The 56,367-nt window shown below is 73.3% G+C and carries 54 protein-coding genes and 1 riboswitch (2 of these 55 only partly in view); of the genes, 18 read left to right on the top strand and 36 right to left on the bottom strand.

Annotated elements, in window-relative coordinates:
* The 8 genes from ACNTMW_RS12330 to thiE all read right to left on the bottom strand — a co-directional run.
* Positions 1–237: the beginning of a methyltransferase domain-containing protein gene (locus ACNTMW_RS12330; protein WP_426633601.1), read on the bottom strand. It extends 525 nt beyond the left edge of the window; the window shows 237 of its 762 coding nt (coding positions 1–237); the start codon lies at positions 235–237; its stop codon lies off the left edge, out of view.
* Positions 238–375: 138 nt separating this feature from the next.
* Positions 376–2,010, bottom strand: coding sequence for a phosphomethylpyrimidine synthase ThiC (gene thiC, locus ACNTMW_RS12325; protein WP_426633600.1), 1,635 nt, complete (start codon positions 2,008–2,010; stop codon positions 376–378).
* The gene (gene thiD / locus ACNTMW_RS12320) at positions 2,007–2,798 is read right to left on the bottom strand and encodes a bifunctional hydroxymethylpyrimidine kinase/phosphomethylpyrimidine kinase (protein WP_426633599.1); all 792 of its coding nucleotides are present in this window, start codon (positions 2,796–2,798) and stop codon (positions 2,007–2,009) included. Before thiD ends, thiC begins: the two co-directional genes overlap by 4 nt.
* Positions 2,795–3,358, bottom strand: a complete 564-nt coding sequence (locus ACNTMW_RS12315) for a thiamine phosphate synthase (RefSeq protein WP_426633598.1) — start codon at positions 3,356–3,358, stop codon at positions 2,795–2,797. The genes thiD and ACNTMW_RS12315 overlap by 4 nt, the downstream gene beginning before the upstream one ends.
* Positions 3,352–4,119 (bottom strand): thiazole synthase, encoded by a 768-nt coding sequence (locus tag ACNTMW_RS12310; RefSeq protein ID WP_426633597.1) that lies wholly within the window; start codon positions 4,117–4,119, stop codon positions 3,352–3,354. The genes ACNTMW_RS12315 and ACNTMW_RS12310 overlap by 7 nt, the downstream gene beginning before the upstream one ends.
* The gene (gene thiS / locus ACNTMW_RS12305) at positions 4,112–4,312 is read right to left on the bottom strand and encodes a sulfur carrier protein ThiS (protein ID WP_426633596.1); all 201 of its coding nucleotides are present in this window, start codon (positions 4,310–4,312) and stop codon (positions 4,112–4,114) included. The genes ACNTMW_RS12310 and thiS overlap by 8 nt, the downstream gene beginning before the upstream one ends.
* Positions 4,303–5,355, bottom strand: coding sequence for a glycine oxidase ThiO (thiO, locus tag ACNTMW_RS12300; RefSeq protein ID WP_426633594.1), 1,053 nt, complete (start codon positions 5,353–5,355; stop codon positions 4,303–4,305). Before thiO ends, thiS begins: the two co-directional genes overlap by 10 nt.
* A complete protein-coding gene (gene thiE / locus ACNTMW_RS12295; RefSeq protein WP_426633593.1) occupies positions 5,352–5,969 on the bottom strand; it encodes a thiamine phosphate synthase in 618 nt (205 codons plus the stop codon). The genes thiO and thiE overlap by 4 nt, the downstream gene beginning before the upstream one ends.
* A riboswitch (TPP riboswitch) is annotated at positions 5,963–6,073 on the bottom strand. (Overlaps the previous gene by 7 nt.)
* A gap of 86 nt (positions 6,074–6,159) precedes the next feature.
* Here thiE and ACNTMW_RS12290 point away from each other — a divergent pair.
* Positions 6,160–7,140, top strand: coding sequence for an aldo/keto reductase (locus ACNTMW_RS12290; protein WP_426633592.1), 981 nt, complete (start codon positions 6,160–6,162; stop codon positions 7,138–7,140).
* Between the two features lie 89 nt (positions 7,141–7,229).
* Here ACNTMW_RS12290 and ACNTMW_RS12285 read toward each other — a convergent pair whose 3' ends face one another.
* The 4 genes from ACNTMW_RS12285 to ACNTMW_RS12270 form a co-directional block, all read right to left on the bottom strand.
* Complete coding sequence (locus ACNTMW_RS12285; protein WP_426633591.1) at positions 7,230–10,550, bottom strand: error-prone DNA polymerase; 3,321 nt, start codon at positions 10,548–10,550, stop codon at positions 7,230–7,232.
* Positions 10,551–10,646: 96 nt separating this feature from the next.
* Complete coding sequence (locus ACNTMW_RS12280) at positions 10,647–12,179, bottom strand: DNA polymerase Y family protein (RefSeq protein ID WP_426633590.1); 1,533 nt, start codon at positions 12,177–12,179, stop codon at positions 10,647–10,649.
* A 6-nt stretch (positions 12,180–12,185) separates the two neighbouring features.
* A complete protein-coding gene (locus ACNTMW_RS12275; protein ID WP_426633589.1) occupies positions 12,186–13,040 on the bottom strand; it encodes a hypothetical protein in 855 nt (284 codons plus the stop codon).
* A gap of 170 nt (positions 13,041–13,210) precedes the next feature.
* Positions 13,211–13,714, bottom strand: coding sequence for an SAV_6107 family HEPN domain-containing protein (locus tag ACNTMW_RS12270; RefSeq protein ID WP_426633588.1), 504 nt, complete (start codon positions 13,712–13,714; stop codon positions 13,211–13,213).
* A 695-nt stretch (positions 13,715–14,409) separates the two neighbouring features.
* Between ACNTMW_RS12270 and ACNTMW_RS12265 the strand changes: the two genes are divergently transcribed.
* From ACNTMW_RS12265 to ACNTMW_RS12235, 7 genes are all read left to right on the top strand, one after another.
* Entirely contained in the window at positions 14,410–15,423 is a 1,014-nt protein-coding gene (locus ACNTMW_RS12265; RefSeq protein ID WP_426633587.1) for an EamA family transporter, read from the top strand.
* A 102-nt stretch (positions 15,424–15,525) separates the two neighbouring features.
* Positions 15,526–16,014: a YbaK/EbsC family protein gene (locus ACNTMW_RS12260; protein WP_426633586.1), complete on the top strand. Its 489-nt coding sequence runs from the start codon at positions 15,526–15,528 to the stop codon at positions 16,012–16,014.
* The gene (locus tag ACNTMW_RS12255) at positions 16,011–16,838 is read left to right on the top strand and encodes a monooxygenase (RefSeq protein ID WP_426633585.1); all 828 of its coding nucleotides are present in this window, start codon (positions 16,011–16,013) and stop codon (positions 16,836–16,838) included. Before ACNTMW_RS12260 ends, ACNTMW_RS12255 begins: the two co-directional genes overlap by 4 nt.
* Positions 16,835–17,389 (top strand): GNAT family N-acetyltransferase, encoded by a 555-nt coding sequence (locus ACNTMW_RS12250; RefSeq protein ID WP_426633584.1) that lies wholly within the window; start codon positions 16,835–16,837, stop codon positions 17,387–17,389. Before ACNTMW_RS12255 ends, ACNTMW_RS12250 begins: the two co-directional genes overlap by 4 nt.
* A gap of 61 nt (positions 17,390–17,450) precedes the next feature.
* Complete coding sequence (locus ACNTMW_RS12245; protein WP_426633583.1) at positions 17,451–18,263, top strand: carotenoid biosynthesis protein; 813 nt, start codon at positions 17,451–17,453, stop codon at positions 18,261–18,263.
* Positions 18,236–19,411, top strand: coding sequence for a glycosyltransferase family 2 protein (locus tag ACNTMW_RS12240; RefSeq protein ID WP_426633733.1), 1,176 nt, complete (start codon positions 18,236–18,238; stop codon positions 19,409–19,411). Before ACNTMW_RS12245 ends, ACNTMW_RS12240 begins: the two co-directional genes overlap by 28 nt.
* The gene (locus tag ACNTMW_RS12235; RefSeq protein WP_426633582.1) at positions 19,408–20,886 is read left to right on the top strand and encodes a phytoene desaturase family protein; all 1,479 of its coding nucleotides are present in this window, start codon (positions 19,408–19,410) and stop codon (positions 20,884–20,886) included. The genes ACNTMW_RS12240 and ACNTMW_RS12235 overlap by 4 nt, the downstream gene beginning before the upstream one ends.
* A gap of 117 nt (positions 20,887–21,003) precedes the next feature.
* Here ACNTMW_RS12235 and ACNTMW_RS12230 read toward each other — a convergent pair whose 3' ends face one another.
* Both ACNTMW_RS12230 and metF read right to left on the bottom strand, forming a co-directional pair.
* The gene (locus tag ACNTMW_RS12230) at positions 21,004–21,651 is read right to left on the bottom strand and encodes a CDP-alcohol phosphatidyltransferase family protein (RefSeq protein WP_426633581.1); all 648 of its coding nucleotides are present in this window, start codon (positions 21,649–21,651) and stop codon (positions 21,004–21,006) included.
* Positions 21,648–22,568 (bottom strand): methylenetetrahydrofolate reductase [NAD(P)H], encoded by a 921-nt coding sequence (metF, locus tag ACNTMW_RS12225; protein WP_426633580.1) that lies wholly within the window; start codon positions 22,566–22,568, stop codon positions 21,648–21,650. Before metF ends, ACNTMW_RS12230 begins: the two co-directional genes overlap by 4 nt.
* 496 nt (positions 22,569–23,064) lie before the next feature.
* On the opposite strand from metF, the gene ACNTMW_RS12220 reads away from it, so the two are divergent.
* Entirely contained in the window at positions 23,065–24,396 is a 1,332-nt protein-coding gene (locus ACNTMW_RS12220) for a helix-turn-helix domain-containing protein (protein ID WP_426633579.1), read from the top strand.
* A gap of 25 nt (positions 24,397–24,421) precedes the next feature.
* Positions 24,422–25,477, top strand: a complete 1,056-nt coding sequence (locus ACNTMW_RS12215; RefSeq protein ID WP_426633732.1) for a polyprenyl synthetase family protein — start codon at positions 24,422–24,424, stop codon at positions 25,475–25,477.
* A gap of 43 nt (positions 25,478–25,520) precedes the next feature.
* Here the strand turns inward: ACNTMW_RS12215 and ACNTMW_RS12210 are convergent, their stop codons facing one another.
* The 3 genes from ACNTMW_RS12210 to ACNTMW_RS12200 are packed head-to-tail and all read right to left on the bottom strand — an operon-like array spanning position 25,521 to position 26,602.
* Positions 25,521–25,844 carry a lycopene cyclase domain-containing protein gene (locus ACNTMW_RS12210; RefSeq protein ID WP_426633578.1) on the bottom strand — a complete coding sequence of 108 codons (324 nt, stop codon included), beginning with the start codon at positions 25,842–25,844 and terminating at the stop codon, positions 25,521–25,523.
* Positions 25,841–26,245, bottom strand: coding sequence for a lycopene cyclase domain-containing protein (locus tag ACNTMW_RS12205; protein ID WP_426633577.1), 405 nt, complete (start codon positions 26,243–26,245; stop codon positions 25,841–25,843). Before ACNTMW_RS12205 ends, ACNTMW_RS12210 begins: the two co-directional genes overlap by 4 nt.
* Before the next feature lie 12 nt (positions 26,246–26,257).
* The gene (locus ACNTMW_RS12200) at positions 26,258–26,602 is read right to left on the bottom strand and encodes an Rv2175c family DNA-binding protein (protein WP_426633576.1); all 345 of its coding nucleotides are present in this window, start codon (positions 26,600–26,602) and stop codon (positions 26,258–26,260) included.
* Positions 26,603–26,717: 115 nt separating this feature from the next.
* Here ACNTMW_RS12200 and ACNTMW_RS12195 point away from each other — a divergent pair, with 115 nt between their 5' ends.
* The 3 genes from ACNTMW_RS12195 to ACNTMW_RS12185 all read left to right on the top strand — a co-directional run bounded on the left by ACNTMW_RS12195 (position 26,718) and on the right by ACNTMW_RS12185 (position 30,657).
* Positions 26,718–27,563 (top strand): hypothetical protein, encoded by an 846-nt coding sequence (locus ACNTMW_RS12195; protein WP_426633575.1) that lies wholly within the window; start codon positions 26,718–26,720, stop codon positions 27,561–27,563.
* A gap of 113 nt (positions 27,564–27,676) precedes the next feature.
* Positions 27,677–29,746: a Stk1 family PASTA domain-containing Ser/Thr kinase gene (gene pknB / locus ACNTMW_RS12190; RefSeq protein ID WP_426633574.1), complete on the top strand. Its 2,070-nt coding sequence runs from the start codon at positions 27,677–27,679 to the stop codon at positions 29,744–29,746.
* Positions 29,747–29,769: 23 nt separating this feature from the next.
* Positions 29,770–30,657, top strand: coding sequence for a deoxyribonuclease IV (locus ACNTMW_RS12185; protein WP_426633573.1), 888 nt, complete (start codon positions 29,770–29,772; stop codon positions 30,655–30,657).
* A 44-nt stretch (positions 30,658–30,701) separates the two neighbouring features.
* Here the strand turns inward: ACNTMW_RS12185 and ACNTMW_RS12180 are convergent, their stop codons facing one another.
* The 7 genes from ACNTMW_RS12180 to ACNTMW_RS12150 all read right to left on the bottom strand — a co-directional run bounded on the left by ACNTMW_RS12180 (position 30,702) and on the right by ACNTMW_RS12150 (position 37,927).
* Positions 30,702–31,736, bottom strand: a complete 1,035-nt coding sequence (locus tag ACNTMW_RS12180) for a threonine aldolase family protein (RefSeq protein WP_426633572.1) — start codon at positions 31,734–31,736, stop codon at positions 30,702–30,704.
* Complete coding sequence (locus ACNTMW_RS12175) at positions 31,729–33,120, bottom strand: class II 3-deoxy-7-phosphoheptulonate synthase (protein ID WP_426633571.1); 1,392 nt, start codon at positions 33,118–33,120, stop codon at positions 31,729–31,731. The genes ACNTMW_RS12180 and ACNTMW_RS12175 overlap by 8 nt, the downstream gene beginning before the upstream one ends.
* A gap of 157 nt (positions 33,121–33,277) precedes the next feature.
* Complete coding sequence (locus ACNTMW_RS12170) at positions 33,278–34,252, bottom strand: magnesium transporter CorA family protein (protein WP_426633570.1); 975 nt, start codon at positions 34,250–34,252, stop codon at positions 33,278–33,280.
* Between the two features lie 17 nt (positions 34,253–34,269).
* Complete coding sequence (locus ACNTMW_RS12165) at positions 34,270–35,367, bottom strand: acyl-CoA dehydrogenase family protein (protein ID WP_426633568.1); 1,098 nt, start codon at positions 35,365–35,367, stop codon at positions 34,270–34,272.
* Positions 35,364–36,542: an acyl-CoA dehydrogenase family protein gene (locus ACNTMW_RS12160; protein ID WP_426633567.1), complete on the bottom strand. Its 1,179-nt coding sequence runs from the start codon at positions 36,540–36,542 to the stop codon at positions 35,364–35,366. The genes ACNTMW_RS12165 and ACNTMW_RS12160 overlap by 4 nt, the downstream gene beginning before the upstream one ends.
* A gap of 2 nt (positions 36,543–36,544) precedes the next feature.
* Positions 36,545–37,294, bottom strand: a complete 750-nt coding sequence (gene fabG / locus ACNTMW_RS12155; protein ID WP_426633566.1) for a 3-oxoacyl-ACP reductase FabG — start codon at positions 37,292–37,294, stop codon at positions 36,545–36,547.
* A gap of 39 nt (positions 37,295–37,333) precedes the next feature.
* Positions 37,334–37,927 carry a TetR/AcrR family transcriptional regulator gene (locus ACNTMW_RS12150; protein ID WP_426633565.1) on the bottom strand — a complete coding sequence of 198 codons (594 nt, stop codon included), beginning with the start codon at positions 37,925–37,927 and terminating at the stop codon, positions 37,334–37,336.
* Positions 37,928–37,953: 26 nt separating this feature from the next.
* Between ACNTMW_RS12150 and ACNTMW_RS12145 the strand changes: the two genes are divergently transcribed.
* Together ACNTMW_RS12145 and ACNTMW_RS12140 are read left to right on the top strand one after the other, a co-directional pair.
* Positions 37,954–38,406, top strand: coding sequence for a MaoC family dehydratase (locus tag ACNTMW_RS12145; RefSeq protein WP_426633564.1), 453 nt, complete (start codon positions 37,954–37,956; stop codon positions 38,404–38,406).
* Between the two features lie 67 nt (positions 38,407–38,473).
* Complete coding sequence (locus tag ACNTMW_RS12140) at positions 38,474–39,292, top strand: patatin-like phospholipase family protein (RefSeq protein ID WP_426633563.1); 819 nt, start codon at positions 38,474–38,476, stop codon at positions 39,290–39,292.
* Positions 39,293–39,298: 6 nt separating this feature from the next.
* Here the strand turns inward: ACNTMW_RS12140 and ACNTMW_RS12135 are convergent, their stop codons facing one another.
* The 8 genes from ACNTMW_RS12135 to ACNTMW_RS12100 form a co-directional block, all read right to left on the bottom strand.
* Positions 39,299–39,676, bottom strand: a complete 378-nt coding sequence (locus tag ACNTMW_RS12135) for a hypothetical protein (protein ID WP_426633731.1) — start codon at positions 39,674–39,676, stop codon at positions 39,299–39,301.
* Between the two features lie 113 nt (positions 39,677–39,789).
* Positions 39,790–42,108, bottom strand: a complete 2,319-nt coding sequence (locus ACNTMW_RS12130) for an FtsX-like permease family protein (RefSeq protein ID WP_426633562.1) — start codon at positions 42,106–42,108, stop codon at positions 39,790–39,792.
* Positions 42,105–42,821, bottom strand: coding sequence for an ABC transporter ATP-binding protein (locus ACNTMW_RS12125; RefSeq protein ID WP_426633561.1), 717 nt, complete (start codon positions 42,819–42,821; stop codon positions 42,105–42,107). Before ACNTMW_RS12125 ends, ACNTMW_RS12130 begins: the two co-directional genes overlap by 4 nt.
* Positions 42,818–43,342, bottom strand: a complete 525-nt coding sequence (locus ACNTMW_RS12120; protein ID WP_426633560.1) for a PadR family transcriptional regulator — start codon at positions 43,340–43,342, stop codon at positions 42,818–42,820. The genes ACNTMW_RS12125 and ACNTMW_RS12120 overlap by 4 nt, the downstream gene beginning before the upstream one ends.
* Positions 43,343–43,485: 143 nt before the next feature.
* Positions 43,486–44,580: an FHA domain-containing protein gene (locus tag ACNTMW_RS12115; RefSeq protein ID WP_426633559.1), complete on the bottom strand. Its 1,095-nt coding sequence runs from the start codon at positions 44,578–44,580 to the stop codon at positions 43,486–43,488.
* Positions 44,581–44,823: 243 nt separating this feature from the next.
* Positions 44,824–45,630: a pyrroline-5-carboxylate reductase gene (proC, locus tag ACNTMW_RS12110; RefSeq protein ID WP_426633558.1), complete on the bottom strand. Its 807-nt coding sequence runs from the start codon at positions 45,628–45,630 to the stop codon at positions 44,824–44,826.
* Positions 45,631–45,697: 67 nt separating this feature from the next.
* Positions 45,698–46,723, bottom strand: a complete 1,026-nt coding sequence (locus ACNTMW_RS12105) for a 6-phosphofructokinase (protein WP_426633557.1) — start codon at positions 46,721–46,723, stop codon at positions 45,698–45,700.
* A gap of 227 nt (positions 46,724–46,950) precedes the next feature.
* Positions 46,951–47,460 carry a polyadenylate-specific 3'-exoribonuclease AS gene (locus ACNTMW_RS12100; RefSeq protein ID WP_426633730.1) on the bottom strand — a complete coding sequence of 170 codons (510 nt, stop codon included), beginning with the start codon at positions 47,458–47,460 and terminating at the stop codon, positions 46,951–46,953.
* A 372-nt stretch (positions 47,461–47,832) separates the two neighbouring features.
* Between ACNTMW_RS12100 and ACNTMW_RS12095 the strand changes: the two genes are divergently transcribed.
* Complete coding sequence (locus tag ACNTMW_RS12095) at positions 47,833–48,525, top strand: Crp/Fnr family transcriptional regulator (protein ID WP_426633556.1); 693 nt, start codon at positions 47,833–47,835, stop codon at positions 48,523–48,525.
* Between the two features lie 124 nt (positions 48,526–48,649).
* On the opposite strand, the gene ACNTMW_RS12090 is transcribed toward ACNTMW_RS12095, so the two are convergent.
* The gene (locus ACNTMW_RS12090) at positions 48,650–48,895 is read right to left on the bottom strand and encodes a hypothetical protein (RefSeq protein WP_426633555.1); all 246 of its coding nucleotides are present in this window, start codon (positions 48,893–48,895) and stop codon (positions 48,650–48,652) included.
* A 168-nt stretch (positions 48,896–49,063) separates the two neighbouring features.
* Here ACNTMW_RS12090 and ACNTMW_RS12085 point away from each other — a divergent pair, with 168 nt between their 5' ends.
* Entirely contained in the window at positions 49,064–52,603 is a 3,540-nt protein-coding gene (locus ACNTMW_RS12085) for an AAA family ATPase (RefSeq protein WP_426633729.1), read from the top strand.
* 45 nt (positions 52,604–52,648) lie between these two features.
* Here ACNTMW_RS12085 and ACNTMW_RS12080 read toward each other — a convergent pair whose 3' ends face one another.
* Positions 52,649–53,374 carry a lysophospholipid acyltransferase family protein gene (locus ACNTMW_RS12080; protein ID WP_426633554.1) on the bottom strand — a complete coding sequence of 242 codons (726 nt, stop codon included), beginning with the start codon at positions 53,372–53,374 and terminating at the stop codon, positions 52,649–52,651.
* Between the two features lie 234 nt (positions 53,375–53,608).
* Here ACNTMW_RS12080 and ACNTMW_RS12075 point away from each other — a divergent pair, with 234 nt between their 5' ends.
* Positions 53,609–54,517, top strand: coding sequence for a DUF308 domain-containing protein (locus ACNTMW_RS12075; protein WP_426633553.1), 909 nt, complete (start codon positions 53,609–53,611; stop codon positions 54,515–54,517).
* A 3-nt stretch (positions 54,518–54,520) separates the two neighbouring features.
* Here the strand turns inward: ACNTMW_RS12075 and ACNTMW_RS12070 are convergent, their stop codons facing one another.
* Positions 54,521–55,309, bottom strand: coding sequence for an alpha/beta hydrolase (locus ACNTMW_RS12070; protein WP_426633728.1), 789 nt, complete (start codon positions 55,307–55,309; stop codon positions 54,521–54,523).
* 11 nt (positions 55,310–55,320) lie between these two features.
* A protein-coding gene (locus ACNTMW_RS12065; protein ID WP_426633552.1) for a flavin-containing monooxygenase crosses the window boundary here: on the bottom strand, positions 55,321–56,367 show its 3' portion. Its footprint extends 396 nt past the window's final position; 1,047 of the gene's 1,443 nt are visible here — the last part of the coding sequence; its start codon lies beyond the right edge, outside the window; it ends in the stop codon at positions 55,321–55,323.

The following is a 56,367-nucleotide window of genomic DNA, read 5'->3' as shown; positions in this document are numbered from 1 at the left end:
CGCGCGCCGGGTCAGCGCGGCGAGCGCGTCCGGGCTGGCGTCGATGACGGTGACCCGGTGCCCGGCGGTGGCCAGTGGCACGGCGAACCCGCCGGTGCCACCGCCGACGTCGAGCACGGTCAGGGGGCGGTTCGCCCGCTCCAGTTCCGCGCGCAGCACCGCCCAGACCACCGCGGTACGCGGCGAGGCGGTTCCCTTGGGCTCCACGCCCCGGAGCCTACCCGTGGCCGTGTTCACGATGGTCACAACACGACCGATCCGGGGCGGTCGCCGGCGGCTCGCGCCCTCATGATCGACACAACTTCCGGGTAGTTGTGGCCATCGAGGCACCCGGAGACCACAATTTCCCGGAAGTTGTGACGATCAAGGCAACGGTCACGGCGCCCGGTAGATCTCCGCGCCGGTCGCGACGAACTCGGCCGCCTTCTCCTTCAGCCCGAGGTCACGCGCGGTCACCGGGTCGACGCCGTGCTGGTCGGCGTACCGGCGCAGGTCCTGGCTGATCTTCATGGAGCAGAACTTCGGCCCGCACATGGAGCAGAAGTGCGCGGTCTTGGCCGGCTCGGCGGGCAGCGTCTCGTCGTGGTACCTCCGCGCGGTGTCCGGGTCGAGCGCCAGGTTGAACTGGTCTTCCCAGCGGAACTCGAACCGGGCCTTGCTCAGCGCGTCGTCCCAGGCCTGCGCGGCCGGGTGCCCCTTGGCCAGGTCGGCCGCGTGCGCAGCGATCTTGTACGCGATGACGCCCTCCTTCACGTCGTCGCGGTCGGGCAGCCCGAGGTGCTCCTTGGGGGTGACGTAGCAGAGCATGGCCGTGCCGTACATGGCGATCATCGCGGCGCCGATCGCCGATGTGATGTGGTCGTACGCCGGAGCGATGTCGGTGGTCAGCGGCCCGAGCGTGTAGAACGGCGCCTCATGGCACCACTCCTGCTGGAGGTCCACGTTCTCCTTGATCTTGTGCATGGGCACGTGACCCGGCCCCTCGATCATGACCTGGACGTCGTACTCCCAGGCGATCTTCGTCAGCTCGCCGAGGGTCTGCAGCTCGGCGAGCTGGGCGGCGTCGTTGGCATCGGCGATCGAGCCCGGCCGCAGCCCGTCGCCCAGCGAGAAGGCGACGTCGTACGCGGCGAAGATCTCGCACAACTCGCGGAAGTGGGTGTAGAGGAAGTTCTCCTCATGGCGGGCCAGGCACCAGGCGGCCAGGATCGACCCACCCCGCGAGACGATGCCGGTCACCCGCCGCACCGTCAGCGGCACGTACGACAGCAGCACGCCGGCGTGCACCGTCATGTAGTCCACGCCCTGCTCGGCCTGCTCGATCACGGTGTCCCGGTAGACCTCCCAGGTCAGCTTCAGCGGGTCGCCGCCGACCTTCTCCAGGGCCTGGTAGATCGGTACCGTGCCGATGGGTACCGCCGAGTTGCGCACGATCGCCTCGCGGGTGGCGTGGATGTGCTTACCCGTGGACAGGTCCATGACGGTGTCGGCGCCCCACCGCGTGGCCCAGGTCAGCTTGGCCACCTCCTCGTCCACACCGGACGTCACGGCCGAGGTACCGATGTTGGCGTTGACCTTCACCAGGAACCGGTTGCCGATGGCCATCGGTTCGCTCTCCGGGTGGTTGACGTTGTTGGGCAGGATCGCCCGACCGGTGGCGATCTCTTCGCGGACCACCTCAGCCGGCAGCCCTTCGCGCAGCGCCACGAACTCCATCTCGGGGGTCACGATGCCCTGACGGGCGTAGTGCAGCTGGGTGACGGTCCGGCCGGGGGCGGCGCGGCGCACGGTCTGCCCGGCGGCGGCGGTCCCGCGGGCCGACTCACTGATCACGTCGCCGCGCTCGGCGATCCAGTGCGCCCGTAGCTCGGGCAGGCCGACCGACGGGTCGCTGCCGGGACCGGACGTGTCGTAGAGCCGTACCGGCGGGTTGTCGCCGGTCAGCTTCACCTCGGCGAACGGCACCCGCAGATCGGGCCGCGAACCGGAGACGTAGACCTTGTGCCTCATGAGAGTGCCTCCCAGGACAGTGGGCCGTGCCCCTCGCCGAGCCGCCAGCCGGCGGACCCGCGCAGGGCGCGATGGACGTAGGACTTGGCACCGTGCAGCGCCGCCCGCACGTCGTCGCCCCGGCTCAACCGGGCGGCGGTGGCGGCGGCGAAGGTGCAGCCGGTGCCGTGGTTGTTGGCGGTGTCGACCCACGGCGCGCGCAGGATCTCGACCTCACCGGCGTGCCAGACGACGTCAACGGCCTCTCCGCCGCCGTCCAGGTGGCCGCCCTTGACGATCACCCACTCCGGGCCGGCCCCACCGAGTTCGCGGGCGGCGGCGACGGCGTCGTCGACGCTGGTGATGTCGCGTCCGACCAGGACTCCGGCCTCCCGCGAGTTCGGCGTCACCACGATCGCCACCGGGAAGAGCTCGTCGAGGTACGCGACCCGCGCCGCCCCGTCGAACAACGGATCACCGGCCGACGAGACCAGTACCGGGTCGACCACCAGCTGCGGCAGTCTCCGGGCCCAGCGGGCCACCACGTGGACGATCTCGACCGTCGCGAGCATGCCGGTCTTGACCGCGGCGACGGGCAGGTCGTCGAGTACGGCGGACAGTTGCTCGGCCACGAAGTCCGGCTCGGTCGCCCGCACCCCGCGTACCTTCGTGGTGTTCTGCGCGGTGAGTGCGGTGATCACGCTGGTACCGAAGACGCCGTGCGCCGCGAACGTCTTCAGGTCGGCCTGGATCCCGGCACCGCCGCCGGAGTCCGAGCCGGCGATGGTGAGCGCGACGGGCGGGTTCACGGCAGCAGCTCCTTCACGACCGCGGCCGGGTCGTCCGCGCGCATCACCGCGCCCATCACGGCCACCCCGGCAGCCCCGGCGGCCCGACACGCGGCGGCCCGCTCGCCGGAATCGACGCCGCCCAGGGCGTACACCGGCAGGCCGGCCCCGGCGCACAGCTCGCGCAGCTTCGTCAGGCCGAGCGGCGGACCGTAGCCGGGCTTACTCGCCGTCGGGTAGACCGGCGAGATCGTGGCGTACGAGCAGCCCTCGGCGGCGGCGCCGGCCAGCTCGTTCGCGTCGTGGCAGCTGCGGCCGATCAGCCCGCGCGCTGCCGCCGGCCACGGGTCGGCGGCAGCGAGATGCCGGCCGTCGGGGCCGGGTACGCGGCCGGCGAGCAGCAATCTCCCCCCGACGTTCGCCAGCAGCGGCTGCAAGCGCGCCGCGAGCACCGCCCGCTCGTCGTCGGGCAGGTCCTTCTCCCGCAGCACCACCGTCCGCGCGCCGCCGCCGACCGCCGCCGCGATCACCTCGAGCAGCGGGCGGCGGGCCTGACGGCGGTCGGTGAAGACGATCACCACGTGGGCATCCCCTCGAAGGGGCTGGACGCGGTGGCGTGCAGCCGCCGCGCGATCCGCCCGGCCCGGTACGCCAGCCGCCCGGCGATCACCGCGTGGCGCATCGCCGCCGCCATCTCCCCCGGCCGCTCGGCGCGGGTCACCGCCGACGCGAGCAGCACGCCGTCACAGCCCAGCTCCATCGCGAGCGCCGCGTCCGAGGCCGTGCCGATCCCGGCGTCCAGGATCACGGGTACGCTCACCGCCTCCCTGATCAGCGCGATGTTGTACGGGTTGCGGATGCCCATGCCGGAGCCGATCGGCGCGCCGAGCGGCATCACGGCCGCGCACCCGACGTCGGCCAGCCGGCGGGCCAGTACCGGGTCGTCGGTGGTGTACGGCAGGACGGTGAACCCGTCGTCGACCAGGGTCTGCGCCGCGCTCACCAGTTCGACCGCGTCCGGCAGCAGGGTGTCGGAGTCGCCGATGACCTCGAGCTTCACCCAGCTCGTCGCGAAGGCCTCACGCGCCAGGTGGGCCAGCTTGACCGCCTCGGCGGCGGTGTAGCAGCCGGCGGTGTTCGGCAGGATCCGCACCCCGGCCTTGTCCAGGACGTCCAGCAGGGTGCCGGGGGCGGTCGGGTCGATGCGGCGCAGCGCCACGGTGACGAGCACGGTTCCGCTCTCCCGGATCGCCTCCTCCAGTACCGCGTGGTTGGTCGCACCGCCGGTGCCGAGGATGAGCCGGGAGTCCAGCTCCTCACCGGCGATCGTGAAGTTATCCACCTTGCACCGCCGTGAGGATCTCGACCGCGTCGCCTCTGCCGAGGGCCGTCGCGGCCCACACCGAGCGCGGCACCACCTCGCCGTTGACCGCCACGGCGACGCCGGTCTCCCGGTTGGTCAGCTCGCTGACCAGGTCGGCGACGCTGGTCGGACCGCTCAGGGTCCGGTGCTCGCCGTTGACTGTCAGGTCCACAGCGCCTCCCTGTCCGGGGTGAAGGGCTTGATCTCCTGCGGCGGCACGCCGGTGACGGCGAGGTCCGCGACCAGGTCGGCCGTGACGGGCGTGAGCAGGACACCGTTGCGGTAATGGCCGGCGGCCACGATGACGTGGTCTTTCAGGACCCCGAGAATCGGGGCGTTGTCCGGGGTGCCGGGCCGCAGCCCGGCCAGGATCTCGGTGATCGGGTACTCGGCGACCTCGGGCAGCAGCTCGGCCGCGGGGCGCAGCAGGTCGAGCACGCCACCGGCGGTCACGGTCGTGTCTGCGCCGCGCTCCTCCTCGGTCGCCCCGATCACCAGCTCCCCGTCGTGGCGCGGCACCAGGTAGACCGGGCGGCTGCGGGCGTACCCGCGGATGACGTGCCGGACCGGCGGGGCCGGCGCTCTCAGCCGTACGGTCTGCCCCTTGACCGGGCGGACCGGCAGGCCGGTGAGGGCCGTCGTGCCGATCCCCGCGGCGACCACGACGCGGTCCGCGTCCAGGTTGGCCAGGTCGGTGACGTTCTGCCGCACGATCCGGTCCTCGCCGACGGCCTGCCGCAGCGCGGTGCGCAACCGGCGCGGATCCACCTGCCGGTCCTGGGGCGCATAGGCACCGCCGCGTACCCGGGGCGACAGCAGGGGCTCGCGTTCGCGCAGTTCCCGCGCGGTCAGGGGGTGCACCGGCTGGCCGGCCCGCTGGTACCACCCGGCGAGGCGGCGTACTTCGCGCAGGTCGTCGCCGGTGAGCGCGACGATCAGCGTGCCCTCGTCGCGGTAGCCCAGCTCGACACCGGTGGCCTTCTCCAGCTCGGCGGCGAAGCCGGGCCAGCGCCGGTTGGAGTCGACCAGGAGGCCCTGCAGCTCCTCCTCGCCGGCCTGGATCTCGTTGGTCGGGGCGAGCATGCCCGCGGCCACGGTGGACGCCGCGTCCCCGCCGGCGTCGTACACGGTGACGTCGAGGCCGCGCTGCACGCAGCGCCACGCGATGCCGAGCCCGATGATCCCGGCGCCGACGACAGCGACCCGCGTGGTCATCGGAGTGCCTCCAGCAGTTCGAGGGTCGCCTTGCCGGGGTCACCGGCCTCGCTGACAGCGCCGACGACCGCGACGCCGTGGGCGCCGGTGGCGGTCAGCTCGGGGACCCTGGCCGCTGTGACGCCACCGATCGCGATCACCGGTACGGTCACCGCCCGCGCGACGGCGGCGATGCCCGCCGGGCCGATCGGGTCGGGCAGACCATCCTTGGTACGCGTGGCGTAGGCGGGACCCACGCCGAGATAGCCGGCGCCGTCGCGTACCGCCTGCCGTGCGGTCTCCGGGTCGCGGGCGGTCGCGCCGAGGACGGCGCCCGGCCCGAGGATCCGGCGGGCCGCCGCCACGGGCAGGTCGTCCGCTCCCACGTGCCCGCCGTCCGCCCCGGCGGCGAGCGCCACGTGCAGCCGGTCGTTGACCAGGCACATCGCGCCGCTTTCCCGGCACATCGCGAGGATCCGGACGGTCAGCTCGTACGCGTCCCGGTCCGTGGCGTCGTCGGAGACCCGTACCTGAACGGTGTCGGCGCCGGCCGCCAGCCCGGCGGCGACGACGGCGAGCGCGTCACGGCCCGGCCGGGTGTCGGTGATCAGGTGCAGCCGCCCGATAGGGGGCATCCATCCTCCCTCCCTGCGCCGGCATGACCCGGATCAGGTTCGACGGTCGGGGGCTCACAGCCCCCCTCTCAGCCCGGTGACACCGGACTCCCGTGGGTTGTTGCTCAGTGGTTGACCCTAGCGACGTACCGGGATCGACACAACGCCGGGCGGGGTCGCCGCCGGATCGCCACCGCGTAAAGATCGAGCCATGGAGTACTCGCGACTTGGCTCGACCGGCCTGAAGGTCTCCCGGATCTGCCTCGGCATGATGAGCTACGGCGACCCCGCCCGGCGGGAATGGATACTTCCTGAGGATGCCGCCGAACCGATCGTGCGCCACGCGGTCGAGGCCGGGATCACCTTCTTCGACACCGCCGACATGTACTCGCTCGGCGTCAGCGAGGAGGTCACCGGGCGATTGCTGTCGAAGCTCTTCCGTAACCGTGACGACTACGTCCTCGCCACCAAGGTCTTCGGCCCGATGGGGCCGGGCCCCAACCAGCGGGGCCTGTCCCGCAAGCACATCATGGCCGGCATCGACGACTCGCTGCGGCGGCTCGGTACCGACTACGTCGACCTGTACCAGATCCACCGCTTCGACCCGGAGGCCCCGGTCGAGGAGACGATGGAGGCGCTGCACGACGTCGTACGCGCCGGCAAGGCCCGCTACATCGGCGCGTCCAGCATGTACGCCTGGCAGTTCGCGAAGATGCAGTACACCGCGGACCTGCGGGGCTGGACCCGGTTCGTGTCCATGCAGAACCACTACAACCTGGTGTACCGCGAGGAGGAGCGGGAGATGATCCCGTTCTGCGCCGACCAGGGCGTCGGCCTGATCCCGTGGAGCCCGCTGGCGCGGGGGCTGCTCGCCGGTAACCGCGGCCCGGGCGGCGAGCGGCGCACGGTACGCGCCAACAACGACCAGGTCGCCGACAACCTGTACACCGACGACGACTTCGCGGTCGTGGATGCCGTCGTGGAGGTCGCCCAGGAGCGAGGCGTGAAACCGGCCCAGGTCGCGCTCGCCTGGCTGCTGTCCCGGCCCGGGGTCACCGCACCGATCATCGGGGCGACCAAGCTCCAGCACCTCGAGGACGCCCTCGGCGCGCTCGACGTGCACCTCACCGACGAGGAGATCAAGCGACTGGAGGCGCCGTACCGGCCGCACCCGATCCGCGGCCACTCCTGATCTCGCCGTCGACCCCACATCCATGATCACGGAGCATTTTCCATGCCAGAACACGGAAAATGCTCCGTGATCATGCGGTAACTGTCGAGTCAGCGGAAGTCCCGGGACCCCGGGCGTACCGGCAGGGTCAGCGGCGCCAGGTGGTCGGCGCGCAGGTTGACCACCCCTTCGACCCGTTCCAGGATCCCGCGCACCATGAGCGCGGGCGACGTCCGCGCGACCTTCCGGTACCGCTGCCACAGCCCCGGCGAGCAGGTCACGTTGAGCATGCCGGTCTCGTCTTCGAGATTGACGAACGTGACCCCACCGGCGGTCGCGGGGCGCTGCCGGTGGGTGACGATGCCGCCGACGTACACCCGCCGGCCGGGCTCGACCGTCCGCAGCCGGTCGATCGGCAGCGCGCCCAGGCGGTCCAGGACCGGCCGGGCGAACTGGGCGGGGTGCGCGTCCGGGGCGAGCCCGGTCGCCCACACGTCGGCGACCAGCCGCTCGACCGCGTCCATGCCGGGCAGCGTCGGCGCCTCGACGCCGGTGGCCGTCCCCGGCAACCGGCCGTCCCGCTCCTGCGCGGCGGCACCGGCCGCCCACAGCGCCTCCCGCCGGGTCAGCCCGAAGCAGGCGAACGCGTCCGCGGTGGCCAGGGCCTCCAGGTGGGCCGTGGTGAGTTCCGCCCGCCGGGCCAGGTCGACCAGGTCGCGGTAGGGGCCGCCGTCGGCGCGTCGCGCCTCGATCCGCTCGGCCACACCCGACCCGAGGGTACGCACGGAGGAAAGCCCCAGCCGGACCACCGGTCCGCCGCGGCCCCACTCGTGCGGCTCGGTCCCCGGGCTCTCGCCGTCGACCGGCGGCTCCAGCACGGCCGGCGCGTTGCTGGCGTTGACGTCCGGCCGCCGTACCGTCACCCCGTGCCGGCGCGCGTCGTCCACCAGGGACTGCGGCGAGTAGAACCCCATCGGCTGGGCGTTGAGCAGCGCCGCGCAGAACGCCGCCGGGTGGTACCGCTTGAGCCAGGCGCTGGCGTACACCAGGTAGGCGAAGCTCATCGCGTGGCTTTCCGGGAAGCCGTAGTTGGCGAACGCGGCGAGCTTGTGGTACAGGTCGTCGGCCAGCTCACCGGTGACGCCATTGGCCGCCATGCCCCGGTACAGCCGCTCCCGGACGGCCTCCATCCGCCCGGTCGACCGCTTGGCGCCCATCGCCCGGCGCAGTTCGTCGGACTCCTGCGGGGTGAACCCGGCCACGTCGATGGCCATCTGCATCAACTGCTCCTGGAACAGCGGCACCCCCAGCGTCTTGCGTAGCGCGTTCTCCAGCAGCGGGTGCGGCACCGTCGGTGGCTCCAGGCCGTTGGCTCGCCGGATGTACGGATGCACCGAGCCGCCCTGGATCGGGCCGGGTCGGATCAGCGCCACCTCGACGACCAGGTCGTAGAACTTTCTCGGCTTCAGCCGGGGCAGGGTGGCCATCTGGGCCCGGCTCTCCACCTGGAACACCCCGACCGAGTCGGCCCGGCAGAGCATGTCGTACACCTCGGGGTCGGTGAGGTCCATCGTGGACAGATCCCAGCGCAGGCCCACCATGTCGTACGCGTAGTGCAGCGCCGACAGCATGCCCAGTCCCAGCAGGTCGAACTTGACCAGCCCCACCGACGCGCAGTCGTCCTTGTCCCACTGCAGGACGGTGCGGTTCGCCATCCGGGCGTGCTCCACCGGGCACACCTCGATCACGGGCCGGTCGCAGATGACCATGCCGCCGGAGTGGATGCCCAGATGCCGGGGAAAGGTCAGCAACTCGTTCGCGTACTCGACGACCTGCGGCGGGATCCCCTCGTGCGCGGCCACCGAACCCCAGTGGTCGAGCTGCTTGCTCCACGCGTCCTGCTGGCCGGGCGAGTACCCGAACGCCCTGGCCATGTCGCGCACGGCCGATTTCGGCCGGTAGGAGATGACGTTGGCGACCTGGGCGGTGTGGCGACGGCCGTAGCGGCGGTACACCTCCTGGATGACCTCCTCACGCCGGTCGGACTCGATGTCGACGTCGATGTCGGGCGGCCCGTCGCGCTGCTCGGACAGGAACCGCTCGAACAGCAGCCCGTGCGCGACGGCGTCGACGTTGGTGATGCCCAGCGCGTAGCAGACCGCCGAGTTGGCTGCCGACCCCCGGCCCTGGCAGAAGATGTCGAGCCGGCGGCAGATCTCGACGATGTCGTAGACGATCAGGAAGTACCCGGGGAAGTCCAACTTCTCGATCATGTCCAGCTCGTACTCGAGCTGCTCGTACGCCTTGGGATACGCGCTGCGCGGGCCGTACCGGCGGGCCGCGCCCCGCATGGTCAGGTGGCGCAGCCAGCTCATCTCGGTGTGGCCCTCGCCCACGTCGTAGGCGGGCAGCCGAGGGGCGACCAGCTTGAGGTCGAAGGCCAGGTCGCGGCCGAACGCCGCGGCCCGTTCGACCGCGCCGGGGAACGCGGCGAAGCGCGCGGCCATCTCCGCACCGCTGCGCAGATACGCCGTACCGGCGGCGGGCAGCCAGCCCGCCATCTCGTCGAGGCTGCGCCGGGCCCGGACCGCGGCGAGCGCCATGGCGAGCCGCCGCCGCGCGGGGGTCGCGTAGTGCACGTTGTTGGTGGCGACTACCGGCAGCCCGGCCGTGTCGGCCAGTTCGGCGAGGACCTCGTTGCGCTCGTGGTCGTCCGGGTGGGCGTGGTCGGTCAGCTCGACGGCGACGTGCTCGGCACCGAACAGCGCGGTCAACCGGTCGAGCTCGGTGGCCGCCGCCTCGACGCCGCCGGCCAGCAGCGCCGCCGGGACGTGGCCCTTGCGGCAGCCGGTGAGCACGAGCACGTCGCCGCGCAACGCCGCCGCGACCTCGTCGAGGTCGTAGACCGGCCGCCCCTTCTCCCCTCCGCTCAGGTGCGCCTCGGAGATGACCCGCGACAGCTTCGCGTAGCCGGCCGGCCCCCGGGCGAGTACGAGCAGGTGCCGGCCGGCCGGATCGGGCTCTCCGTGCTGCGGGCCGGGCAGCCCCAGCGACAGCTCCGCCCCGAAGATCGTCCTGATGCCCAGTTCCCGGGCTGCCTCGGCGAAGCGCACCACGCCGTAGAACCCGTCGTGGTCGGTGATCGCCACCGCCTCCAGCCCCAGGCGGGCGGCCTGCTCGACCAGCTCCTCCGGGTGGCTGGCACCGTCGAGGAAGCTGAAGTTGGAGTGGCAGTGCAGCTCGGCGTAGGGGACCGCGCCCTCCGGTCGGTCGATCTCCACCGCGCGGTAGTGGTCCCGTTTCCGGCTCCAGGCCGGCGAGTCTCCGCCGTCGGGACCGTCGGCGAGCGGGTCCAGGACCGGCGGCATGCGCCGCCCGGACAGCACCCGCTCCATCCGCGACCACGGCACGTCCGGATTATTGAATCCCATGATCGTCACAACTTTCCGGAAGTTGTGGCCTCAGAGGGCCCCGATGACCACAACTTCCCGGAAGTTGAGGTGATCTTGTCAGTCAAAGTGATCGTGTCAGTCATAGACGGCCTCCAGCACCCACCGGCCACCGGCCAGCGCCAGCAGCAGCGCCCGGCCGTCGGCGAGCAGCATCTGGAACCGCACCCGCCGGTCGGCCTCGTCCGGCGCCCACCACCGCTCGTCGACCGGCCACGGGCCGGCCCAGCCCCACACCTCCACCGGACGGGCCTTCCCGACGGCGACCAGCGCCGGTTCGCCGGTCACGGCCAGCCGTCCGGTGACCCCGACGGGCGCGCCGTCGGCGGTGGTGACACTCACCGGTACCGGCTCGGGCAGGACCGTCGCCGGGGCGGGCGGCGGCAACCGGCCCGGCCACGGCTGCTCGCCCGTACCCGGCGCGACACGTTCGTCGCCCCACGGCACCAGCCGGACCCGGTCGGCCGCCGACCGCCCACCCCCGAGTTCCGCGGTGACGACGGCCTCCGGCCCGAGCAGCCCCTGCACCCGGGTCAGCGCGCGGTGCGCCCGGTCGCGCTCGGCGCCCGCCTCGCCCCACAACCCGAGTTGCAGGCCGGCGTGCTCGACCACCCCATCGGGTACGAGACGCAGCCGGGTCAGGGCCGCGGTGGGCACCGACCGCTTCCCCGCCGTGGTCAGCCAGCCGTCGAGCTGCCAGCGCACCCGGTCGGCGATACCGGCGGCGCTCAGCAGTCCGTCGTGGCGCCAGGTCCGGTACAACTCCTCGCCGTGGACGGTGAGCGCCTCGATCCCCAGGCGAGTGCAGGCCAGCCCGTGCGCGGCGAGGCGCTCGTACAGCCGCTCGGCGAGCGACCGGGCGGCGAACGCGGCGGCGTCGACCCGGTCGACCGGCTCGTCGAACGTCTGCGTCACGTCGAGGGCGGGGGGCGGTTGGCGGGGGGCGAGCGGCCGCTCGTCCCGCCCCGCGGCCAGCTGATGGGCGAGGGCACCGTCGAACCCGAACCGTGCGAGCACGTCGCCCGCGGGCAGCGCGGCGAAGTCGCCGAGGGTGCGGATGCCCAGCCGGCGCAGCAGGTCGACCAGGCGGGGGCGGGCGAGGACCGCGACGTCGATACCGGCCAGGAAGGCGGGCGTACCGTCGGGAGGGACGAGCCGGCCGGCACGCGCGGCGAGGGTGGCGGCGAACACGCTGTCGGCGATCCCGGCCTGCGCCTCGACGTCACACACCTGCGCGACGTGTTCGACCAGCAGTTCCGCGGCGGCCTCCGCACCACCGAAGTACCGGGACGGGCCGCGGGCGGCGAGGGCGCAGACCCCCGGCCGGACGACCTCGACGCCGGCGGCCATCTCCTCGACGGCGGCCAGTACCGGTTCGAACGCCCGGGCGTCGCGGCCGGCGTCGTGGTCGACGACGGTCAGGTCGGGACAGCGGCCCTGCGCTTCCCGCCGGCGCAGTCCGCGCCGTACCCCCTCGGCCCGGGCAGCCGGCGAGCAGGCCAGCACCCGGCCGGCGTGCAGGACGGCCACCGGCCCGCGCGCGGGTACGCCCTCGACGATCTCCACGGCGATCACCGGCCAGTCCGGACACCACAGCACCAGCGTCCGCACGCCCGGTCAGCCCGTCGCCCGGAGCACGTCACGAGCCCGGCCCGCCGCGGCAGGAGGCGTCCGGCCCAACGTTCGCTCCAGGTGTCCGGCCAGCGGTCCGGACACCTGAGGCCACCACACCTCGGTGCGCTTGGGCGCGGCGGCGGACCCACGGCCGCGCGCCATGATGGTGAGCTGCCGGCAGCGCAGGCGGCCGTGGCCCTGTCCCAGGCCGTGCCACACCCCGCGGACGGCGTCGAAGGTGATGTCCGCGCCGTCCCAGCGCCCGTACGACACGAGCACGCTTCCGCGCTGCCTGGCCCGCGCGGCCAACCGGTTGGCGGTGGACGGGGTGATCGGACCGGGTGGCGCGGCGACCACGATGTCCACCCCGTCGAGCAGCGCCGCGACGACCGTGGTCCAGTCGGGGCCGGGGTGGGGTACGAGCGCGAGCCGGTCGAGGGCGATGCCGGCCTCGGCGGCGGCGACCGCTCCGAGCGTGGGTACCCCGACGACCGCGCACCAGGAACCGGCGCCCGACGCGGCGGACAGCAACGCGAGGAGCAGCGAGGTGGCTCCGGTGGACCGGGCACCGGCGGACCGGGCCGGACGGGTCGGTCCGCCGTCGGCCGACGGGTCGGTGGCGGTGGTGGCGACCGCGACCGTGGCGCCCCGGCGCAGTCCCCGGCCGGGGAGAAGGGCCCGTAACTCGGGCAGGACGGGCAGGAGTCGTTCGCTGCCGAGGGCACCGGCCGTGTGGTCGCTGGCGCGCCGGATCGTGCCGGTCAGCGCGGCCGCCCGCACGATGGCCAGTCCCTTACCGGAGCGACCGATCCCGGCGGTGTGGTCGGCGGCGCCGGAGCGGCCGCCCGGCGCGCCCATGATCGATGCCAGCAGATCGGACGCCGGGTTCGGTGCTGGCGTCGGATGTGCCGTTGGCACGGTGCCCGCCGGCGAAGTTGCTGTCGACAAGCCGGCCAACGCGGCTTCTCCCCCCGTTGATGTTCCTACCCCGGGCCCTCCCCAGCCCGGGGTGCGAGTAGCGCCCGGCGTCAGCTCGCCAGGCGGCGGTCACCGTCCAACAGGGGCTGGTAGGACAGGCCGAGGGAAACCTCCACGAGCGCGATGAACTGTTCCGCCGAGCGGATCAGGTCGTCGGCCTCCCGTGCGGTGACCACGCGGGGGATGCCTGCCTCGGCGGCGGCCCGCTTCGAGGCGGTGGCGGCGAAGAAGGAGGCCCACTCGCTCAGCTCCGGCGCTACCAGGACCAGCAGCGCCCAGACGCTGGTGAGGCGGCTGCGCCGGCCGGGCGCGGGACGGGCCCGTGCGGCGAGCACGGCCGCGGCGGCACGCAGGGCGGCGAGGTGGGCGGTGGCGTAGCGGATTCCGTCCTTGCGGGTCTCGGCGGCCTCTTCCAGTCCCTGGCGGGCCAGCGAGATCAGCTCGCGCGGGGTGCGGTGAGGGAGCGCGTGTGCGGGAACCGGCAGTTCCTGGCGCCCGTCCTGGGGGGTGACGGACCTGGGGCCAGGGATGGCGTGAGATCGGTTCGTCGGCATCGGGTCTCCCTCAAGCTGTGCTGGTTGCCGCACGTCGTGCCGGTTGCCGCACGCTGTGCTGGTTGTCGAATACCGCTGCGGAGGAAGACGCAGCGGCGTGCCGGCCGGGCATGGAGCTTCCCCACGCCACGCCCGGCCGGTGGACCGCCAGCCGCCGCCCGGGGGTCGGGGGTGACGGCTGGCGGTCCCGCCGTGAGGCCGGCCCTCAATGACCGGACCTCGAGCGGTGTCGCGACCCGCTTTCGGAAGGAGGCGCCGCGAATCGCCCCTTCCGAACAGTCGAACGAGTGTTCGAACTACAGGTAAGAGTACACCGGCCCCCCGACAAAAACTCAATGCTCAGCCAAGATTTTCGAACAGAGGTTCGAGTCACCCCACCGAGTCGGGACGAGTCGGCAATATGGTCTGCTTTATGCCGAGCGATGATCCGCGGTAGCCGAGCGGCCCGGCACGACGGCAGCCGAGCGGCCCGGCACGACGGCAGCCGAGCGGCCCGGCTCGACGGCCGGACCTGCCCGACCGGGAGGGCTGCCGCCGGGCCGTACGGCGGGCGGGAACGGGGAGGAGTGCGGGGTGCACGACCTGAGGAGGAAGACCGGCGACGGCCGGTTCCGGGTTCGGCCGGTCACCCGGGTGACCGGCCGGCGCGTACGCGTCGAACCGTCTTGACGCCCCGTCCCGCCCTGGGAGCCGGCATGGTGGTCGCCTCCGGGGCCCTGTTCGCGCTCAACGGCACCGTAGCCAAGCTCGTCCTGCGGGCCGGCATGGACCCGATGCAGCTGACCACCCTGCGGGCCACCGGCGCATTCGTCGGGCTCCTCGTGCTGACCCTGGCGCTCGCCCCCCGCCGCCTGCGCTTCACCCGTCGCGAGTTGCCGCTGCTGGTCGGGTACGGACTGGCGGGCTTCGCGTTCGTACCGCTGCTGTACTTCATCGCCATCAGCCGGCTACCGGTCGGCATCGCGCTGCTGTTCGAGTACACCGCACCGCTCCTGGTCGCGCTGTGGGCCCGGTTCGGCCAGCGCCAACCGGTACGCCCGCGGTTGTGGGTCGGGCTGGGGCTGAGCATCGCCGGGCTGGCCGGGGTCGCGGAGATCTGGGGAGACCTGCGGCTCAACCCGGTCGGTATCGCCGCGGGCCTCGGCGCGGCGGCGCTGCTGGCCGTCTACTACCTGGCCGGCGCGCGTGGCGCGGCCCGGCGCGACCCACTGTCGCTGACCTGCCTGGCGTTCGGCTTCGCCGCCGCCGTCGGCGCCGTCCTCCGGCCGTGGTGGCACTTCCCCGGCCACCTGCTGCGCGCCACCAGCGGCGGCGTGCCGGTCTGGCTGCTGTGCTGCTACGTCGTACTCCTCGGCTCCATCGCGCCGTACCTTCTGGTCTCGGCGTCGCTGCGGCACCTGCCGCCCACCAGCGCCGGGATCGTGGGGATGGTCGAGCCGGTGTTCGCCGGTGCGATCGCCTGGCTGGTGCTGGACGAAGCGCTGGCCCCGGCCCAGTTGGCGGGCGCCGCGCTCATCCTCGTCGGGGTCGTCCTCGCCGAGACCGCCCGGACGACCGACGGGACCACGACCGACGGGACCACGACCGACGGGACCACGACCGGCCGGACGACGGCCGGCCGGACGACGGCCGGCCGGACGACGGCCGGCCGGACGACGGCCGGAGCGGTCGCACCGGAACCCGCGGTGGCCGAGATACCGCCAATCTGAGGCCGGCGGCGCCCACAACGCCGGCGGCGCCCGCAGCGCCGGCATCGACCGAAAACCCCCCGCGCCCGACCTTTCCCGGCGTCATCGGCCAAGATGGGATCCATGCAGCTTCACCCCAACGCGCAGGCGGTACAGGACGCGCTCGGCTCGGCGGGTGCGCGCGACGCCGAGGGCCGGCCGAGCACGGTGCGGGTCCTCCCCGACGCGGTCCATACGGCAGTGGCGGCAGCGGCGGCGCTGGGCGTACAGGTCGGTCAGATAGCCAACTCCCTCATCTTCGACGCCGACGGCGAGGCGCTGCTCGTCCTGACCTCCGGTGCCCACCGGGTCGACACCGCGAAGCTGGCCAGGCTGGTGGGCGCGCGGAAGGTACGCCGGGCCACCCCCGACTTCGTCCGCAACCACACCGGCCAGCCGATCGGCGGCGTGGCACCGCTGGGCCATCCCAAGCCGGTACGCACCTTCGTGGACGCCGCGCTGGAAAGCTACGACCAGATATGGGCGGCCGGCGGCATCCCGCAGGCGGTCTTCCCGATCACCTACGCCGAACTGGTCCGGGTGACGTCGGGAACCCCCGCCGAGGTGGCGTGAGCGGATACCCCGACGCCTCGGCGGGGCTCGTCACCCTCCACGTCTGGCGGGTGTCACCGGCCGCGCTGCCCCGCGCGCTGTGGCGGATGGCGCTCGACCGGCGCCGGCTGCGCCGTACCCCGGGGGTGTCGTTCGCGAAGCTGCTCGGCACGGGGCGTGATCTCCGGTTCTCCCCCGGCAACGCGGATCCCACCCGGTGGGCCGCCGTCGTCGCGTGGGACGACGCGGCCGCCGCCGTCCGCTTCGACGACTCGCCGGTCGGTCGGGCCTGGGCCCGGCTCGCCACCGCGCACTGCCGGCTGACGCTGCGACCGCTGACGAGCCGCGGTACGTGGGCCGGTCGTGACCCGTTCCCGGTGCCGGCCCCGCCGCCGGACCGGACCGACGACCCGGTGACCGACGACCCGGTGACCGACGGCCCGGTGACCGACGGCCCGGTGACCGACGGCCCGGTGACCGACGGCCCGGTGACCGACGGCCCGGTCCTCGTGCTCACCCGCGCCCGGCTGCGCCCGGGCCGGGCGGCGGTGGCATTCTGGCGGACGATTCCCGGAGTCGCGGCGACCCTGCCGACCGCACCGGGCCTGCTCGCCGCGTTCGGCATCGGGGAGGCCCCCCTGGGCTGGCAGGGCACGGTCAGCCTGTGGCGGAGCACCACGGACCTCGTAGGCTTCGCGTACGGTCGGTCCGAGCACCGGGCCGCGGTCACCGCGACCCCGCTGCGCCGGTGGTACGCGGAGGAGCTGTTCACCCGGTTCGCGGTGCTCGACGTCGACGGCGACCGCGACGTGCTCGGCTGGAACGGAAGGGACGACCGCGGATGAGGCTCGTGGCGTGGCAGCCCGACGACCTGGTGCACCGGCTCGACGAGGTGATCGAGGTGTACGGCTCGGCCATGGGTTACCACGCCGACCTGTTGCAGACCCGCCGCGGGTACGTGGCCGCACACGCCGGCCGGCCGGGTTTCCGGGCCGTGGCCACGCTCGGCGACGACGGTTCGCTGCTCGGCTTCGGCTACGGGTACACCTCGACGCCCGGCCAGTGGTGGCATGACCAGATCCGGGCGTCGCTGCGCCGCGACGACGGCAAGGCGTGGATGTCGGACTGCTTCGAACTGGTGGAGCTGCACGTCCGCCCGTCCACCCAGGGGCACGGCATCGGCCAGCGGCAACTGCGCGCGCTGCTGTCCGGTGTCGCGCACCACACCGTGCTGCTGTCGACCCCGGAAGCCGACGAGAGCATCTCGCGCGCCTGGCGGCTGTACCGCCGGTTCGGCTTCGTCGACGTCCTGCGCAACTTCTACTTCCCCGGCGACGACCGCCCTTTCGGGATCCTGGGCCGGATCCTGCCACTACCCGCGCACGTGCCGGCGTGAGACCCGGCGGTCGGACGTGAACCCCCGTGCCGACGTGAACGTTCGGAGATCCCCCGCCGGTGTGAATCTCCGGTGGGCCGGTCTGGCCGCGCTGGTGGTCGCCGAGATCGGGTACCCGCTGGTCGACGGCGCGACCCGGGCGCGGCTCACCGTGCTGACCGTGCTGCTCGGGTTCGCCGTCTCGGTCGCCCACGCCGCGGCCAGCCGGGGACGGCGGACCGCCGTCGCGCTGGTGGCCGTCACCGCCGGCGGCGGCCTGACCGTCGAGGCGCTCGGGGTGGCGACCGGTGTCCCGTTCGGCACCTACTCCTACGGCGACGCGCTGGGGTTCACGCTGTTCGGGGTACCGCTGGTGATCCCGCTCGCGTGGACCTGGATGGCGTGGCCGGCATGGCTGGCGGCGGGCCGGCTCGTGGCCCCGGTGCCGCTGCGGGTACCGCTCGCCGGGCTCGCCCTGGCCACCTGGGACCTGTTCCTCGACCCGCAGATGGTCGCCGAAGGGTACTGGCGGTGGCGCGACCCGCGGCCGGCGCTGCCCGGCGTACCCGGCATCCCGCTCACCAACTACCTGGGGTGGCTGCTCGTCGCCGTCATCCTGATGGCGCTGCTGGCGGCCGTCCTGGCGCTGCTCGCGGCCGCTGCGGGCACCCGCCGGCCGGGGGTGGACGCGCCGATGTACGTGCTGTACCTGTGGACGTACGCCTCCGGCGTGCTGGCGCACGCGGTGTTCCTGGACCTGCCGGCGTCGGCGGCGTGGGGCGCGCTCGGCATGGGGTCGGTGGCCGTCCCCCTGGCGGTGGCCCTGTGGCGCGGCCGCTCCCGGCCACCCCGGCACCCGGCGGCACGATCGGAACCGCACCGGGTGGCGACGTGATCGCGCTCGCGCTCGCAGCCGCCGTCGCCGCGTTGACCGCGCACACCCTCGTCAACGCCGCGCTGCTGCGCCGGCCGGCGCCCCGGCCGGCCGGCACCGACCGGTCGGTCGCCGTTCTCCTGCCGCTGCGCGACGAGGCGCACCGGGTCGAGCCGTGCCTGCGCGCGCTGCTGGCGCAGCGGGGCGTACCGCACCTGGAGATCGTCGTCCTCGACGACGGCTCCACCGACGGGACACCCGCCCTCGTACGGGCGGTCGCCGGCGACCGGGTACGGCTGCTGGCCGGTGCTCCCCCACCGCCCGGCTGGCTGGGCAAGCCGCACGCGTGTGCCCAGCTCGCCGCCGCGACGCAGGCCGAGGTCCTGGTGTTCGTCGACGCCGACGTGGTGCTCACCCCGGACGCGGTCGCCGCCGCCGTCGCGCTTGTCGATGGCGGGAACGGCGAAGGCGACGGGAAGAGGGAAGGTGACCGGAACGGCGACGGCGGCGCGGACGGGTTCGACCTCGTCTCCCCGTACCCGAGGGTCGTCGGGCAGCCCCTGGTGCAGCCGCTGCTGCAGTGGTCCTGGCTGACCTTCCTGCCGTTGCGCGCGATGGAGCGGTCCCGGCGGCCGTCGCTGGCCGCCGCCGGCGGGCAGTTCCTCGTCGTGCGGGCCGCCGCCTACCGGCGGGCCGGCGGTCACGGGGGCGTGCGTGACCGGGTACTGGAGGACATCGAGCTGGCCCGCGCGGTCAAGCGGTCCGGCGGGCGGATCGCGTTCGCCGACGGGTCGGCGCTCGCGACGTGCCGGATGTACGCGTCGTGGCGGGAACTGGTGGACGGGTACGGCAAGTCGTTGTGGGCGTCGTTCGGCTCGCCGGCCGGTGCGGCGGCGGTCCTGTCCGCGCTGCTGGCGCTGTACGTGCTGCCGTTCGCGCTGATGCTGACCGGCTCCCTCGCCGGGCTCGCCGGGTACCTGTGCGGCGTCGCCGGCCGGATGGTCGCCGCCCGCGCCACCGGCGGCCGCCCGTTCCCCGACGCGCTGGCCCACCCGGTGTCGGTCCTGGCCTTCGCCTTCCTGGTCGTGGTGTCGTTCCGGCGCCGCCGCCGGGGCGGGCTGCGCTGGAAGGGCCGGCCGGTCGAGCCGTCGACGACGGTGGGCGCATGAGCGAGGTCGTGGTGGTCGGCGCCGGCATCGGGGGCCTCGCGGCAGCGGCGCGGCTCGCGGCGGCGGGCCACCGGGTCACCGTGTACGAGCGCGCCGCCGCCGTCGGCGGCAAGCTGGGCCGGCACGTCCGCCGGACCCGCGCCGGTGAGTTCCGCTTCGACACCGGCCCGAGCCTGCTCACCCTGCCGCACGTGCTGTCCGACCTGCTCGGCGACGACCTGGCCGGGCACCTCGTCGAGCTGGACCCCATCGTGCGCCACCGCTTCGCCGACGGTACGGTCCTCGACTCGTGTCGCGACCAGGCGGAGTTCGCCCGTCGCATCGCGGACGCCCTGGGCGAGCGGTCGGCCGACGAGTGGCGGCGGCTGTGGCGGCGCGCCGAGCGGGTGTGGGAGGCGTCCTGGCGGCACGTGCTCACCGCCCCGGCCCGCTCCACCCTGGGACTGTCCCGGCTGGCCTGGCGGGTCGGCGACCTGGCCGCGATCGGGCCGGGGCAGACCGTCCGGAGCGCCGGCCGCCGGTACCTGTCCGACCCGCGGCTGCGCACCCTGCTGGAACGGTACGCCACCTACTCCGGTGCCGACCCGCGCCGCGCGCCGGCCGCGCTGCTGGCCATCCCGTACGCCGAGATGCGCTACGGCGGCTGGTACCTGCGCGGGGGCCTGGCCACCCTGGCCGACGCCCTGCTGGCCCGCTGCGACGTCCTCGGTGTGACGGTGCGCACCGGCGCCCCGGTGGCGGAGATCGACGCCGCCGGCGGCCGGGTGCACGGAGTACGGCTGGCCGACGGTGGGTACGTGCGCGCCGACGTCGTCGTGGCCAACGCCGACGCCCTGGAGGTGTACCGGGACCTGCTGCCCGACCGGCGCCGGGCGGCCCGGCTGCGCGAGCGCAGTCTCGCCGGCTTCGTCCTGCTGCTCGGCGTGCGCGGGCGTACCCCCGGCCTGGCCCACCACACGGTGCTGTTCCCGCGGGACTACGACGGCGAGTTCGACGACGTCTTCGGCCATCCGCGCCGGGGCGTACCGGCGCGGCCGGCCCGCGACCCGGCGGTCTTCGTCACGGTCGCCGACGACCCGCTGGTCCGCCCGGACGGCCACGAGGCATGGTTCGTCCTGGTCAACGCGGCGCCGCAGGGCGACAACGCGGCGGGCGTCGACTGGACCCGCCCCGGCGTCGCGGCTCGGTACGCCGACCATGTCCTCGACCTGCTCGCCGCCCGGGGCGTGGAGGTACGCGACCGGGTGCTGTTCCGCGACGTGCTGACCCCGGCCCACCTGGCGGCGATGACCGCGTCGCCGGGCGGGGCGATCTACGGTACGCCCGCGCACGGGCTCGCCGGCCTGCGCCGACCCGGCAACCGGGGGCCGGTGCGCGGGCTGTTCCTCGTCGGCGGGTCGGTGCACCCCGGCGGCGGCCTGCCGATGGTGATGCTGTCGGCGAAGATCGTGGCGGCCCAGGTCGGCTCGGCGTAGTGCGGCCTGGGCCGGCTCGGCGTAGTGCGACCTGGGCCGGCTCGGCGTGGTGCGACCTGGGCCGGCTCGGCGTGGTGCGACCTGGGCCGGCTCGGCGTGGTGCGGGCCCGGCCCGGCTCAGCGGAGTTTCGCGCGGACCGTGACGAGGAGCTGGCCGAAGCCGACCGCCGCCAGGACCGCCCAGACGCCGACCACCACGACCACGGCCGTACCCGTGGTGAACCCGCCCACCAGCAGGGCCGCCACGACCAGGATGATCCGGGTGGGCCGCTCGGCGACCGTCACCGCCCCGATCTCGGCCATGCCCGCCGCCCGTCCCATCGCCCGCAGGTACTCGTGCAGCCAGGAGAGGCCACCGCAGGCGAGCAGCAGCCAGCCGGGCACGCCCAGCAGCCACAGCGCCACCAGCCAGCACGCCTCGCCGACCCGGTCGGCCAGCCCGTCGTACGCCTGCCCCAGGCGGGACGCGCGGGCGGTCAGCACCGCGACCGCGCCGTCGGCCGAGTCCGCGACGGCGGACAGCAGCACCAGCGCCGCGCCGAGCAGCGCGCCGCCGGGCGCGCGCCACACCGCGACGGGTACCCCGGCCGACAGCGCCAGCCCGACACCGGTGACCACGGCCGGCGTGGCGCCGAGCCGGGCCGCGGCACGACCGGAGGTGTACGCGATCCGCAGCCAGCCCCGCACGAACGGCGAACCGGTCCGGGGGTCGTACCCGCCGTGCAGGTCGCGCCAGTCCGCCGCGTACTCGTCCCAGGTCTTCATCCGGCCGGGGTGCGCGCCCCGAGGTTCTGCCAGATCTCCCTGGTCGCCGTCGACCGGTTGAGGGTGATGAAGTGGATTCCCGGCGCGCCCTCGGCCAGCAGCCGCTCGCACAGCTCGGTGGCCACCTCGACGCCGATCTCCCGCACCGCCGCCGCGTCGTCGGCGACGGCGTGCAGCCGCTCGGCCAGGTCGGCCGGGAAGGCCGCGCCGGACAGCTGCGCCATCCGCTCGATGTTGCGGACGCTGGTGACCGGCATGACTCCGGGGATGATCGGTACATCGCAGCCGCGCGCGGTCACCGCGTCGCGCAGCCGGGCCCAGTCCTGCCAGCGGAAGAAGAACTGGGTGATGGCGAAGTCCGCGCCGGCGCGGCACTTGCGGACGAAGTAGTCCACGTCAGTGTCGAAGTCGGGCGAGCGCGGGTGCTTCTCCGGAAACGCGGCCACCCCGACGCAGAAGTCGCCGCTGTGCCGTACCAGCTCGACCAGCTCGCTGGCGTGGCGCAGGCCCTCGGGGTGGGCCACCCAGTCCGCCTGCGGGTCGCCGGGCGGGTCGCCGCGCAGCGCCAGGACGTTGTGGATGCCGGCCTCGGCGTAGTTGCCGATGACCCGGCGCAGCTCGGCGACCGAGTGGTTGACCGCGGTCAGGTGCGCCATCGGCAGCAGGGTGGTCTCGGTCGCGATCCGCTCGGTCACCGCGATCGTGGTGTCCCGGGTGGAGCCGCCCGCGCCGTAGGTGATGGACACGAACGACGGCCGCAGCGACTCCAGCTCGCGGATGGCCTGCCAGAGCAGCCGCTCGCCCTCGGCGGTCTTGGGCGGGAAGAACTCGAACGAGAACGTTGGCCCGGACGAGCGCACCAGGTCACCGATCGCCGGTCTCTCGCCGGGCATCACCGAGGGGAGTCCGAGTGCCACGCTGGGACTTTACCCAGGTGAACCGGTAACGGTCGTCGTTGTCCCGACAAATGGCCACGTGATCTGCGACGCGGACCGTCGGGTACGGGTCGGACGGCTTCAGTGGCATTCCGGCGGCAGCACGAAGGTGTCCCGACCCTGCCGGGTGCGTACCAGGCCGCGCTCGTTGAGGAGCCGCACAGCCGCGCGCACCGTGCCCCGCACCGACCGGGGCACCGCGCAGGTTCCGCCCCACTACGGCCACGGCGGTGGCTGGATCTCCGGCGCGGGCCGCCCGGGCGCCTGGCCACGGCGCCACTTTCCCAATCTTGGAAAGTTAGGCACCAATACCGGTGCCCAACTTTCCAAGATCTACGAAGCGCCGGTCCGGTCGGCCGCGTCGGGCGCCGCGCCACCCCCGAACCGTCGCACCCCTGCGGTACGACTGACGCCACGGGGGTCACCGCACGCACAGGGGGTCGCGAGGAGTTGGCGTCGACCGTACGGAGGTTGCCCGATGACGCCGTCGCGGCCGGAGTACGACCCGGCACCCGGGCCAGAGTGCGCCCCGCAGCCAGGCCCGGAGTCCATCGGAGCGCTGATCACCCGGGTGCGGCTGGCGTCCGGATGGTCGCAGCTGCGGCTGGCGGAACTGTTGTGCGCCACGGCCGGCGCACCGACCCTGACCAGGAACGAGATTTCCCGCTGGGAGCGCGAGGAACGCATCCCGGGCCGGCGCTGGCTGCGGTGCCTGTCGGCCGTTCTCGGCATCCCGCTCGACGCGCTCGAACGGGCCGCCGCGGTCGCCCGGCTACGACGCGGTGAACCACCGGCCGACCGGAACCCGCCGGCCGGTCCGCACCCGCCAACCGACCCGTACCTGCCAGCGGTCACCGGCGCGACGCTGACGACCCGGATCGCGGCGCTGCGATGGATGGACGATCTGGTCGGCGGCGCCGACCTGAGCCGGCTCGCCGGCCGGGAGCTGGCGGCGGGGCTCCGCCTGCTCCGCGCGGACGGGCTACCCGAGCGGCGGCGCCGGCAACTCCTGCCGGCCGTCGCCGAGCTGGCCCAGGTGACCTGCTGGGTGGCCGCCGACGCGGGCGCGCGCGGGCGGCTCCGGCGGGCGCACCGGGTCGGCGTCGAGGCGGCGGCCGCCGCCGGCGCGTACCCGATCCTGGGCCACCTGCTGGCAACCCTCGCCCACCTGGATGCCGGCCCGGCCGAGGCGCTGGAGCTGGCCCGGCGCGGGTACCGGCTGGCCCGGCCCGCGGCATCGACCGGCACCCGGGCCCTGCTCCTGCACCGGGTGGCGTTCGCGGCGGCACGGACCGGCGCGCGCCGGGACTGCGAACGGGCGCTCGCCGCGGCCGAACGGGCGTACCAGCGGCGCGACCCCGGCACGGACCCGCCCTGGCTGTACTGGTTCCACGACGCGGAGCTGACCGCGATGACCGGCCGCTGCTACGCGGCGGCGGGCCGGCCCCGGACCGCCGAACCGCTGCTGCGCACGGCGCTCGCCGACCGGCGGATCCGGTTGCGGGCCGGTGCGCTGTACGCCGGCTGGCTCGCCGCGGTGCAGCTGGACACCGGCGAGGTCGAGGCGGCCTGCGCGACCGCCCGCGCGGCGCTGCTCACCACGGTGCGGGTCGGCTCGGTCCGGGCGCTGCGCCAGCTCACCTCGCTGCATCCGCGCCTGCGGGCGGCGCGGTCGGTACCGGCCGTCCGCGAGTACGCCGAGCTGTACCGCTCGGCGGTCGCGTACCTCCCCGACCGTGCGGTCGCGCACCTCCCCGACCGCGCAACAGCCTCGGGGGGCGCTGCGTCGGCCCGCTCCGGGTGCAGCTAGGTTCGGGCACGTGACGGCGTCTGTGTTGGATCGGGCTGGGCTGCGTACCCGCGTGGACTCTGCCCTCGGCGCGTTTCTGACCCGCCGGCGCGAGCAACTGGCGGGCATCGACGAGGCGCTGCTCCCCGTCGCCGAAGCGATCGAGAAGTTCGTGCTCGGTGGCGGCAAGCGGCTGCGGCCGGCGTTCACGTACTGGGGCTACCGGGCCGCCGGTGGCGCCGACCGCGACGAGGTGGTCGCCGGGGCGGCCGCGCTGGAGTTCGTACAGGCCAGCGCCCTCATCCATGACGACGTGATGGACGCGTCCGACACCCGCCGGGGTGAGCCCGCGGTGCACCGGCACTTCGCGGCACTGCACCGGGGCGCGCGATGGCTGGGCGAGCCGGCCGACTTCGGCACCGCCTCGGCGATCCTGCTCGGTGACCTGTGCCTGGTCTGGTCGGACGAACTGCTGCACGGCAGCGGGCTCGACCCGGTGACCCTCGCGCGGGCGCGGAGCGTCTTCGACGAGATGCGCACCGAGGTGACCGTCGGGCAGTACCTCGACATGCACAACCAGGTCACCGGCGACACCTCGCTGACCCGGGCGGGTCTGGTGGCGCGGTTCAAGTCGGCGAAGTACACGGTGGAGCGCCCGCTGCTGCTCGGCGCCGCCTTCGCAGACGCCCCCGACGAGGTGTTCCGGGCGTACTCGGCGTTCGGCCTGCCGCTCGGCGAGGCGTTCCAGCTCCGCGACGACGTCCTGGGGGTGTTCGGCGACCCGACCGTCACCGGCAAGCCGGCCGGCGACGACCTGCGCGAGGGCAAGCGCACCTATCTGGTGGCGGCCGCCTTCGACGCGGCCGACGAGGCGCCGGCGCGGGAGCTGCGCGCCGGTCTGGGCGACCCGACGCTCGACCGGGCGGGTATCGACCGGCTACGCGAGATCATCACCGCGACCGGGGCGCTGCGGCGCACCGAGGAGCGCATCGCCGAGCTGACCGCGTCCGCGCTCGCCGCGCTCGACACGGTGCCGCTGGACCCGGCAGGCGCCGAGGCGCTGCGGGAACTGGCTGCCGCCGCCACGAGCCGCCTGACCTGACACCCCGGTCACCCATGATCCGCGGAGACTTCGCGGCCTTGGGCTATGACTCTGCGTGGTCTTCACGATCACGGGAGTCCCGGCGGCCCAGGCGCACCCACACCGACAGCGTCGTCAACACGAGCGCGAAGCCGAACGCGAGATCCTCGATCGGCGCGTACGCCAGCCGCAGGCCCAGGATCGCGGCCGGGTTGTACCGCACCACCCCGAACCCGGTCAGCACACCGTTGGACAGCAACTGAAAGCCGAAGATGATCGGGTACGTGGCCCAGAACACCAACCGGGTCACCAGCCGGGTCCGCAGCAGCGCGAGGTCGACGACGAGCGCGCCGAGCACCCCCAGCAGTGCCGCGACGGTGTACGTCACGGTGCCTCCCCCGGGCGGTCGAGGCCCGTCGCTGAGCCGTCCCGCCGGAGCGGAGCGGAGCCGTCCCGCCGGAGCGGAGCGGAGCCGTTCCACCGGGCCAGCACCGTGCGGACCGCCTCGAAGCCGAGGATCGCGCAGACCGGTACGACCAGGAAGAACAGCAGCTCCTCCAGCGGCAGTCCACCGGGCAGCAGTACCCCGGTCGTCTGGGCGGCGTCGAAGCTCCAGTGTCCGGCGGCGATCGCCGCGACGTCCCACGCCGTGAACACGGTGGCGACCGGCAGCAGCGTCAACAGCAGCCGCCGCCACCGACGCAGCACACCCACCCGCAGGACCGGTTCGAGCCAGAGCGCCCCGGCCAGGCAGCCGAGCAGTACGGCGAGGTAGAGGAGGTGGCGCACCTGGCCGGCCGGTCAGAACCCCAGCGCCTGCGCGCGGCGCTTGACCTCGGTGGCCCGGTGGCCCGACAGCGCGGTCGCCGGGGTACCGGGAAGTGACTCATCCGGCGTGTACAGCCACCGAAGCGCCTCTTCGTCGTTATACCCAGAGTCACGCAGCAAGGTCAGCACGCCGGGAAGGTGTTTGAGTACCGTGTCACCAGCCACCAGCTCCGCGGGAACCCGCAGCACGCCGTCGCGGCGTACCGCGAGGAGCCGGTTCTCGCGCAGCATGTCGTGCACCTTGGTGATCGGGATACCCAGCTGCTCGGCGATATCGGGCAACGCCAGCCACTCGGCCGGCTGCTCAGCGTCGGTCACCTCTTCACCCTGCCATGTCCCGAGTCGGCGGATCCAGCCGACCCGTCCGTACTAGATCAACCACGAGACCACGAGACCGCGAGCAGCGAGTGACGGTACGGAAAGGGACAGCGTCGTGAATCCCTGGGAGACGATGCGCCGGGAGATCCTTGACGCCTGGCGCTCGATCCGGTCCGACCGCGGCCACCGGACCGGGGTCGGCAACCACAACGGGGTCGGCAACCGGACCGGTGGCGCGACCGGCCCGGATCATGCCGCCGGCGCCGCCCGTTTCGACGCCGTGATCCGGGCCGGCGACGGGGCGAGCGTCGGCTGCCCGAACGGCGGGCCCGGCGGTCGGCTCGGCACGGACGGTGCGAGGTTCGGCGCGGACGCGAGCGGTCGGCTCGACGCAGCCGCAGCCGCAGACGCAGACGCCTGGCGCCGCACGTCGCTGCCGGCTCGGGAGAGCATCTGGGCACCACTGAGAGATCCCCGCCGGATGCTGGCAGCGGGGACCGTGGCGAGCGTCATCGCCGCGTCCGCCATCGGTACCTTCTTCGCCGTCACCGGAAGCCTGGGCGTCCTGGTCGCCGACGCGAGCGCCGACACACCGGCTTCGCAGACGGTATCGGCGACGTCCACACCGGCGCCGGGCTCGTCCGGGGTGCCCGGGCACCGTCGGAGCGCGCCGACACGCCACCCCTCCGCGCCGGCCTCGGCGCCCGGCTCGGCCGGGCCGGCGGCAAGCGGGCTCCCGTCGGGGACGCCGGCCTCCGATACCCCGGCCACGGCGACGGCGACGGCGACTCCGGTGCCGACGACGACTCCGGTCCCGGACGCATCGTCCACCTCGACTCCGGCGGAGGCTCCGGTGAAACCGTCGGCGGTACAGAGCCCGGTGCCCGAGGACGCACCGTTGACCACGCCCGGTAAGAAGCCGTCACTGACCGTGACTCCACCCGCCGAGGCGGCGCCGTAGACCGACTCGCAAGCCGCACCGCCACCCCGCCGACCTGGGAATATCAGCCCACCAACGCCCCGCGGCACGGCTCGCTGAACGTGTCGCCGTGATTCGCCGTACACTCGCTGCCGATGGACACGACAGTCGCCGACTCTCTCATCGGGGCGCTCATCGACGGACGCTACCGCGTTCGCGCGCGGGTCGCACGCGGCGGGATGGCGACCGTCTACACAGCCGTGGACGAACGGCTCGAGCGCACCGTCGCGTTGAAGATCATCCACCCGACACAGGCCAGTGAGCCCCGGTTCCTCGAACGGTTCACCGACGAGGCCAAGGTCATCGCCCGGCTGACCCACCCCAACGTGGTCGCCGTCTACGACCAGGGCACCCACGAGGGCCTGCCCTACCTGGTGCTCGAGTACGTCCGCGGCCGAACGCTGCGCGAGGTGCTCACCGACCGGCGGCGGCTGGCACCGGCCGACGCGCTGGCGATCATGGAACAGATGCTCGCCGCGATCGCCGCCTCGCACCGCGCCGGGCTGGTGCACCGCGACGTCAAGCCGGAGAACGTCCTGGTCGCCGAGGCGCCCAACCACAGCCTGCTGGACAGCGTCGTCAAGGTCACCGACTTCGGGCTGGCCCGCGCGGTCGAGGAGGCCAGCACCGACGCTCCGAGCAGCGGCGGGCAGCTGCTGGCGACCGTCGCGTACGTCGCGCCGGAACTGGTCACCGACGGCCGCGCCGACCCGCGCTCGGACGTGTACTCGGCCGGGGTCGTGCTGTTCGAGATGCTCACCGGCCGGGTGCCCTATGAGGCCGAACGCCCGATCGAGGTGGCCTGGCAGCACGTCGACCGCGACATGCCGCCCCCGTCGCGGTACGTGCCCGGCCTGCCCCCGGTCGTCGACGACCTGGTGACACGGGCCACCCGCCGGGATCCCGACGCCCGCCCGAGCGACGCCGGCACCCTGCTGGCCGAGGTGCAGGACGCGCGCGACGACCTGGGTACGGCTTCCGGACCGCCCCGGGTACGGCCGGAGGCCGCCCCGACGATGATGGTCCCCCGGTACGACGGCGCCGCCGGCTCCGACGCCACGACGCACCTGCCCCGGACCGACGCCACGGTGCACATGCACCAGCCGCAGGTCTCGGCACTGGCGGAGACCGTACCGGGGAACGGGCTCCGCCCGGTGCCGCCGGAGCGCCCGACCTGGGCCCGGCTGCCCGGATCCGCGACCCCGGCGAGCCCACAGCCGCGTGTTGCCCGGCAGCGGCCCACCGACGCCCGCCCGGCCGGCGGTGGCCTGAAGGCGCTCAAGGACCGGGTGCTCGGCAGCCCACGCGGGCGGCTGTCGGTCGCGGCCGCCCTGGCCGTCCTGGGCCTGCTGGTCGCCGTGACCGGCTGGTGGTTCGGGATCGGCCGGTTCACCGACGCGCCCAACCTGGTGGCCCTGCAGAAGGGCCAGGCGCAGGCGCTCGCGCAGCGGAACGGCTTCACGGTGCGTTTCGACGCCGGCCACTTCAACGAGAACAAGCCCAAGGACACGGTGCTGTCCCAGCACCCGGCTCCGGGTAGCCGGGTCGTCTCCGGCAGCACGATCACCCTGTCGCTGTCGCTGGGCCCCGAGCGCTACCTGCTGCCCGAGGAGGGGGGCAAGGAGGCCGGCCTGGTGCAGGCCGAGCTGACCCAGCTCAAGCTCGTCGTGGAGACGGTGCAGGTGTACGACGACGCGGTGCCGGCCGGCACCGTGGTCAGCACCGAGCCGCCGGCCCAGACGGAGGTGAAGCCGGGCACGAAGGTCACCGTCAAGGTCAGCAAGGGCCGGGCGCCGGTCACCGTGCCGAGCGTGATCGGCCAGCCGCTCGACCAGGCGCAGGCGGCGCTGACCGGCCAGGGCCTCAAGGTCGCCGTCAAGCAGCAGGACAGCAACAAGCCGGCCAACACCGTGCTCGCGCAGGACCCGACCGACGGCACCGGTGTGGAGGCCGGTGCGACCGTGACCCTCACCGTGAGCAAGGGCCCCGCCGCCGTCCCGGTACCGGACCTGGGCGGCCGGGACGCCGAGGAGGCCAAGGCGATGCTGGCCCAGGTGGGGTTGCAGGCGCAGGTCATCGGGGGTGGCAAGGTTCGCATTCAGAACCCCCCGGCCGGCCAGCCGGTCCCGCCGGGTACCACGATTGTCCTGTGGTGCTTCGGATAGATCCGGTTGAACTCCGTCCCCCGGTGATCGGCGGACACGCGACGGTATCGGGTGGGCTGGCCAAGGCGGGCCTGCGGTACCTGGAGCGCAGCGAAGCCACGGCGCTCCAGGTGTACGTGTCGAACCCGCGCGGTTGGGCGCTCGCGGCCGGCGACCCGCGCCAGGACGAGGCGTTCGCCACCGGCTGCGCCGACCGGGCGGCTGTCGCGTACGTGCACGCGTCGCTGCTGGTCAACCTCGGCTCGCCGACGCCTGCCACGGTGGAGCGCTCGGTGGCGACGCTGGAGCACGCGCTCCGCCGGGGCGCGGCGATCGGGGCCCGTGGGGTGGTGTTCCACGCCGGCAGCGCGGTGGACGCCGCCCACGCCGACAAGGCCATGGTCCAGGTGCGCGAGGCGCTGCTGCCGCTCCTCGATCTCGCGGCCGCCGAGGGCCTGCCGAAGCTGATGGTCGAGCCGAGCGCCGGCGGCGGTCGCTCGCTCGCCGCGCGGGTGGAGGAGCTGGGACCGTACCTGGACGCCGTCGACCGCCACCCCTGGCTGGGTACCTGCTTCGACACCTGCCACGCCTGGGCCGCCGGGCACGACCTGGCCGCACCGGGCGGCATGACGGAGACGCTGGACGCGCTGGTCGCCGCGGTCGGCGCGGACCGGCTGTGGCTGGTACACGCCAACGACTCCAAGGACACCTGCGGCTCGACCCGCGACCGGCACGAGTCGGTGGGCAAGGGCACGATCGGCGAGAAGGCGTTCGCCGAACTGCTGGCGCACCCGGCGGCCCAGGGCGTACCGATGATCGTGGAGACGCCGAACGACGACGGCGTGGGGCATCCCGCGGACATCGCGCTGCTACGGTCTCTGGCCCCTAAGGACCTCGCCCCGACGCCCCTCGTTAACGCGCCCCGTCCATGATCACGGAAGTTCCTCCGTGCGGGAACACGGAAGAATTTCCGTGATCATGAGAGGAGTGACGTCAGGACGTCGATCGCCCGGTCCACGCCTTCGTCGTCGACGTCGAGGTGGGTGACCAGGCGGGCCAGGCGTGGGCCCATCACCGACACGAGGACACCCGCGTCGCGGGCGGCGGCCCCGAGCGTGGGCGCGTCCATGGGCGCCTTGGTCAGGTCCAGCGGAACGATGTTGGTCCGTACCGCCTGCGCGTCCACGATGCCGAACGGCGCGAGCGCCGCCGCGAGCCGGGCGGCCCGGGCGTGGTCGTCGGCGAGCCGGCCGACATGGTGGCGCAGCGCGTACTGCCCGGCGGCGGCGAGCACGCCGGCCTGGCGCATGCCGCCGCCCATCCGCTTGCGGATCACCCGCGCCTTCTCGATCTTCTCGGTGGAGCCGACGACGAGCGAGCCGACCGGGGCGCCGAGGCCCTTGGACAGACAGACCGACAGGGTGTCGAACAGCCGGCCGTAGGTGGCGAGCGGAACCTGGTCGGCGACGTGGGCGTGCCAGATCCGGGCGCCGTCACAGTGCAGGGCCAGGCCGGAGTCGTCCGCGATCGCGCGCAGCCGCTCCAGGGTGGCCAGCGGGATGACGGCGCCGCCGGCGCGGTTGTGGGTCTGCTCGACCGCGATCGCCCGGGTGGTGACGGCGTGGTACCCCTCGGGGCGGATCATCGCCGCGATCTCGTCGGGGTCGAGGTCGGCACCGCGCGCCGGCCAGGTGCGGCTGGACACCCCACCGATCGCGGCCGCCGCGCCGACCTCGTAGTTGACCACGTGCGCGTCCGCGTCGCAGAGCAGCTCCTCGGCCGGCGGGACGACGAGCTGGATGGCGATCTGGTTGGCCATCGACCCGGTCGGGGTGAACAGCGCCGCCTCGTGCCCGAACAGCGCGGCGACCTCCGCCTGGAGGGCGTTGATCGTCGGGTCCTCGCCGTACACGTCGTCGCCGACCTCGGCCGCGGCCATCGCCTCACGCATCGCGTGCGTCGGCCTGGTGACGGTATCGGAACGGAGATCGACGAGCGCCCGGTCAGCCACGGAGCATCTCCGCCACGAGGAAGGCGAGCTCCAGCGACTGCTGGGTGTTCAGCCGCGGGTCGCACGCGGTCTCGTACCGCTCGGACAGGTTGAGCTCCTCGATCGCCTGGGCGCCGCCCAGGCACTCGGTGACGTCCTCGCCGGTCAGCTCGACGTGCAGGCCGCCCGGGTGGGTACCCAGCTCGCGGTGCACCTCGAAGTACCCGAGCACCTCGTCGACGATCCGGTCGAAGTGGCGGGTCTTGTAGCCGTTCGACGACTCGATCGTGTTGCCGTGCATCGGGTCGCACTGCCACACCACGCGGGCGCCGGAGGCGGTCACCTTCTCGACGATCGCGGGCAGCGCCTCGCGGACCTTGCCGTTGCCCATCCGCGCGATCAGCGTGAGCCGGCCCGGGATGTTCTCCGGGTTGAGCTTCTCGCACAGCTCGATCGCGTAGTCGGGCGTGGTGGTCGGCCCGAGCTTCACGCCGATGGGGTTGGCGATCCGGGAGATGTAGTCGATGTGCGCGCCGTCGAGCTGCCGGGTGCGCTCGCCGACCCAGAGGAAGTGCCCGGACAGCCCGTACGCCTTCGACCCGACGATGCGGGTCAGCGGCCGCTCGTACTCCAGCGCCAGGGCCTCGTGCGAGCAGTACAGCGTGACGGTGCGCAGCGCCTCGTCCTCGGTGACACCGCAGGCCTTCATGAAGCCCATCGCCCGGTCGATCTCGCGCCCGATCGCCTCGTAGCGCTGGCCGGCCGCGGACTCGCGCACGAACCCCTTGTTCCAGTCGTGGACCGCGTGCAGGTCGGCCATGCCACCGCCGAGGTACGCCCGGAGCATGTTCATCGCGCTCGACGCGTTGGCGTACGCCCGGATCATGCGCTGCGGGTCGGCGACCCGCGCATCCGGGTCGGGGTCCAGCGAGTTGATCATGTCGCCGCGGTACGCCGGCAGCCCGAGGGCGTCGAGGGCGGACGAGCGGGGCTTGGTGTACTGCCCGGCGACCCGGCCCACCTTGATCACCGGCAGGCTCGCGCCGTACGTGAGCACGACCGCCATCTGCAGCAGCGTGCGCGCGTTGGCGAGCAGGTGGGCCTCGGTGTTGTCGGCGAACGTCTCGGCGCAGTCACCGCCCTGCAGCAGGAACGCCTTGCCGTCGGCGACCAGGGCGAGCCGGTCGCGCAACTGGTCGACCTCGTACGGGGCGACGATCGGCGGGACGGTGTTGAGCACCGACGCCACCTCGTCGACCACCGACGGGTCGGGCCACGGCGGGGTCTGCGCACGGGGCAGGTCACGCCAGCGGTCGAGACCGAAGGCGTCGATGTCGTCCTGGGTCAGCGCCTGACGGCCGATCTCCGGACCTGGGTAACGGAAGTGGTGCCACTCTTCTGGCATGACGACCAGGGTACTTTCGCCCGCGGACGGCGTGGGGTGGGAGTAGCGTGATCCCGACCGGTGGACACGGGAATACCCCCCGGCACGGCGGGAAACCTGTCCCGAGACGCGGGAAATCTGTCCCGAAAGGCGGGAAATCCGGCCCCGGCGATCGCCCTCAGAGCCATTCCTTGCGCTTGAATGTGACGAACAGCGCAATCGACAACGCGACGGTCACCAGCGTCGAGGTCACGAAGCCCCAACCCGTGCCGAAGCCGGGGTACGGCACGTTCTGGCCGTAGAAGCCGGTGACCGCCGTCGGCACCGCGATGATCGCCGCCCAGCTCGTCACCTGCTTCATGATCAGGTTCATCCGGTTGCCCTGGACGGTGAGGTTGGTCTCCAGGATCGTGGTGACCAGGTCGCGCAGCGACTCGGTCCACTCGGTGGCGCGCAGGACGTGGTCGTACACGTCCTGGTAGTACGGCGTCATCGGCTCGGTGACGACGTGCAGCGTGGGCCGCATCAGCGCGTTGACCACCTCCCGCATCGGCAGCACCACCCGGCGCAGCACGACGAGGCTACGGCGCAGGTGGAAGGAGCGCCGCTGCACGGCGCGCAGCGGCGGCCGGTCGGTGTCGAACAGCAGCCCCTCGACGTCCTCCAGCGACGTGTCCAACTCCTGCACGGCGGCCATGTGCCCGTCGACGAGGTGGTCGAGCAGGCCGTACAGCAGGAACGCCACTCCGTACCGGGCCAGCTCGGCGTTGTCGTCCCAGCGGCGGACCACCTCGTCCATGTCGACGCGGTCGTCCCGGCGCACCGTCACCAGGGCCCGCGGCGTGACGAAGATTCCCACTTCGCAGGTGGTGAGCCGGCCGTGCCGGCTGTCCAACTGGATGCCGTAGGCGGAGATGAACAGGTGCGTGTCGTACCGGTCGAGCTTCGGACGCTGGCCGAAGTTCAGCGCGTCCTCGACGGCCAGGCGGTGCAGCCCCAGCTCCTCGCTGATCAGGTCGAAGTCGGCCTGCGACGGATCACACAGGTCGAGCCACACCACGGTCTGCTCGTCGGCAAGATGGTCGGCGATCTTCTCGACCGGGAAGTCCTCGGCCTCGAGGGTCCCGTTGCGGTACAGCCGGGTGCGCGCCATGCGCACAGGGTAGGCGTTCAGCTCGAAATATCGACCAATCCGGCCAGCGCGGCGCGGTGCCGCTCGGCGGTGCCGAACGCGATGGCGTCGCTCTTGGCCCGTTTGAGGTACAGGTGGGCCGGGTGCTCCCAGGTCATCGCGATCCCGCCGTGCAACTGCACGCACTCCTCGGCCGCCCGGACGGCCACCGGCCCGCAGTGCGCCTGCGCCAGCGAGGCCGCCACGGCCAGGTCCGGGTCACCGCCGGCCAGGCAACCGGCGGCGTACCGGGCGACCGCGCGGGCCTGGGTCACCGCCACCCACAGCTCCGCGAGCCGGTGCTTGAGCGCCTGGAACGAGCCGACCGGCCGGCCGAACTGGTGGCGCGTCTTCACGTACCCGACGGTGGTTTCCAGGCACCACCCGGCGATGCCGAGCTGCTCGCCGGCGAGCAGGACCGCTCCGGCCCGCCAGGCACGCTCCCACGCCACGCGGGCCGGCTCACCGGCGGCGAGCCGACGGGCCGGGGCCGCCTCGAACGTCACGTCGGCCAGCCGCCGGGTCAGATCGAGAGACAGGATCGGGGTACGGGTCACCGCCGCGGCGTCGACGGCGTAGAGCGCGTCGTCGGCGAACACCAGCAGCACGTCGGCCGTGAGAGCGTCGGCGACGCTGGTGACCGTGCCGGTCAGGGTGCCGCCGTCGGCGCGTACCGATACCGGCGGGGTCGGCGTCGGCCCGGTCGACAGCGGTACGGCGAGCACCGCCGTGCGCTCCCCCGCCGCGACCGCCCGGAGCAGGTCGTCCTCCAGTTCCAGCAGGGCCGCGGTCGCCGTCGCCGCCCCGAGGTACGGCACCGGCGCGACCGCGCGGCCCAGCTCCTCGGCGACGACGGCCACCTCGCGCCAGGACGCGCCCGCGCCGTCGAACGTCTCGGGTACGGGCAGCGCGGCGACCCCCACCTCGGCGGCGAGGGTGCGCCAGAGCACCTGGTCGTAGGGCTCGTCGCTCTCGGTGCGCTTGAGCACCGCGGTCCACGGCGCCCGGTCGGTCAGCACCCGGCGGACGGTCCCCCGCAGCTCCTCCTCGACGTCGCTGTACAGCAGGCTCATCGCGCCGCCTCGACGCTCGCTCATCGCGGCAGGTCCTTCCACGCGACGTCCTTGTCGACCCGGATCTCCGGCGGCAGCCCGAGCACCCGCTCGGCGATGATGTTCGCCAGGATCTCCGAGGTGCCACCCTCGATCGAGTTGCCCTTGGCCCGCAGGTACCGGTAGCCGGGCGAGCGCCGGTGCCACTCGGTACCGTCGGGCCGGCGCATCGTGTAGTCGTCGTAGCGCAGGCCGTCGGAGCCCAGCAGTTCCAGCTCGAAGCCGGAGATCTCCTGGTTGAGCGTGGCGAAGGCGTACTTGACCGCCGACCCCTCGAAGCCCGGCTGCCCGGTGGCGAGCTGCTCGCCCAGCCGCTGGGCGGTCAGCCGGCCGGCCTCGGCGGCCACCCACAGCTTCATCAGCGCGTCGTGCTGGCCCGGCGTACGCAGCTCCGGCCGCTCCCGCCAGGTGTCGGCGACGACACCGATGAAGCCGCCCTCGCGCGGGACGGCGCCGCCGCCGATCGCGACCCGCTCGTTCATCAGCGTGGTCTGCGCGACCCGCCAGCCCTCGCCGACCTCGCCGAGCCGGTGCGCGTCCGGGATGCGTACCCCGGTCAGGAACACCTCGTTGAACTCCGCCTCGCCGGTGATCTGGCGCAGCGGCCGCACCTCGACGCCCGGGTCGGTCATGTCGCAGACGAAGTAGGTGATGCCCTGGTGCTTGGGCAGCGCCGGATCGGTACGCGCGATCAGGATCGCCCACCGGGCCTCGTGGGCCAGCGACGTCCAGACCTTCTGCCCGTCGACGATCCAGTCGTCGCCGTCGTTCACTGCCCGGGTGCCGAGGGCGGCGAGGTCGGAGCCGGCACCGGGCTCGCTGAACAGCTGACACCAGACCTCTTCGCCGGTCCACAGCGGGCGCAGCCACCGCCGGCGCTGCTCGTCGGTGCCGTGCCGCAGGATCGTCGGCGCGGCCATGCCCAGCCCGATGGCGATCCGCGTCGGCTGGTTGTCCGGCGCGCCCGCGGCGGCGAACTCGTCGTCGACGACCGGCTGCAGCGAGCGGGGCGCACCCAGCCCGCCCAGTCCCGGCGGGAAGCTGATCCAGGCCAGGCCCGCGTCGAAGCGGGCGCGCAGGAACTCCAGCCGGTCGGTGGTGGCGGGGTCGTGGTCTCGCAGGAAGGCGCGGACCCGCTCGCGCAGCTCGGTGGCGTCCATGACTAGTTGAGCGGTCCGCCGGCGACGTAGATGACCTGGCCGGACACGAAGCCCGCGCTCTCGCTGGCGAGGTACGAGATGGCGTGCGCGACGTCCTCCGGGCGGCCGACGCGGCGGACCGGGATCTGCTTGGCGGCGGCGGTCTGGAACTCCTCGAAGTCCATGCCGACCCGCGCCGCGGTCGCGGCGGTCATGTCGGTCACGATGAAGCCGGGCGCCACCGCGTTGACCGTGATGCCGAACTGGCCCAGCTCGATTGCCAGGGTCTTGGTGAAGCCCTGCAGGCCGGCCTTGGCCGCCGAGTAGTTGGCCTGGCCGCGGTTGCCGAGCGCGGAGCTGCTCGACAGGTTGATGATGCGACCCCACTTCTCCTGGGTCATGTACTTCTGGGCCGCCCGGCTCATCAGGAACGCGCCGCGCAGGTGCACGTTCATGACCGTGTCCCAGTCGCTGTCGCTCATCTTGAACAGCAGGTTGTCGCGCAGCACGCCGGCGTTGTTGACCAGCACGGCCGGCGCGCCCAGCTCGTCGGCGATCCGGGTGACGGCGGCGTCGACGGCCGCGGAGTCGGAGACGTCGGCGCCCACCGCGATGGCCCGCCGCCCGGTCTTGGTGATCCGCTCGACGACATCGGCGCAGGCCGCCTCGTCGAGGTCCAGCACGGCGACATCGAATCCGTCGGCGGCCAACCGCTCGGCGGTGGCGGCACCGATACCTCGGGCACCGCCGGTAACGATCGCGACTCGGGCCATGATTCGTCCCTCCAAAAGAACATGCACTCGTGGTGCACTCTACTGATCGGTAAATGGTTGGGAAAGTAGCGAGTACAGGGTGCGCGCCAGCACCTGGCGGGCCGCCGGAACACTCAGCCCGAGGTGGTCGCGCAGCGCGCACCACGCCGGCCAGGTGCTCGCCGCGGTGAGCGCGTTGAGCAGCTCGTCCGCGTCCGCGCCCGCCGCCTCCAGCTCGACGGCGAACAACTGGGCCAGCTCGTCGCGGGCGATCTGGTACTGCCGGGCCCGGTTGGCCCGCAACTGCGCCGAGAACGGTTCCCGCAACTGCGCGGCGCGGGCGACTGGCGCCAGGAACTCCAGTACCTGGGCGCGCTGCCGGGCGAGCGCCGCCACCCGCTGTTCGAGGGGCAGCCGCGGGCTGATCCGCCGCGCCAGCTCGGCCTGCCGCTCGAGCTGGCGCCGACCGGCCGCCGCGTACAGCGTCTCCAGGTCGGCGAAGTTCGTCCACAGTGCGCGCAGCGAGACACCGGCACGTTCGGCGATGCGCTCCCCGCTCGGGCGCAGGTCACCCTCGGTCATCAGCTCCAGCAGCGCGTCCACGACGGCGCGCCGGGTGCGGATGGCCCGTGCCGTACGACCGTCGACGTTCACAGCCAAAGAACTTACACTCCGAGTGCATGAGAGAGTTCCCGTCTTTGGCCGCCCTCGCGGACGCCGTCGGCCAGCACCTCGGATACAGCGACTGGCTGGAGATCGACCAGAAGAGGGTCGATCTGTTCGCCGACGCGACCGGTGACCACCAGTGGATCCACGTCGATCCGGAGCGGGCGGCCACGGGGCCGTTCAAGCGGACCATCGCGCACGGCTACCTCACCCTGTCGCTGATCCCCATGCTCAACACCCAGGTCTACCGGGTCGACGGGGTACGCATGGGCATCAACTACGGACTCAACAAGGTCCGCTTCCCCGCACCGCTGCCCGTGGGTAGCCGGGTGCGGGCCGGCGTCGAACTGGTCGAGGTCACGCCGGTCGAGGGCGGGGTGCAGGTGGTCGGCCGGGTGACCATCGAGGCCGAGGACGGCGCCAAGCCCTGCTGCGTCGCCGAAACGGTGGCGAGGTACTACGCGTGAGCGAGCGAACCGGCAGGCTCAGCGCGCGGGTGCCTCATCACGTCACGAAGCGACGCGGAGGGACGGCATGAGCACCGCGCTGGTGCTCGGTGGCGGTGGGATCACCGGCATCGGCTGGGAAGTCGGCGTGCTGACCGGACTGCGCCGCGGCGGGGTGGACCTGACCGGGGCCGACCTGGTGGTGGGCACCTCGGCCGGTTCGATCGTCGGCACGATGGTGGCCTGCGGGGTCGACCTCGACACAGCGGTGCAGGTGCAGCGCGAGGAGGAGGAGCAGAAGGCGGCCCGGATCGACATCGGGCTGGCGGTACGCGCCTTCGGCATCCTGCGCGACCCGTCCCTGGACCCGCAGGAGGCCCGGGCCCGGGTCGGCGCGCTGGCCCTGAGCGCCGAGCTGGGCGACCCGGACGGGCAGGTCAAGTGGTTTGCCGCGCGGATGCCCCAGGACGAGTGGCCGGAGCGCCGACTGGTCGTCACCGGCGTCGACGCCGGGACGGGCGAGTTCGTCGCCTGGGACCGGGATTCCGGCGTACCGCTGGTGCGCGCCGTCGCGGCGAGCTGCGCCGTACCGTGCGTGTTCCCGCCGGTGGCGATCAACGGCCGGCGCTACATCGACGGCGGCGCGCGGTCGGGTACGAACGCCGACCTGGCCGCCGGCTACGACGAGGTCGTGGTGATCGCTCCGCTGGCCGACTCGCCGCTCTTCCCGTCGCTCGGCGACGTGGCGGCGCTGCGCGACCAGGCCAAGGTCGTCCTCGTCAAGCCCGACGAGGACGCGCTGCGGGCGATCGGGCCGAACGTGCTGGACGCGTCCCGGCGGGTCGCGGCGCTGGAGGCCGGGCTGGCCCAGGGCGCCGCGCTGGCGCGCGAGGGACTCGCCTGGTAACAACGATCATGAGCGGTTCCGGTTGATCCGCAGGGCGCTCGGGCCGACGACCCGGGCGCCCAACCGGATCACCCGGTCGCGCAGACCGCGGTCGGAGGTCACGACGAGCCCGTCGCCGCTGCCCTCGCGCCGCAGCAGGTCGACGATGGCGTCGTCGCCCGACGACCGGTCCGCCGAGACCACGCGCACTCCCGGCACCGCCGGCACCCCGCGGGCGGCCCCCTCGACGACGAGCACGAGCTCGTCGTCGCCGCTTCCGCCCTCAACGGCGGCCGGCCCCGCCTCGGCCAGCGCGTCGCGCAGCCGTTCGGCTGCGCCCACGCGGTCGCGCCACCAGCCGTCCGGCACCGAGCCGACCACGTTCGCTCCGTCCACGACAATCATCATGGAGCCAGTTCTACCCATGATCGTGGAGAGTTCGCGAGGCGACGCCCGTGAACTCTCCACGATCGTGACGTGCTCCGATTCAGTGCACCGTCACTCCGCCGGCCCGCCGGTCACTCCGTACGCAGAGCTTCCGGGCGCATCAGGCGCCACAGGGCCGGCAAGGTCAGCGCGGTGACCAGCAAGACCACGGCCGCTCCCGCGCCGGCTATCCCGGCCATGCTCGGCCAGTCGAACCGCACCGGCTCACCCACCATCGCCAGCAGCACCGCGCCCAGGCCGCCCCCGGTCACCACCGCCAGCCCGAGACCGAGCAGCACGGGCACGGTCGTCTGCCACAGCACCGACCACCCCAGGGTCGCCCGCCGGGTACCGAACGCGACCAGCACCGCGAGCAGCCGGCGCCGTTCCTGCAACTGTTCCAGCATCGACACCAGCAGGCTCGCCCCGATCAGCAGCAGCGTGACGACCAGCCCGGCGAGCAACCCGCGCCGGACGGCGGCGAACTGATCGGACGTCGTCGTTTGCCGCAACTGGTTCACGTACATGGCCGGGCTGATGCCGTACGCCGTGTTGCGGACGTGCTCGTAGGCGTCGGGCGTGGCCGGGTCGATCCGCAGATAGGCCTGGACCTGTGCGTTCACCAGCACCGCCGGGGGTATCGCGGCGGGAGTGACGAAGATCCCGTTGTAGGCGTTGCCGATCGGATCGGCCCGCGGCCCCGCCGGCCTGGCGGTGGCAGGCACCGTCCAGACGACCGGGTCCAGCCCGACCCGCTGGCCGGGGCGCGGGGTGGCCGCCGTCCCGGACACTCCGCCCGGGCCGTCCACCACGAAGACGTCGCCGTCGGCGCACCCGTCGATCGCGGCCACCTCGCGCAGGCTCGGGCAGTCGCCGACGAACACGCTCACGCGCGGCTGCCCGGCCTCGGGCGTGGCGGACGCCGCCGGATCGGTGCCGAACAGCTGCGCGACGCTGAGTGCGGAGCGGACCCCGGGAGTGGAACGGAACCTCCCGGCGATCTCCTCGACGCTCATCCCGGCGTCGTGCCGGTCGACGCCCGCCTGGACCTGCGCCCGGCGGGTGTCCTGACCGGTAGCGGTGACGTTGGTGGCCGCCGCGGCGGCGAACAGCGTCTGCAGCGCGATCCCGCCGGCGACCGCGACCGCGATGCCGCTGACGACCCTGGCGGCGACTCCGCTGTTGAGCTGGAGCCGGCGGATCGCCAGTTGCCAGGCGACCGTCCCGCCGCCGAGCCGGCGCACGACGGCCTCGACCAGCCAGGGCAGGATGACCGCCACGCTGACCAGCAGCAGGATGGCGCCGCCGCCGACCTGGTACGTGTTCGCCCGCGCGCCCGACCTGCCGCCGACGGTGCCGATCAGCGGGTACAGCAGCGCCAGCCCGAAAACCAGCGGGACCAGGCGCCACCAGAGCCGGCGGCGGGTGCCGCCGGCCCGGCGGACGACGCCGAGCGGTTCGATGACGATACGGCTGAGGGCGAACAGGGTGAGCGCGACGGCCGTCGCCGGTACCGCCAGCGCGACCAGGGTGGCGAACACCGGGTCGGGACGCACGTCCGAGGTGAACACGCTGATGTTCGCCAGCGTGATCCGCTCGACGAACTGGATCCCGACTCCGAAGAACACCGCGCCGGCCAGCACGCCCAGCACCGCCGCCACCAGGGCTTCACCGGCCGCGATCCGCCGGGCCATCCGGCTGTCGGCCCCGACCAGGCGGAGCGCGGCGAGGCGCCGGTCGCGTCGCTCGTCGCCGAACCGGATCGCCGCGGCGATGAACACCCCGATGGGCAGCAGCAGCACGACGAAGATGATGACCACCAGCAGGGCCAGCTCGGCACCGAACGCCTCGCTCCGGTTCTCCTGTCCGAAGTGGTCGATGCGCTGCACGTCCGGGGCGCCGGCGAGCCGGTCGGCCCCGGCGTAGAAGGCGTACTCGCCGGGGCCGGCGAGCCCCCGGTCGCCGATCGTGCCGGCGATCCGGTACGGCAGCCTCGGTTTGAGCAGCGCACCGTCCGGCGTGGACAGCAGCCTCGCCAGCGCCGGCGACACGACCATCTCGCCCGGCCGGGGCAGTGCCGTCAAACCGGGTGGTACCGGAGCGTGCGGGCCGTCCGGCTGCACCAGCACCCCCCGTACCGGGCTGTCCCGGAACGCCGTGTCGAACGGCTGCACCAGCAGCGTCCGGTCGCTCCTGGCCGGCTCGGTACCGGCCAGGAGCCCGTAGTCGCGCGCCTCCGCCCGGTCGTGCCGGGCCTGCAGCATCGCCGGGATGGACGACGCCGCCAGCAGCATCGCGACTCCCAGGCCGACCCCGACGACGGTCATCGCCGTCCGGATCCAGCCGCTCCGGCCACCCGTCCAGGTCAGCCGCGCTCCGAGCGACAGGTCCCGGATCCACCGCGCGATCACGCGGCCAGCTCCATGTCGCGGGTACGGCCGTCGCGGACCACGATCTCGCGGTCGGCGTACGCGGCCACCCGGGTCTCGTGGGTGACCAGGACGACGGCCGTACTCTCCTCCCGCGCCACCCGGGTGAGCAGGCGCATCACGCGCTCGCCGTTGAGCGAGTCGAGCGCGCCGGTCGGCTCGTCGGCGAACACCACGCGCGGCCGGTTGACCAGCGCGCGGGCCACCGCGACCCGCTGGCCCTGACCGCCGGAGACCTCCCCCGGCCGCTGCCGTGCGACGTCGGCGACCTCCAGCCGGTCCAGCCACCCGGCGGCCCGGCGCTCGGCCTCGCGGCGCTTCACGCCGTCCAGCCGTAGCGGCAGCGCGACGTTCTCCAGGCAGGTCAGTTCGGGTACGAGCTGGCCGAACTGGAAGACGAAGCCGAACTCGCGGCGGCGCAGCGCGCTGCGCTCGACGTCCGACATCGCGGTCAGGTCCCGGCCGTCGTAGACGATCCGCCCGGCGTCGGGCGGCACGATCCCGGCGACGCAGTGCAGCAGCGTCGACTTACCGGAGCCGGAGGGGCCCATCACGGCGACCACCTCGCCGGCCCGGACGTGGATCGAGGCGCCGTCGAGCGCGCGGGTGGCGCCGAACGCCTTGCGCAGGTCCAGGCCCGCGAGCAGGGGCGCGTTGCCGTCGGTGGCGAGCAGGTGTGCGTTGCTGTCGGTCATGCGAGGACCCTCCTGGCGAGGTCGTCGAGTCGGGCGGCGGTCAGTTCCAGCCAGCGCAGGTCGGCCTCCAGGTGGAACAGGCCGTAGTCGCAGATGAGCTGGTCGGCGAGGTCGTCGCTGTCCTTGCGGCGGGTGAGCTGGCGCATCAGGCGCAGGTGCTCGGCCCGCTGGGTGTCGAGGATCTCGGCGGCGCCGCGGCCGGTCAGCAGCGCGATCACGACCTTGGTGTACAGCGCGTTCTGCAGGTACAGATCTGGCTTCTCGGGCTGGGTGAGCCAGCGTTCGACGTCGGTGATCCCGGCCGCCGTGATCGAGTAGCGCTTGCGTTCCGGCCCGTCTCCGGGCTCGACGCCGTCGACCTCGACGAGGCCGTTCTTCAGCAGCCGGGACAGCGTCGCGTAGACCTGCCCGTAGTGCAGCGGCCGATCCTGGCCGAACCGCTCGTCATAGGCCCGCTTGAGGTCGTACCCGTGGCGGGGATGGGACTCCAGCAGCCCCAGAAACGCCTGACCAATTGACATGATCAGCACTATACACACGCCTGTATACACACCATGTATACATGACGAGAGTAGGCGGCGTGTCGCACAAAAACGGCTGATCAGACGAGAGCGGGCCCGGCTCGTCGGAGCCGGGCCCGCTGTCGGCGTCGCGGACGGGACGGTCAGGGGCGGGGCAGGCGCATGGCCATGGTCGGCGCGTCACCCATCACGGAGCTCTGCTGCGCCACGCCGCCCGACGCGCTCTGGCGGTCCGCCCGGCACACCTCGACCCCCTCGTGCAACTGCACCAGGTCCCACTCGCCCAGCACGTACGGCTTGTCGAGGGAGAGCCCGACCGGGCGGGGCGCGTCCCGGGGACCCGGGCGGCTGAGGACCACCGTGCCGTTGGTACTGAGATCGGTCACCGACAGCTCGCCGCCCCGCACCTCCAGGCGCAGATGGTTGCGGCTGACCCGGCGGACCGCCTCGTCGTCGAGGTGCGGGCCGAGCACGATGCCGTCACGCCCGTCCGGGGAACGGCCCACCACCACCGGTCGCCCCTCGGTCACCACGAACCGCTCCCGCACGGCACCGTCGACCCGGGCCACCATCGGCACGGCGGCCGGCTGCGTGCCCGCGTCGGCCAACCGCTCGCCGTGCCGGGGGCAGAACGGCACACCCCGTACCAGGTGCGGGGGCGGCTGGCCACCGTCGCGGGCGGCCCCGCCGGAGAACGGGCCCGCGGTCACGCCGAAGCTCGCACAGTCGGGTACGGAGCACTGCCAACGGCGCCCCAGAACGGCGTGGCGCTGCGGCGTGGTGCCCAGACCTCCGTCGAGGGCCGCACCGCCGGGCGAGGGGACCGGGGCGTACCGCACGCCGCTGTACCCGGGCAGCGGCAGCCGGGTGAGCACCGGCTGCCCGATCAGGGCGGCGACCTCGCACACCCGGGCGAGCGCCGGCAGCTCGGCCGGCACCACCTCGGCGAGCCCGTCATCGGACCAGCGGCGGATCACCATCCGCTCGTTGGAGGTCAGATCGGTGTCGGAGAGCAGGGCACGGGAGGCCACCGGATAGAGCGCGACGCCGTCGTCGCCGAGTTGCCGGCTCAGTGCGTCGATCACCATACCGACGCGGATCAGCTGAGCCGGCCGGCCGCCGTCGAGGTCGGCGAACCGGACCGCCTCACCGAGATCGACGACGGCGCCCGTCTTGAGGGGGTCGGTGCTCAATCGGCGCTCGATGGCGTCCAGCGCACGCGTTACTTCGAATCGCACTCGATGAAGGCTACCGGTCACGCGCATCCGCACCGCAGCGGTCGCCGACCCGCAACGGCCGCCGACCCGTAGCAGGCGCCGCCGTCGCGCGGGGCGACGGCGGCGGACCGGCCGGCTGCAGGGGAAGACGCCGGCCGTACTCCCAGGGGCTACCGGTCAACGGTAGGCCGGACGCCTGCCGGCCGGGAAGAGGTACGCACGTGAGTGAATCCCACCGGGGGCCGCCCGGACGTGCGACCGCGCTCAGACGTTCTGGTCGGCGATCTCGCGGGCGCGGTCGCGGGCGGCCTCGAGCGCGGCGAGCAGCGCCGCCCGGACCCGGTGGTTCTCCAGTTCCCGGATCGCGTTGATCGTGGTGCCGGCCGGCGAGGTGACCGCCTCGCGCAGCTTCACCGGGTGCTCACCGGAGTCGCGCAGCATGATCGCCGAACCGATCGCGGTCTGCACGATCAGGTCGTGTGCCACCTGCCGGGGCAGGCCGAGCAGGATCCCGGCGTCGGTCATCGCCTCGACCAGGTAGTAGAAGTACGCCGGCCCCGACCCGGACAGCGCCGTGACGGCGTCCTGCTGCGACTCCGGCACCCGGATCGTGCGCCCCAACGGCCGGAACATCTCCTCGGCCAGCGCCAGGTGTTCTCCGGTGGCGTGGGTACCCGCGGAGACCGCGGTCATCGCCTCGTCCACCAGCGCGGGGGTGTTGGTCATGACCCGTACGACCGGCGTGCCGGCGGGCAGCCACTTGGCGAAGAACGAGGTGGGCAGGCCCGCGCACAGGCTCACCACGAGCTTGTCCGCCGGTACCCGCGGGCCGAGGTCGGCCATCAGCGCCTCGGCGTCCTGCGGCTTGACGGCGACCGCGAGGACGTCGGCGCGCGCCACGGCCGTGTCGTTGTCGACGACCTCGACGCCGTACCGCTCCTTCAGCTCCGCCGCCCGCTCGGCGCGCCGCGCCGTGACGATCACCCGCTCGACCGGCCAGCCGGCGCGCAGCAGCCCGGACAGAAGCACCTCGCCGATCTTGCCTGCGCCGATCACCGCGACCGTGTGCATGCCAACCCCTCTCCGCGCGGGTCGTCGCGGGGCGCTCCCGGCCCCGCGACGACCCACGTACGTACTGTCAGCCGAAGAAGACCTCGGCCTCGGTGTACCGCTCGACCGGTACCGTCTTCAGCTCCCGCGTGGCCTCGGCCAGCGGCACCCGCACGATGTCGGTACCGCGCAGCGCCACCATCTTGCCGAAGTCGCCGTCGTGGGCGGCGTCGATCGCGTTCAGGCCGAAGCGTGTCGCGAGAACCCGGTCGAACGCGGTCGGCGTACCGCCGCGCTGGATGTGGCCGAGGACGACGGTGCGCGCCTCCTTGCCGGTGCGCTTCTCGAGCTGCTCGGCGAGCCACTGGCCGATGCCGCCGAGGCGGACGTGGCCGAACGCGTCGAGCTCCTGGTTCTGCAGCACCATCTGGCCCTCGATCGGGGTGGCGCCCTCGGCGACGACCACGATCGGCGCGTACTGCGTCTCGAACCGCTTCTCCACGTACGCGGCGACCTGCTCGACGTCGAAGTGGCGCTCCGGCAGCAGGATCACGTTGGCCCCGCCGGCCATCCCCGAGTGCAGGGCGATCCAGCCGGCGTGCCGGCCCATCACCTCGACGACCAGCGTGCGGTGGTGGCTCTCGGCCGTGGTGTGCAGCCGGTCGATCGCCTCCATCGCGATGTTGACCGCGGTGTCGAAGCCGAACGTGTAGTCGGTGGCGCCGAGGTCGTTGTCGATGGTCTTCGGTACGCCGACCACGTTGACGCCCAGGTCGGTCAGCTTGGCGGCCACGCCGAGGGTGTCCTCACCCCCGATCGCGATGAGCGCGTCGATGCCGTGGTCGACGAGGTTGGTCGTGATCTGCTCGACGCCCCCGTCGATCTTGAACGGGTTGGTACGCGAGGAGCCCAGGATCGTCCCGCCCCGCGGCAGGATGCCCCGCACCTCCGGGACGCCGAGCGGGCGGGTGAGCCCCTCCAGCGGGCCGCGCCAGCCGTCACGGAACCCGATGAACTCGTGGCCGTACGTCGAGACACCCTTCCGGACCACGGCACGGATGACCGCGTTGAGCCCGGGGCAGTCACCGCCGCCGGTGAGCACGCCGATACGCATAACCTGGTCGTCCTTCCCAATTGTTGGTGCGTAAACGACAAGCGAGCCCCGCGGGCGGAGACCGGACGCGCTCGACGGGTCGGCCCCCGCGTTCGGCATCGTTGCCGGCCCGGGGCGGGCCGCAACTGCGCACTGTAGTCGCCATCGGGACCGAAAACGCAGCGACCCGGTAGTAGATTTCGATGGGTTCCCGATGGACTCACCCCTACTCGGCGGTAACGGGGGTGCTACCTGCCCCCGTGCCGGATCGGCCCCATCGCCTGCCAGCGCGCCAGGTTGTGCCGGGCGTCGACCAGCGCGTCGTGACGGTCGGCCATGGTCGGCAACGGCGGGCGGCCGTGGTCGTCCCACAGCTGCCGCAGGTCCTTGGTGAAGCGGGGGATCTCGCGGGGCAGCGCGGTCATCGCACCCCAGAGCTGGGCGAGGGCCACGTGATCGTACGCGGCGTACCAGGCCCACAGTTCGATCTCGTCCGCCTCGCCGGTGTGCAACGGCTCGGCGAGGAACCCGTACAGGTCGTCGCGAATCCGTTCGCGCGACCGCCAGGCCCGGTCGGCCGGCGAGGGCAGCCTGTCGAGCACGTTACGGCGTACCCACGGAATCGCCCGCGCGTCGTCGAACTCGGTCGAGACCGCGTAGAACTCACGCCCCCGCTCGTCGACCACGCCGATGGAGACGAGGTCGATCAGGCGCCCGTCCTCGATGAACTCACAGTCGTAGAAGTAGCGGTACGGCATCATGACCATCCTCCCCCGCCGCGCCGGCACCCGGCGCAGCGGGGTCGATACGGCCGCCTCCGGCTCGATAGGGTCGGCACGGCGGGGTCGGGGACGGCTCTCCCCTGATCGTGGTCCACTGGGGACGGTCGGCATCCGGCTCGGCCGCCGCGGACACGTCATGGTCACGTTTCGGCAACTTTCCGGCAAGCCGGTAGCGCGTTTGCGCAACGGATCGTGATCACCGGTACAGGTCGCTTCGCCAGCGACGCCATGAGCGCTAGCCTGCGACCGTCCAGAGTCGGACACCCGACGGCGGGGGTGTACACCACCCACCCGGGCCGTCATGATCAGGGGTAACTGTTCAGACTGTTACCGGGGAGGGGTTGGACCGTGGAGGTTCGGCTGCCGGATCCCGGCGACGCGTTGACCGGTGTGGAGATGTTCGCGGGGCTCGAACCGGAGGTCCGCCAGCGCGTCATCGCCGCGGCCGTGCCGCGGACCTACCGCAAGGGTCAACTGCTGTTCGTCGAGAACGATCCTGGCGAGTCGCTCATCGTGCTCCGGCGCGGCGCCGTGATGGTGTTCCGCACCGCGCCGACGGGCGAGCGGGCCGTGCTCAATGTGATCCGGCCGCCCGACGTACTCGGCGAGCTGTCACTCCTGGACGGCGGCGCCAGGTCGCTGTCCGCCGAGGCGATCGAGGACTGCCAGGCGCTCGCCCTGTCCCGTGGCGCGTTCCTGGAACTGGTCCACGCGAACCCGCGCATCCTCGACGCGGTGATGCGCTCGCTGGGCGGCCTGATCCGACGACTGACCGAGCAGAACACCGATCATGTCTTCCTCGACCTGCCCGGCCGGGTCGCCAAGACCCTGGTCCGCCTCGCCGGCGACACCCAGGCGCCGATGGTGACCATCGAGCTCAACCAGAGCCAGCTCGCGGAGATGGCCGGCGGTTCCCGGCAGAGCGTCAACCAGGCGATCGGATCCTTCGCCAGCCGGGGCTGGCTGCGCACCGAGGGCCGGCGCATCGTGGTCACCGACCTCGGGGCGCTGCGCCGCCGGGCCGGCATGACCGACCGCTGAGCACGGACCCGGCCACCGACCGCTGAGCACGGACCCGGACACGGCGATGCGACCGTGGTCCGCTGCTGCACGGCAGATCACGGTCGCGTGCCCACCGACCCGTCCTCGGTCGGCCGTACCCGGCTCAGGTCTGGATCCCGGTCTCCCCCGCCCACTGCGGGTTCGTACCGGTCTCGCCGGCCCACTGCGGGTTACCGGTCTCGCCGGCCCAGTTGGTCCCGTTCTTGCCCGGTCCGGGCTCCGCCGACGCGACGACCCCGTTCGCCTCGAGCTGCGCCAGCGTGACGGCGTCGACGTCGACCATGTCCCCGGCGGCGTGGAACTCCCCGCCGCCGTCTGTCCAATCCTGAGCGAGCCGGACGGCAACCATCGAAAACCCCCAATAAACAAGTCATCAAATCCGCTCGAACTCTAGACGGGCCGGACGGTCGTCCACTGTCTTGTTCCGTACACCTGCCCGCCGACCGGGCCGAACGCCTGGTTCGCCGGCCGCGGGACGTGTGAGGATACGGGCGTCGGACCCCGAAGGAGAGGCACCATCGCCACGTCGTGCTCCCGCTGCGGACGCGCGGCCTCCGCTGACGACCGGTTCTGCGGTGGCTGCGGCACCGAGCTGACCACCTCCTGCCCGGAGTGCGGCCGGGCGCTCGCCCCCGACGTGCGCTTCTGCACCGGCTGCGGCACCCCGCTCGGCCACTCGTCCCCGGTACCCGGCGCCGCGCCCAACGAGGACCGGCGGCGCATCAGCGTGCTGTTCGTCGACCTGATCGACTTCACCCCGTACGTGGAGCAGTCCGACCCGGAGCTGGTCCGCGAGATGCAGCAGGGGTTCTTCACCGCCGCCCGCCGGGTGATCAGCCAGTACGGCGGCGTCGTCGAGAAGTACATCGGCGACGCGGTGATGGCGCTGTTCGGCGCGCCGGTGGCCACCGAGACCGACGCGGTCCGCTGCGTGCGGGCCGGCCTGGAGCTGCAACGGGTCCTCGCCCGGTACGCGCCCACCGACGCGGACACCGGCGGCCCGACCCGTCCGGGCACGTTCTCCGGACGCTTCCGGGTCGGCATCGCGACCGGGGAGGCGCTCGTCGACGTGGCCGCCGCGCGCGACGGCGGCCAGGCGATCGTGGCCGGTGACGTGGTCACCACCGCGTCCCGGCTGCAGTCGGTGGCACCGCCCGGCGGGGTGGTCGTCGACGAGGCGACCTACGCCGCCTCCAAGTCGGCGGTCCGGTACGAGGCACAGGCGCCGGTCACCCTGCGCGGCCGGTCGTCACCGACCGAGGTGTGGCTCGGGGTCGCGCCGCTGCAGCGCACCCACCCCGACCGGGAGGCCGACGGCTCCCCGCTGGTCAACCGCACCCACGAGCTGGGCCTGCTGGTCAATGCCCTGCACCGGGCGTTGCAGGACCGGGTGCCGCAGCTGGTGAGCGTGCTGGGGCGCGCCGGCATCGGCAAGAGCCGCCTGGTCCGCGAGCTCTACCAGCACAGCGAGCAACTGCTGGACACCGCCGTGTGCTGGCGTACCGGGCGGTGCCCGCCGTTCGGCGAGAACGTCACGTACGCGGCCCTGGCCGACATTGTCAAGGCCGAGGCCGGCATCCTCGACACCGACAGCGCCGACGTCGCCCGCAGCCGACTCGACCGCGCCCTGCGCGACCTGGTCGACCCGGCCGAGGCGGCGCGCCTGTCCGACGCGCTGGGCCCCCTCGTCGGCCTGCGCGGCCCGACCCTCGCCGCCGAGGAGGCCGAGTCCGCCTGGCGGCGCTTCGTCGTCGCCCTCGCGGCGCGCCGGCCGACCGTCCTGGTCTTCGAAGACCTCCACTGGGCCGACGAGAAGGTGCTGCGCTTCGTCGAGCTGCTCGGCGCGTCGGTGCGCGACGTACCGCTGATGCTGCTGTGCACCGCCCGGCCGGAACTCGTCGAACGGCACCCCACCTGGGCCGGCACCATCTCCGGGTCGCTGACGATCGCGCTGCCGCCGCTGCGCCGGCCCGAGATCGCCAAGATGTACGCCAACCTGCTCGGCCAGGCGGCGTTCCCGGCCGAGATGTTCGACCCGCTGGTCGAGCTGGCCGACGGCAACCCGCTCTACGCCCATGAGTACACCCGGATGCTCATCGAGCAGGGCCGGCTGCGCCCGGCCGAGGCGCTCGCCCTGCCCGACGGGCTGCCCATGCCGGACAGCGTGCACGCCGTCATCGCCAACCGCGTCGACCTGCTGGACGCGGCCGACCGGACCGTCCTGCAGGCCGCGGCCGTGGTCGGCATGCAGTTCTGGCCCGGCGCGGTCGCCGCGGCGCTCAACCAGCCCGTCGACGTGATCGAACGGGCGCTACGGCGGCTGGAACAGCGCGACCTCATCCACGAGCAGCCCACCTCCACCATGGCGGGCCAACCCGAATACCGCTTCGGCCACGTGCTCGTCCGCGACGTCTGCTACCAGCGGCTTCCGCGTACCGAGCGGGTGGCCCGCCACGAGCGGACCGCCGAGTGGCTCGACGGCGTGGGCAGCGACCGGGCCACCGACCTCGCCGAGGTGCTCGCGCACCACCGGTACACCGCGCACGAGATCGCCCGCACCCTCGGCCTGGACGCCCAGCGGTACGCGCCGCCCGCCCGGGACGCGCTGCGGCGGGCCGCCCGCCGGGCGTACGCGCTCCAGGCGCACGCGACCGCCGCCGGCCACGCCGCACGGGCGCTGGCGCTGTTCGACGACGGCGACACCGACCCGGTACCGGTCCTCGAACGGCTCGGCGTCGAACTGCTCGCCACCGAGATCTCGTTCTACTCCGACCGGGACGCGTTCCTCGCCGGCGGCGGCGAGGACCGGCTCCGGGCCCTGGCCGCGCGGCTGTACGCCGGCGGCGACCGGGCCAACGCGGCCCGGTCGTGGACGCTGCTCGGACAGGCCGCGTGGCTGCGGGCCGACCGGCTCGCCGCGCTGGCCTGCCTGGACCGGGCGGTCGAGCTGTTCGGGGAGTTGCCCGACACGCCGGAGAAGGCCGACGCGTACGCCGAGCTGGGCCGGCTGCACATGCTCAACCACGAACGCGACCCGGCGGTCACCGCGGCCGGCATGGCCGCCGACATCGCCGAGCGGCTCGGCCTGGCCGAGGTCGCCGCGAACGCCCGGGTGACCGTGGGCACCGCCCGGTACAAGGCCGGTGACCGTGGCGGCCTGGCCGAGCTACAGGCCGTCACCGAGCTGTGCCGCAGCCAGCACCTGCTCGCCCTGCGCCGGGCCATTCAGAACCTGTCGTACGCGCTGCGCGAGGAGGGCGACTACGCCGGATCGCTGGCGCTGCTGGAGGAGGTGCGCCTGGGCATGCCCGGCGGGCACAACCTGGCGACCGGCTACTCGTACCAGGCGATGCTCGCCCACGTCGACGGCGAGTGGGACCGGATGCTCGCCGCCGAGGCCGACCTGGCCACCACCGGCGGCGAGTGGGACCTGCAGGTCCGGGGGATCTGCGCGCAGGTGCGGATCATGCGGGGCGATGACCTCGGGTGCGCCGACCCCGACGAGATCGACGCGCTGCTGACCGCCGGGCGCCGCAGCGGCTTCTACCGTCTGGAGTGGACCGCACTGTCACACGTCGCCCTCTGCCGGGCCCTGCAGGACCGCCTCGACGAGGCGACCGATCTGCTGTCGGAGCTGGTGGACTCGTGGCGGCCGGTACGGGCGCTGGTGAGCGGCGAGTGGGTGGACGCGGCGTCGCACGCCGCCGCGATCGCCGGGCGAACCGCCTCGACCCGGCTGCGCGAGATGCTGGGCGAGGTGTCGCACCGGACCGCCTGGGTGGAGGCCGCGGCCCGGACCGTCGCCGGGGGCGTCGCGGCCGCCGACGGCGACCACGCCCGGGCGGCCGGGCTGCACCTGGCGGCGGCGGACCGGTACGCCGAGATGGGCCACGCGACCAACCGGGTGCTGTCACTCGCGGCCGCCGCCCGGTCGCTGCGCAACTTCGGCGACGACGACCGGAGCAAGCAGGTACGCGCGCAGGTCACCGCGTTCGCCGAGCGCAACCAGGCGCCCGGCCTGCTGCGGCTGGCCGGCTGCGAGGTCCCGGCGAGCTGACGACGGGCGCGGGCGGCATCGTGGTCACCGCCGCGCCGGCCGACGTCAGGCGGCGACCACGGGGGTCGGCTCGGCCTGCTCCGGCTTGCCGCTCTTGGCCTTGCCCGACTTCACCTTCTGGGCGTACACGTCGACGTACTCGCGGCCGGACAGTTCCATCAGCTCGTACATGATCTCGTCAGTCACGGCGCGCTCGATGAACCGGTCGCCGGCCATCCCGGCGTACCGCGAGAAGTCCATCGGCGGGCCGAACCGGATCCGCACCCGCTTGAGCCGCGGGATGAGCTTGCCGGGCGGCTGGATCTTGTCGGAGTTGAGCATCACGACCGGGATGACCGGCGCTCCGCTCTCCAGTGCCAGCCGGGCCACGCCCGTCTTGCCCCGGTAGAGCCGGCCGTCGGGTGAGCGGGTGCCCTCCGGGTAGATGCCGAACAGGTGGCCCTCGCGCAGCACCCGCAGCCCGGTGTCGATCGCGGCCTGGGCGGCCCGCCCGCCCGACCGGTCGACCGGGATCGTGCCGGTACCGACGAAGAACATCTTGGTCAGCCAGCCCTTGAGCCCGCGCCCGGTGAAGTACTCCTGCTTGGCCACGAACGTGACCCGCCGCTTGACCATCAGTGGCATGAAGATCGAGTCGGAGAAGGAGAGGTGGTTGCTGGCCAGAATCGCCGGGCCCTCGTCAGGCACGTACTCACGGCCCTCAACCTTGGGCCAGAAGATCAACCGCAGCCATGGGCCGAGGATGATGTATTTGAGCAGCGAGTAGACCACACGTGTCCTTCCAGATGCACCGGTTGCCCGCACACCGACGCACTACGGCACGCCGGCCGCATCCGCCTGGTCCGCCGTCGAGCGTACGAACGTCGTTGTTGAGCGTACGAACCCGGTACCTCACACCACAACGCACTCCCCGAACAGTGGGCAACCGTGTCAGGATTTCGGTCAGCGGCCACCCACGTCGTACTCCACGGCGTGGCGGGCGGTCGCGTCAGGAGGGCAGAGCCGGTGCCAGCGGGTGGCTCCCGGCGCGGAAGGCGCGACAACGGGCTCAGCGCGGCCGAGTACGCCGCGGTGGGCGACGTCGATCCGCGCGTCGGCGAGCATCTACTCGACGTGCTGGCCGGCGAGGGCATAGCCGCCTACCTGCTGCCGGCCACGGACCTGCACCCCGTCACCCGGACGACGACCCTGCCGGCCCGGCCGACCGACCGGCTCTACGCCGACCGGGAGCACCTGGACCGGGCCCGGGAGTACCTCGCGCGGCTGCGCGCCGACGAGAACGCCGGGGTCGACGCGCCGGTGGCCGCCGTCGCCGACCCGGCCGGCGCGCCGGCCACCGGGGCGGACTCGACCGACAGCGTCGACGTCGAGACCGCCTGGGCGCGCATCGTCGCCGGGTACGACGTGGAACTCGACGACCGGGCCCCGCCCTGGCCGGCGGCCGAGAACGTCTCCGAACGGGCGCTCGACGACACCGACCCCGACCTCGGCCACCGGATCGGTCACGACGCGGGCGAGGCGGGCGGCCGGGACCGAGAGGCGGGCGAGCCGGACGCGCGCGCCACTGACGGACGCGGCCGGGGATCCGGCACGCCGACCAGCCGGCCCCCGGACGAGCCGAGCCTGCTCGACGCGCTCGACACCTTCGGCACCGGGCTGCCCGACGACGACGAGGGCTACACGCCCCCGCCACCTCCCCCGGTCCCCCGCCCGCCGGCCCAGGTGGTGCTCGCGCTGATCGGGATCGTGGGCGGCCTGCTGCTGTTCTTCAAGCCCGACCTGGTGCCGATCGACGCCGACGTGGCCCAACTCCTCGGCTTCGGCGGGCTGCTGGCCGGCGTCGTCACGCTGATCTGGCGGCTGCGCCCCGGCGACGAGGAGGAGGACGACACCGACGACGGCGCCGTCGTGTAAGCCCTACTGGTCCGGCTTGTCCAGCCAGTCCAGGATCGCGTCGATCGGTTCCTTCCATCGAGCGTCCAGCATCAGGTCGTGCCCCATCCCCGGGAACAGCAGCGGGGCACCGCCGTACCGCTGGGCCACGGTGGTCAGTGCGGCCCGGCCCACGAGCCGGTCGTCGGGGCTGCCGACCACGAGTACCGGCGGGTCGCCGACCGGCGCTTCCGGCGCGGAGTGGAGGGCCAGCTGCCACTGTGCCCGTGCCGCCGCGCCACCCAGCCGCGCAGCGTACCGGTTGCCGTCCGGGACGGGCAGGTCCCGACTGAACAGGTGGGCCCGGCGGGGTCGCAGCGGCCGCCCGACGAGCGCCGGCGCGATCGCCAGCGGGCTGCGGGCCAGGGCGGAGAACGCCGCGCCGGGACCGCCGAAGACCGGTGACACCAGGACGGCCGCCCTGGCCGGGTACCGTGCCAGCGCCAGCGCCACGACCAGTGCCGACGCTCCGTGGCCGACGAGGACCGCCTGGCGGGGCAGGCTCGCCGCCACCTGGGTGACGTCGTGGACGTACGCCCGCAGCGTCGTACCGGGTGCCGAGCCGCTCCCGCCGTGCCCGCGCAGGCTCATCGCGTACGCCGGGAAGCCGCGCTCGCACGTGTGCTCCAGCCAGTGCTCGGCGAACGCCCAGGCGCCGTGGTTGAAGCCGGGTACGAACAGCACCGGCGGCGCGTCGCCGGCGTCGGCCGGCGTGGCGGTGAGCACCTCGCGGCGCACCGGCACGGGCGGGAGCGCCCACTCCCGCTGCCGCATGATCCTCGTGGTCACGCCGCCTCCAGTTCGTCGAGAGAGCGCTGGAGCGCCTGCAGGTAGACGACGTGGTCGACCTCGAACCAGTGCCGCTCGGAGTCGCTGACCTTCGCCGACGTGTACCGGCGCTCGGGCTCGCCCTGCCGCCGCGTCCAGAGGGCCGCGGCCCGCTGTGGGGCGGTCTCCCGCAGCCGCAGCCACCGCGCGATCGTCACGGCCTGCCAGTGCGCGATCGAGAACATGCCGCTGTCGGGCTGGACCAGACCCACGACCGCGAGGGTCGGGTGGGTCCGGGAGAACATCTGGAGCCGCAGCCTGGGCCGGCCGTCGTGGCCGATCCCCAGCAGCTCCGGGCTCGTGAACGCGAACTCCGGACGGTACCCCGTGGCCAGGACCACAAGGTCCGGTTCGGCGGACCCGCCGTCGGTGAACTCGACGCCGGTACGGGTGAACCGTGCGACGTCTCCGACCGGCGTGATCGCGCCGTGGCCCAGGTAGTACGCGAGCTGGCTGTTGACGACCGGGTGCGTCTCGTACAGCTTGTGGTCGGGCCGGCGCAGGCCCAGCCGGGTGGGGTCACCGACGGTCAGGCGCAGCAGCCGTCCGAACAGCCAGCGCCGCAGCGCCAGCGGCAGCCGCAGCCAGCGCATCAGGTCGTCGGCCTGGTCGGTGGGGCGACCGAGGGCGTACTTCGGGGCGTACCAGTAGCCGCGGCGGGTCGAGTGCCAGCAGTGCGCCGCCTGTTGCGCGGCCTCCACCGCGATGTCGCAGCCGGTGTTGCCGCCACCGACGACGAGTACCTTGCGGCCGCGTAGCTGCGCGGCGTCGGAGTACCCGCTGGCGTGCAGCACCTGTCCGCGGAAGTCCGCCAGCCCCTCGAACTCCGGCCACCGGGGCGACCAGTTGTGGCCGTTGGCCACCACGACGGCGGCGTAGCGCAGGGTCCGGGGCTCGCCGCCGCGCGAGCCCCGGATCGTGACGTCCCAGCGGTGCCCGTCACCGACCGGCTCGATGCGGGCCACCTCGGTGCCGAACCAGATGTGCTCGCGCAGTCCGAAATG

Origin of the sequence: Planosporangium spinosum, assembly GCF_049999945.1 — a bacterium.
Classification (GTDB): domain Bacteria; phylum Actinomycetota; class Actinomycetes; order Mycobacteriales; family Micromonosporaceae; genus Planosporangium; species Planosporangium spinosum.
This window is presented reverse-complemented; position numbering and strand designations above follow the sequence as displayed.

Bases quoted from the DNA above. Each gene is read 5' to 3' on its own strand.
- thiC (WP_426633600.1), bottom strand. From the start codon at position 2,010: ATGAGGCACAAGGTCTACGTCTCCGGTTCGCGGCCCGATCTGCGGGTG.
- thiO (WP_426633594.1), bottom strand. From the start codon at position 5,355: ATGACCACGCGGGTCGCTGTCGTCGGCGCCGGGATCATCGGGCTCGGC.
- thiE (WP_426633593.1), bottom strand. From the start codon at position 5,969: ATGCCCCCTATCGGGCGGCTGCACCTGATCACCGACACCCGGCCGGGC.
- ACNTMW_RS12290 (WP_426633592.1), top strand. From the start codon at position 6,160: ATGGAGTACTCGCGACTTGGCTCGACCGGCCTGAAGGTCTCCCGGATC.
- ACNTMW_RS12285 (WP_426633591.1), bottom strand. From the start codon at position 10,550: ATGGGATTCAATAATCCGGACGTGCCGTGGTCGCGGATGGAGCGGGTG.
- ACNTMW_RS12275 (WP_426633589.1), bottom strand. From the start codon at position 13,040: ATGGGCGCGCCGGGCGGCCGCTCCGGCGCCGCCGACCACACCGCCGGG.
- ACNTMW_RS12270 (WP_426633588.1), bottom strand. From the start codon at position 13,714: ATGCCGACGAACCGATCTCACGCCATCCCTGGCCCCAGGTCCGTCACC.
- ACNTMW_RS12265 (WP_426633587.1), top strand. From the start codon at position 14,410: ATGGTGGTCGCCTCCGGGGCCCTGTTCGCGCTCAACGGCACCGTAGCC.
- ACNTMW_RS12260 (WP_426633586.1), top strand. From the start codon at position 15,526: ATGCAGCTTCACCCCAACGCGCAGGCGGTACAGGACGCGCTCGGCTCG.
- ACNTMW_RS12250 (WP_426633584.1), top strand. From the start codon at position 16,835: ATGAGGCTCGTGGCGTGGCAGCCCGACGACCTGGTGCACCGGCTCGAC.
- ACNTMW_RS12235 (WP_426633582.1), top strand. From the start codon at position 19,408: ATGAGCGAGGTCGTGGTGGTCGGCGCCGGCATCGGGGGCCTCGCGGCA.
- ACNTMW_RS12230 (WP_426633581.1), bottom strand. From the start codon at position 21,651: ATGAAGACCTGGGACGAGTACGCGGCGGACTGGCGCGACCTGCACGGC.
- ACNTMW_RS12220 (WP_426633579.1), top strand. From the start codon at position 23,065: ATGACGCCGTCGCGGCCGGAGTACGACCCGGCACCCGGGCCAGAGTGC.
- pknB (WP_426633574.1), top strand. From the start codon at position 27,677: ATGGACACGACAGTCGCCGACTCTCTCATCGGGGCGCTCATCGACGGA.
- ACNTMW_RS12175 (WP_426633571.1), bottom strand. From the start codon at position 33,120: ATGCCAGAAGAGTGGCACCACTTCCGTTACCCAGGTCCGGAGATCGGC.
- ACNTMW_RS12170 (WP_426633570.1), bottom strand. From the start codon at position 34,252: ATGGCGCGCACCCGGCTGTACCGCAACGGGACCCTCGAGGCCGAGGAC.
- ACNTMW_RS12165 (WP_426633568.1), bottom strand. From the start codon at position 35,367: ATGAGCGAGCGTCGAGGCGGCGCGATGAGCCTGCTGTACAGCGACGTC.
- ACNTMW_RS12160 (WP_426633567.1), bottom strand. From the start codon at position 36,542: ATGGACGCCACCGAGCTGCGCGAGCGGGTCCGCGCCTTCCTGCGAGAC.
- fabG (WP_426633566.1), bottom strand. From the start codon at position 37,294: ATGGCCCGAGTCGCGATCGTTACCGGCGGTGCCCGAGGTATCGGTGCC.
- ACNTMW_RS12145 (WP_426633564.1), top strand. From the start codon at position 37,954: ATGAGAGAGTTCCCGTCTTTGGCCGCCCTCGCGGACGCCGTCGGCCAG.
- ACNTMW_RS12140 (WP_426633563.1), top strand. From the start codon at position 38,474: ATGAGCACCGCGCTGGTGCTCGGTGGCGGTGGGATCACCGGCATCGGC.
- ACNTMW_RS12135 (WP_426633731.1), bottom strand. From the start codon at position 39,676: ATGATTGTCGTGGACGGAGCGAACGTGGTCGGCTCGGTGCCGGACGGC.
- ACNTMW_RS12125 (WP_426633561.1), bottom strand. From the start codon at position 42,821: ATGACCGACAGCAACGCACACCTGCTCGCCACCGACGGCAACGCGCCC.
- ACNTMW_RS12120 (WP_426633560.1), bottom strand. From the start codon at position 43,342: ATGTCAATTGGTCAGGCGTTTCTGGGGCTGCTGGAGTCCCATCCCCGC.
- proC (WP_426633558.1), bottom strand. From the start codon at position 45,630: ATGCACACGGTCGCGGTGATCGGCGCAGGCAAGATCGGCGAGGTGCTT.
- ACNTMW_RS12105 (WP_426633557.1), bottom strand. From the start codon at position 46,723: ATGCGTATCGGCGTGCTCACCGGCGGCGGTGACTGCCCCGGGCTCAAC.
- ACNTMW_RS12100 (WP_426633730.1), bottom strand. From the start codon at position 47,460: ATGCCGTACCGCTACTTCTACGACTGTGAGTTCATCGAGGACGGGCGC.
- ACNTMW_RS12090 (WP_426633555.1), bottom strand. From the start codon at position 48,895: ATGGTTGCCGTCCGGCTCGCTCAGGATTGGACAGACGGCGGCGGGGAG.
- ACNTMW_RS12070 (WP_426633728.1), bottom strand. From the start codon at position 55,309: ATGCGGCAGCGGGAGTGGGCGCTCCCGCCCGTGCCGGTGCGCCGCGAG.